Below are 54,834 nucleotides of genomic sequence, written 5' to 3' on the forward strand. Positions count from 1 at the left end.
CCTTGACCGGGGAGCGTTTGCCCGCAGCCGCATTGAAGTTGACAGGACTCTAGCCCCGTCAGGCCCCGCCTCAGATCTGCGGCGTCGCGTAGAGCACTTTGCCGTTCACCTTGATCTCGACATCCTGGAGATACTGGCGGATGCCCTCCTCGTCGATCTCCAGCCCCAGCCCGACCGCGTCCGGGACGCTGATGTCGCCATTCCCGTCCCTTTCCAGGTGGTTGCGGGTGAAGGCGAGCGCGACGGGCTTTGGCATGGCCGGATACTCGCAGATGACGTGGTCCTTCAGGCCGGCATAGGGCTGGATCGAGGCCGAGAGCGCCAGATGCGAGGTGAAGCTGTGATTGACGAAGGTCACGCCCCTGGCAACGGCGTAGTCGGCCACCTCCTTGGACGGGCCGACGCCGCCGATCCGGCCGCAATCGATCTGGATATAGCCGACGCCGCCATGATCGATCAGCTGCTTCGCCATATGGACGTTATGGGCACCCTCCCCGCCCGCCAGGCGCACGGTCGAACTGCGCTTGGCCAGGGCCGCATAGGCGTCGACGGCGCTCGCCTGGAACGGCTCCTCGAACCAGAGCGCGCCTGCCTTCTCCAGCGCGGGCAGTCTTGCGGCGGCGCGCTCGACATCCTCGATGAAGATCTGGCCGGTATCGACCAGCAGGATGCCGTCTGCGCCAAGCCCTTCGCGCGCGGCGACGAAATGCTCGGCATCCGCGGCGACGCTGCCCCGCCCGATCGGCCCCCAGCCGAACTTGGCGGCCCGGAAGTTGCGCGCTCTCGCATCGCGGGCGCGCGCCAGCGTCTCCTGCGGCGTGTCGCCGAACAGCACCGAGGCATAGGGCGTCTTGGGGTGGCTGCGCTCATAGCCGAGCAGGCGCCAAACGGGCTCTCCGCGCAGCTTGCCGAGCACATCCCACAACGCCATTTCGACGCCCGACAAGGTGTGCGGCGCCTGCAGCAGGTCCATCGAGTTATAGGCGACGTCAGCCGAGATCTGCGCGATATCGGCCGGGCTTTCGAGCGGCTTGCCGAGAACGGAATCGGCGACGGGGCGGCAGACCCCATGCGACATCGGGCAGATGAAGGCTGCGATCGAGGGCAACGGGGCTGCCTCGCACTCGCCCCAGCCGATCTGGCCGCCGGCGGCTACCCGCACCAGCAGGGCATCCTGGCTGCCATCGGCCTCGTCCGTCACCACGGGCATGGACAGGTAGAAGAAATCGACTGCATCGATCGTCGGCACGGGCTTGTCCTTCACAGCGTGTAGATGACGGGGTTCGGCGCGAAGGCCGCATCGGCCTCGAGCGGATACATCGGCCGGGCGCAGATGCTGTGCCCGAGGCTTTTCAGATTGGCCGAGGTCGCACCGGGCGCATCGATGTTGAAATTATGCTCGCACCATTGCTCGAACATGTGGTGCTCGGTATGGGGCGACTTGACCACGACGAGGTCGAAATCCTGCGGGTTCAGGCCGTTGGCGTAATACATCGCCCGGTCGAACAGGCTAACCGAATGGCTCATGACCACGATCGTGAACGGGCCCAAGGTCAGCACCGCCGTCGGGCCTGCCGCAAGCGGCGCCTTCATCGTTTCCAGCAGCGCTTCGCCATCCGAGAGCAGCTTGACCTTGGCCTCGACCTGCATCGGCGTGAAGCGGGCGGGGTCGATGGCGCCACCCAGCGCAACGCTGATCGTCGCGCCGACGCCGGCCTTGTGCGCGGCTGCGGCCGCCCCGGCATCGACCAATGGCGCCAGGACCCTGCCGCCGTAGCCGGCCGCGTACAAAGCCGCGATGATGGCGTTGCTGTCCCCCGACGCGCCCGAGGAGGTGGCGTCGGCCGCATCGGTGAAGATCAGCGGCCCTGCCATCGTCTGGGATTGGGCGATGGCGCGCTCGAGCCCGATCAGCTTGCCCTGCATCCGGAAGCGTTGCGGCCAGAATTCCTCGGCGAGGCGAAGCGCCTCGCGTTCAGCCGTGGCCGCGTCACCGTCGGTCAGGATCAGGACCTGCGAGCACAGTTCCGGCACATCGGTGAAGGGATTGCCGATCATGATGCCGGCGGCCAGCGCCCTGCCCTCCTCCTCGAGACGCCGGCAGTCGCGCAGGAGATCGCCATAGCAGCCGGTCTTGGTGATGAGCTCGTCGCCGCGGACCAGCGTCGGCATGACGACGCGTGCGGCGACAGGGCGAAGCCCGCCCTCCATCAGGCGCAGCAGCAGCGCGGCGGCGCGGCGCCCGGTATCGGCGAAATCGACATGCGGATAGGTCCAGTAGATCGCGAAGCCGTTGACCTGCCGCAGCATGCGATCGGTCAGGATGCCATGCAGGTCGAGCGAGATGACAATCGGCATGTCCGGCCCGACGCGCTTGCGCAGCGCCTCGAGCAGGTAGCCCTCCGGGTCGAGTTCGCCCTCGGCTGCCATCGCGCCGTGCAAGCAGATATAAATGCCGTCGATGCCGTCGAGACGCGCGAAGACGGCGTCGAGGAACTCCTGCGACAGGCGCTTCCAGCCTTCGGCGGAAAGCAGGCCGGCGCTGCCAGCGCGGGCGCCGATGGTCGGCACCACGGTGATGTCACCGCGCGCCTCGAACACGGCCAGCGCGCCACCGATCTCCTGGTTGGTGCCGCGCTGCTCATAGAGCGCGTCCCCCCGCCTGATGTGGAAATTGCCGTAGCCCGACGGCAGCGGATTGAACGACGAGATCTCCTGCTTGCATTCGGCGATGAGGATGCGTTTCACGTCTGGTCTCCGGTTTATCGCTCGGGCGCGGCTCTCCGCGCCGGCCTTCGGGATGGCGGTGGCTACATGGTCGAACGCGGATCGAGGGCGTCGCGCAGACCGTCGCCGAGCAGGTTGAGGCCGAGCACGGACAGGACGATCGCAAGCCCCGGGAAGATCGTGATCCACGGCGCCTCGCGCATGAAATCGCGGCCCTGGGCGATGATCGCGCCGAAGGAGGGTGCCGGCGGTGGCGGTCCGGCGCCGACAAAGGAGAGCGCGGCTTCGGCCAGGATGGCGACGGCGAAGACATAGGTCAGCCGGACGATCAGCGGCCCCATGGCGTTGACCAGCACATGCCGGAACAGGATCGACAATTCGCCCGCGCCGAGCGAGCGGGCGGCCTCGACATAGTCGAGTTCGCGCGCGACCAGCACCGAAGCGCGGACGATACGGGCCGTGTGAGGCATGGTGGCGATCGACAGGGCGATCACGACATTGGTCAGCGAGGCGCCGAGCACCGCGCTGACCACCATGGCGAGCACGATGGAGGGGAACGCCATCAGCGCATCCATCAGCCGCATGATCGGGTTGTCGAAGCGCGGGAAGAACCCTGCGACCGCGCCGATCACGGTTCCGAAGAGGCCGGTGAGAAGGACCGTCGCCGCCCCGATGCTGAGCGAGATCCGGGCCCCGACCATGACGCGGGAGAGGATGTCGCGGCCGAAATGGTCGGTGCCGAACCAGTGCGTCGCGTTGGGCGGCGTCAGGCGCATGCGGGCATTGCTGCGCAGCGGATCGAAGGGCGCGAGCAGATCGGCCAGCAGCGCGACCAGGACGATGGCGAGCACGATCGCGGCCCCGATCTGGAAGGAGCGGCTGCGGGCGAGCCGGCGAAGGCTTGCCTGCCGCGGGCTCAGGGCCGGTTTATGAAAGGCGATCGTCATGGTCAGGACAGCCTCACCCGCGGGTCGACGACTGCGTAGAGGAGATCGACGATCAGATTGATCAGGAGATAGACCACCGCCAGGAAAAGCAGGCCGCCCTGGAGCACGGGAAAGTCGCGGGAGGCGATGGCGCCGACGATCAGCCGGCCGATGCCCGGAATCGAGAAGACCTGCTCGATGATGACGGTGCCGCCGAGCAGCGCGCCGGCGACGATGCCGATCACGGTCAGGATCGGGATCATGGCGTTGGGCAGGCCGTGGCGCACCACGATGTAGAAGCGCGACAGGCCCTTGGCATTGGCCGTGCGGACGAAATCCTGGTTCAGCGTTTCCAGCATCGAGGCGCGCGCCATGCGGGCGATGAAGCCGACCTGCACGAGCCCGAGCGTGAAGGCGGGAAGGATGACCGTCTTGAGCCAGCCGAGCGGGTCGGTGCCGAAAGCGGTAAAACCGCCGCTCGGCAGCCAGCCGAGCGAGACGGCAAAGACCAGAACCATCACCAGCCCCAGCCAGAAATCGGGGACGGAGAGGCCGAGCAGCGCCGTCGTCATGAAAAGCTGGTCCGGCCAGCGATTATGGAAGACGGCGGCAGCCACTCCGGCGGGCACGCCGAGCGCAATCGCGATGGCGAGTGCAAAACTGGCGAGCGAGAGCGTCACGGGCAGCCGCTCCAGCAAGGCGCCGGCGACGGAGCGGTTCAGCAGCACGGATTGCCCGAGATCGCCGCTGAGGACGCGCCCATACCATTCCGCCATCTGCAGCGGCAGCGCCTTGTCCAGTCCGAGCGCGGTGCGCAGCGCCGCGACCTGCTCGGGCGTGGCCGAGGCGTCGAGGAAGGCGGCCGCCGTATCGCCCGGAACCAGCCAGATCAGGGCGAAGGACATCAGCGAGACCAGTGCGAGCACCAGGATCGCGCTGGCGATCCGCCGGATCATAAAGCTTGCCATCAGTTGTTCCGCTTCGAGAAGGCGCAGCCGCGCAGCCCGCCAGCGGCGGGCCGGCATATAGCGGGCCGATCTGCGGGCGCGCTGTCTGACGCGCCCGCAGGCTGGCGTCAGCGCTCGAGCCAGACACCCCACATGCGCGGGATGCGGTAGGGCTTGAAGTTCTTCAGCTTGGCAGTGCTGATCTGGAAGACGCCGTAATTGCCGGCCTTCATGGCGACCGCGTTGTCGTACATATGGGTCTGGAAGCGGTCGAACAGCGCCTTGCGCTTCGCCTCGTCCATCTCGCTGCCGAGCGACGCCGCCAGCTCGTCGATGACGGGGTCCTTGGCCTGCTGCGAGAGACCGTTGACCCAGGGCGCCATGACGGAGGCCGGCCCTTCGAAGGGCTCGATGCCGAAGCCGTGGGTCCAGAAGGTCCAGCCCTGCGGGGTGAAGCCGATCTTCGAGACCGTCGGCCAGTCGGCGATCGAGATATCGACATTGATGCCGATCTCCTTCAGCCGTTCCTGCAGCACGGTTGCGGTGTCGACATTGGCCCGCAGGTTGTCGACGATGAAGGTGGTCTTGCCGCCCTTGTAGGAGGATTTTGCCAGGAGCGCCTTGGCCTCAGCCAGATCGGCCTTGTTGTACTTGGCGCTGCCGGCCGTGCTGTAGAACGGCGCGCCGGGATAGAGCCAGCTCGGGTCGATCTGGTTGATGTCGGAATAGGCGATGCTCATGATGTCGTCCATGTTCAACGCGGCCTGGACGGCGAGCCGGAAATTCTTGTCGTTGCCCGGCGCCTCGGCATGGTTGAACTTGATCACCTGCAGGCCGAAGGGCACCACCTTGTGGATCGCGAAGCGCGGATCGCTGCCGAGGCGCTTGGCGGTCGGCCCATCCGCGGTTTCGTTGAACTGGATCTGACCGGATTCGAGCGCTGCGGTGCGAGCGCCGCCCTCCGGCATGAAGCGGAAGGTCACGGTGTCGAGGAAGGCTTCCTTCTTGCCGGCAAAACCATCGCGGCCCGTACCGTTGGGATTGGGCACATAGCCGTCGAAGCGCGCGAGCTTCACATGGCTGTCGGGCTTGTACTCCACGAATTTATAGGGGCCGGTGCCGATGATCTCGATCTTGCCGGCCTCTTTCGCGGCTTCGCTCGCCGGATAGATCGCCAGCGGCGCCCGCGGCGAGGACAGGTTGTCGAGGAATGTCGCCTGCACCTGCTTCAGCGTGATGGTGACTTCATGCGGGCCGGTCGCCTTGATGCTGTCGATGGCCGAAACCAGGGCCAGCGAGGCGCCGATCTTGCGGTAGCGTTCGAGCGAGGCGACGACGTCATTGGCGTCGAGCTCCTTGCCGTTATGGAACTTCACGCCCTTGCGGATCGGGAAGACATAGGTCTTGCCGTCGGGCGAGATGGTGACGCCCTCGGCCAGCTCCGGCACCGGCTTGGCGTTCTCGTCGCGGGCATAGAGCGTCTCGAAGATATGCAGGGTGACATTGCGCGAGGCCTGCGCCGAGGTGATCTGCGCATCGAGCGAAGGCGGCGCCTGGCTGATGCCGATGACGACGTCCCCGCCCTTCTGCTGGGCGGAGGCTCCGGCCTGCATCGACAGGAGCATGGTTGCTGCAAGCGCGTGGCCGAGAATGCTGTGCTTTTTCATGCCTGATCTCCCCTTTTTGATTATTCAGGACGTCACTGGGCAGCGCGGGTCTCGTCGTAATCCTCCATCACCACGGCCACGGCGTCGCCACGCTGGACGCGGCCCGGACCGGCCGACATCCACAGGACGCCGTCGAGCTGGTAGCGAATTTCGATCGGTGGCCGGTCGACATCCTCGACGAAATGCAGCAGCCCGGCGAGTTCGCCGGCCCGACAGATGTCACCGACGACATTCTTCGGCTCGAACAGCCCGCCCGATGGCGCAAAGCTGTACCCGGCTGCGTTGCGGACCATCATGTGGCGGGTGCCTTGCGCCCCATCGCGCTGGCGCGTATCGGGGCTGCCCTCCATCAGCTTGAAATGCTTGAGAATGTTGAGCAGCGCACGGTCGGCGATGCGCACGCCCTCGACATTGACGCGCCCCCAGCCGCCGAGCTCGGTGCCGAGCGAGAGGATGCCCCGGCGCTCGACCGAGGATGTCAGCGTCGCGCCCTCGTCGACGCCCCAGAACACGACATTATAGGGCGCACCGAAGGCCGCGGCCGCCGCCATGGTGCGCTCCCGGAGCCCGGCATCGGCGACGTAATGCATGTTCGTCGACAGAGCTGAATCGCCGGAATGGCCGGCCGTGTGAAGGTCGACGGAGATATCGACATGCGGCAGCAGCACCGCATCGACGAAATGCGCCAGCATCTCCGAGAAGGTCCCGCGCGGATTGCCGGGGAAGCAGCGGTTCATGTCGCGGTTATCGACCGGCGACAGCCGCGTGTCGTTCATCACGGCCGGGATGTTCAGCGCCGGTATCATGATGACGCGCCCCTGGATCGCGCCAGCATCCAGGCTGCGCGCGAGCCGGGAGATGGCGATCGGACCCTCATACTCGTCGCCATGGACGCCGCCTGTAAACAGCACGGTCGGCCCAGTGCCGTTGCGCACGGAGATGATCGGGATCTCGACCGTGCCCCAGCCGGAGGTGTTTCGCGAGAGCGGCGCCTTCAGGTAGCCGGCCTGGCGGCCTGGCGCATCCAGATCGATTTCGCAGCGAATGCGGCTCTCGGCAACGGTGACCATCCCTACCCCCTCCTTGCTCTTGTGATCGTATGATCGTATACGATTCTACGATTAGTCAAGTGAGGCCGCCGCAGGGCGAGGCAAGTGCAGCAGACGAAGATGCAGCAGACAAAAACCAATGCGAGGGCGGAGGCGCCAAGGCCGGTATCGCGCGGCACGGGCTGGCTGCCGCTGCAGCCGCAGACCCTGGTCGACCAGGCGATCGAGGCCATCATCGCCGGCGCGGCCGCCGGCCTGATCCTGCCCGGGGACCGGATCGTCGAGGCCGAACTCGCCCGCAAGCTCGGCGTCAGCCGCGTGCCGGTGCGCGAGGCGCTGCGGCTGCTGGAGAGCCAGGGCGTCGTCGTCAACGAGCCCTACAAGGGCATCCGGCTGCGCCCGGTGACGAATGGAAGGGTTGCCGACCTCATCGAAACCCGCATCGCGCTCGAAGCCAGCGCGATGGGGCGGGCGACCGCGGCCGGGCGCAATCGCGGCCACCATCTCGACCCGCTGCGCAAGGCGGTTGCGGAAATGGAGCTGATGGCGGCCCGCCACGATGCCTATGGCGTCGCCGCGGCCGACACGCTGTTCCACCGCGCGCTCTGCGAACTCGGCGGCAACAGCGTGACGCTCGATCTCTGGGAGACGCTGTCGCGGCAATTCACCATCATTTTCGGCCTGGCGACCTTCGGCAAACCGATGCTCGGTGTCGTCGAGGAGCACCAGGATCTGCTCGTGGTGTTCGAGGCCGGCGACATCGCGGCGATCCGCGCCGCGCTGGACGAGCACATCACCGTGATGAACCAGGCCATGGATTACGAAGCCATCATTGCCCGCCGCCGCGCAGAAAGGGACGAAGCGTGACTGTTTCCCAGACGAGCCTAGCCATGACGACCCAGCGCCCTACCAGCCTGCCCCCCTTCAAGATCACCCGGATCGAGGCCGCCCCGCTCTTCGGTGAGAGCCCCAAGGGCGGCTGGTCGGCGGAGATCCGGCCCGACGACTCGATCCATGCCCTGATCGCGGTCCATACCGACCAGGGGCTGATCGGCTATGGCAGCTCGTTCACGGATGGGCGGCTGGTGCAGGCCGGGCTCAAGGTGCTCGAGCCGCTGTACCTCGGCGAGGACGCGCTCTCCCCCGATCATCTCAGCGAACGGCTGCACCAGAACACGTTCTGGATGGGACGCGGCGGTACGCTCACCCATACGATCAGCGGCATCGACATCGCGCTCTGGGACATTCTCGGCCAGGCGACCGGGCTCAGCGTCGGGCGGCTGCTCGGCGGCAGCTATCGCCGCCGCGTGCAACCCTATTGCTCGCTGCTGATGGAAGAGCCGGCGGCGATGCGCGAGGTGATCGCGACCTATCGCGACAAGGGCTTCACCGCCTTCAAGATCGGCTGGGGTCCGTTCGGCCGGGCGCTGGACACCAGGCTCGACGAAGCGATCGTGCGAGCGGCGCGGGAGGCGGCCGGCGACAAGGCAAAACTCTTCGTCGATGCCGGCGCGAGCGATGCGCTCTGGCCGCATGGCTTCAAATGGGCCAAGCGCACCGCGGAAATGCTGGCGGATTTCGATGTCGGCTGGTTCGAGGAGCCGGTGCGGCCCGACGCGATCGAGGAGTATCGCGAGCTGCGGCTATGTTCGCCGGTGCCGATCGCCGGCTGCGAGGTGCTGACGCGGCGCCAGGCCTTCCTGCCCTGGCTGGCGCGCGGCGCCGTCGATATCGTCCAGCCCGACGTCACCAAGGTCGGGGGCTTGTCGGAGCAGCGCCGCATCGCCTGGATGGCCGACGATTTCGGCGTGAAATATATCGGCCATGGCTGGAACACGGCGCTCGGCCTCGCAGCCGACCTGCAGATGGCCGCCGCGTTCCCGAGCGCGGATCTGGTCGAGTTCATTGGCGGCAGCCCCTATGTCGACGGCATCCTCGCCGAGCCCTTCGTGCTCGACGGCGAGGGCTGGCTGACGATCCCCGACCGGCCGGGCCTCGGCGTCAGCATCGACCAGGACAAGCTCGCCCGCTACACGCCGAACCCCGGACTGCTCTTCGCCTGAGCCAGACTTTGGGGCCGCGCGGGCAAGGCACCGACATGCGAAGCCCCGCCGGATCGTGCGAAACGGCGGGGCCGATGCAAGCGCGACACAAGAGCTGGGGGGCTGAAGATGTGCCGCGCTGGGAGAAACATACACTCAGCAAGCTGACATTTAGCTGACAGCCCCCTGTCCTGTTCGCCCAGCTCCGGCTGTGCCAAAAGCGCGACCGTCCAGACCCGGCGTGCAATGCAAAGCCTCCGTACGACGCTTGATCCGGAGGGATCACGGAGCTAGATAACGCCCGTTATCAGTTCCCACAGGATGTCTGCAGCCATGGATTTCACCCCGACCGCAAAGCCAGTCCGCCTTGCCCCCGGGGAGATCCGTATTCATGCCTGCCTCCATCATCCTGTCCCATCTGACGCTGTCGGCACCTGACGGCCGCTCTCTCCTCTCTGACCTCGACCTGAGTTTCGGGCCGGAACGCGTCGGCCTCGTCGGCCGTAACGGCATCGGAAAGACCTCGCTTCTCCGGTTGATCTCTGGCGAACTCTCCCCCCAGTCGGGGCGCGTTTTTGTGAGCGGAACGCTCGGCGTCCTGCGCCAGGCCGTCCAGATCAATCCCGACGAAACGATCGCGGGGCTGTTTGGAGCGACTGAGGCGCTGGCGCTCCTGCACCGTGCCGCGGCCGGCGAAGCCACCATCGACGAACTCGGGAAAGCCGACTGGACGCTTGAGGCGCGCCTGTCGGCCGCCCTCGCCCAGGTTGGGCTTGAAGTGCAACCGCAGGCGCGACTGACTGCCCTCTCCGGCGGGCAGCGCACGCGGGCCAGCCTCGCTGCGCTTATCTTCGCGGAACCCGATTTCCTCCTGCTGGACGAACCCACGAACAATCTCGACCGGGAAGGCCGGAGCGCCGTGATCGATCTCCTCGCCAACTGGCGCTCTGGTGCCATCGTCGTGAGCCATGATCGCGAACTGCTCGAGACCATGGATGCCATCGTCGAGCTGACCTCTCTCGGCGCGACGCGCTATGGCGGCAATTGGAGCGCCTATCGCGAGCGCAAGGCGCTCGAGCTCGCCGCCGCGCAGCACGATCTCGCGGACGCCGACAAACATCTCGCCGAATTGGCCCGCGAGGCCCAGGCGGCAACCGAACGCAAGGCCCGCAAGGACGGGGCCGGCCGCAGGACAGGTGCGAAGGGCGGCATGCCACGGATCGCCCTGGGCCTGCTGAAGGATCGCAGCGAAGACAGCGGAGGCGGCAATGCCCGCCTCACCGAGGACAGACGCTCGCAGGCCTTGGCGGCCGCGACTGCCGCACGCGAGCGCATCGAGATTCTGCAGCCGCTCTCTGTAACCCTGCCCTCGACAGGGCTGCCGGCGAACAGAACCGTGCTGACGATCGATCGCGTCAGCGCAGGCCATGAGCGGGAGCGGCCGATTCTCCGCGACCTCTCCCTGACGGTGACCGGCCCGGAGCGCCTGGCCGTCACCGGCCCCAATGGCTCGGGAAAGACGACCTTGCTTGCGTTGATCGCCGGACAGTTGCGGCCCTGGGCGGGGAGCGTCCGCGTCCTGACCGGTTTCGCCATGCTCGACCAGCGCGTCAGCCTGCTCGATCCAGCGCTCTCGATCAGGGACAATTTCCTTCGGATCAATCCGCAGGCCGACGAAAATGCCTGCCGGGCCGCGCTCGCCCGCTTCATGTTCAGGGCCGATGCCGCGCTTCAGCGCGTCTTGTCCCTCAGCGGTGGACAGATGCTGCGTGCCGGCCTCGCCTGCGTTCTCGGCGGAAAGACCCCTCCTCCGCTGCTCCTGCTCGACGAGCCGACGAACCATCTGGACATCGACTCGATCGAGGCTGTGGAGGCCGGGCTGCGCGCCTATGACGGCGCGCTCGTCGTCGTCAGCCACGACGAAGCACTCCTGGAGGCGTCGCAAATCTCCCGGCGGCTGGAACTGCCGTCGGGGAGAGCGACCACACTGTCTTAGCGAGCGGAAGCAAGGTGACCGGCGCCGCATCGGAGCATGTGCGAGGAGGAGATCGTCGCGGCGGGCGGCGAAGCCTGTCTCGCATGATGGCCGATGCAGCCGTCAGGCCGCCGCTGCTGGCGAGGGTCGGCGGGCAGCACTCGATCAGTCAGCTTGCCCCCCACTGTTGGAGCTCAGGCAACGGGCGCTAGATTGCCTTGGCGACCCAGACGATCAACTGCGCAGCAGGCACCAGAATGGCCTGAGCAGCGATGGTTCCCGCCAAACGCCCGGCAATCATCCAGACCACGACCTTTCGGAAGAAGCCGTCATCCGAGGTTCCGCTGACGGTGTCGTCCGTAAGGGCCGCAAGATAGGGATCGATCAGGATGAACATCATGATCGTCGCGACGCCGTTGATCACTGAGGACAGCGTGCTCGCAGTCACGCGCAAGTCCGGATCGATCGTTCCGGCATAGATCGCCGCCAGCACGCCAACGGTCCAAAGCGCACTGGCTACGAAATTCATCAGGATGACCGACACGGGAACATCTGTCGGGAGCTTGAGAAGATAGAGATTCTGGTAGCTCGGGATCTTGGCCGATGTCCCGAGGAGGGAAACGCCGCGTGGCGTCAGAGAGCGCGCCAACAGGCGCGGCATCGAACGATTTCGTTTGAAGCTCGACACCGCGATCGTCGAGTAGCGTTGAAAGGTCGGGATCAGCAGGCCACCGATCAAGGTGGCGGCCGAGGCACTGGCGATGATCAGCGCGAAATCGAAATGAAGATCATGGAGTATGGGACTCTTGATGGCGTTCTCGACACGCTTGGCCAGGAATGGCCCCTGAAATGAATTTGAAGTCCGCGAGATCAGGACGAGAACGTTGAAGAGGGAGAACGCGATGGCGATGTGGCCGGTGCGGATGCCCGCAATCCTGAAGGCATAGGCGAGCGTGCCGATCAGGTGGATCACGAAGGTCAGCCCAATGATGAGCGCCAACTGAAAATCCATGGTTCCCTCCCCAGGCGGCCGTGATCCCTGTCCCGGGCCCAGCGCTATCATGCCGACCGAGCCTCAGCCATGACCCCGGCTTTGCCTCTCCTTTCAGAGGACGGCCGCCTCGAGGCGGCGTCACGGAGGCGATGTCGTTTCGTCGAAGCGGCTCCAGCCTGCCCGCTCATATTCGCCGCGGCGCGCCTTCGCATCGATCGGACCGGCTCCATCCAGGATCTTCTCGATGACCGCGGCATGGGAATCGGAGGTGCGGACCGAGACCACCGTGCTGCCGCGCCGGATCGTTTCCGCGTAGAAATGGGCCTCGTCCTCGCTCAGTCCGGCGCCGGTCAGCGCCCCGATCAGGCTTCCGGCTGCGACGCCGGCCGTGGTGCCGACGGCCAATGTGCCGAGCAGCCACCCGGCCGCCAGAACCGGCCCGATACCAGGCAGGGGAAGTGCTGCCACCCCGGCCAGAAGGCCCGCGCCCGCGCCGACAGCGCCGCCGAGCTCGGCTCCCCGGGAGGCATCTTTGCTGATGGTCGCTGTGGGGGAGCGAATGATGCTGATGTCATCTGGCGGCAGGCCTGCTGCTTCCAGTCTCGTGATGGCAGTCTCGGCATCGGCAGGGTCGTCGAATGAGCGGATGATCGTGCGTGTCATCAGATCCGTCCTCGCTTGATGCGCCTTGGACTGAACCAAGATTGCGCCGGCTGGTTCCCGGCAGGCGCCTTGGCCCCGTTCAATCGGAACGCCGTCCTGAGCCGAAGGTTCGCGCGGAGGGCCCAGACATGTCTGGCGGCGTTCTTGCTGGGCATGTGGTGCGGGCGTGAGGTGTTCCGGAATGGAACACCTCGGGGCCGTGAAGACAGCCCAATGGGCACCAGAAATGAGGATCACACCATGCCGGATATGCCTCGCCTGGTCGAAAACCCCTCCCTGTTTCAGCGGCTTGGCCTTGAGCCCGAGCCAGCCCGAGCCGGTGTCAATATGGCACAATTGCTGGCCATACTCGAAGACATGTGCCGCATTCAGAAACAGCACGGCATCCGGCTGATGCTTCTCGAGCGCCAGTTGCGCACGCTTCGGCACAGGGCCTGAAACGGTTCTGAGCCCGACTGCGGCCGCCGGGCCCAACGCACAGGAGCTCCCCACCGCCATGAACGGGGCAGCGCCTGGTGCCTGCGCTTCGGCGGTGGCAGCCGATGCTGCTGTTTGAGAATCATAGGCTCGGTTTCGGGCGCGCCACGCCCCCGTCACCATACCAACAAGCGGCCTCCCCGCCCTACATGGTGCGGGACCGGAACTGTTCCGCCATCCAGTCGATGACGACGCGCACGCGCGGCGAAAGCTGGCGCGTATGCGAATAGAGGACATGGACGGGCAACGGGGTCGGAGGATAGTCCGCCAGGATCTCGACGAGCGCGCCGCTGGCCAGTTCGGGTGCGACGCGGTAGCGCGGGACCTGAATGATCCCGAGGCCGAGGCAGGCGCAGGCGACATTCGTCTCGGGGCCGGTCACGGTCACCACGGAAGGCGGGGTGATCTGCCGTTCCCGGTCGCGCTCGGTGAAAACCAGCGGACTGACGCTCGCCGCATCGGGAGCGAACAGGCCAATGATGCGATGATGCTCCAGATCGTCCGGCGTCCGCGGCTCGCCGAAGCGTTCGAGATAGGAGGGGCTCGCGAAGGTGCCGCGGCCGAGCTCCGCGAGCTTGCGCCGGATCAGGGGACTGTCGACGAGCGGGCCCGCCCGCAGGATGCAGTCGAACCCTTCGCGGACGAGGTCGAGAGCCTGATGCGCCTCGCCGATATGCAGGCGAATGCCGGGATAGGTCTCCAGAAAGCGGCCCAGCCCCGGCAGCAGGAAATGCCGGGCCTGCGTGCCATGGACATCGATCCGCACCAGGCCGCTCGGCTTGGCACCGGCAAAAGCGCCTTCCGCATCTTCGAGATCGGCGATCAGCGCCAGGCAGCGCCGGTAGTAGGCCTCGCCGTCGAGCGTCGGGCTGACCTGTCGGGTCGTCCGCTGCAGCAGGCGCACGCCCAGCCTCGCCTCCAGCCCCTTGACCGCATCGGTCACCGATGAGCGCGGCAGGCCGAGATCCTCGGCGGCCTGCGTGAAGCTGCGGCGCTCCACGATCCGGGTGAAGACCCGCATGGCATCGAAGCGGTCCATTATTCGCCTGTTCGAATAGTGATGCCGGATAATGGCTGATTATCCCGCGCAAGGGAACGTCCATTCTCCCCTCACAGCCGCCGGACACCGGCAGTGAGCCAAGGAGAAAGACCATGACGAACCCGAGCAGCAAGGTCGCGATCGTGACGGGCGCCTCAGGCGGCATCGGCGCTGCGGTTGCCGAGCGTCTCGCCAAGGACGGCTTCACCGTGGTGGTGAACTATGCCGGCAATGCCGCGTCGGCCGAGGCGCTCGTCGCCCGGATCGAGGCCGCGGGCGGTCGCGCCGTCGCCGCCCAGGCCGACATCACGAATGTCGAGGCGGTGCGTCGCATGTTCGACAGCGCCGAGGCCGCCTTCGGCGGCGTCGATGTGCTGATCAACAATGCCGGCATCATGACCCTGGCGAATATCGCAGACAGTGACGACGCCCTGTTCGAGCGCCAGATCGCGGTCAATCTGAAAGGCACCTTCAACACCCTGCGCGAAGCCGCCCGGAGGCTGCGCGATGGCGGCCGGATCGTCAATTTCTCGTCCAGCGTCGTCGGCCTGCTGCAGCCGGGCTACGGCGTCTATGCCGCGACCAAGGCTGCGGTCGAGGCGATGACGAGCGTCCTCGCCAAGGAGTTGCGCGGGCGGAACATCACCGTCAACGCGATCGCGCCCGGCCCGACAGCGACCAAGCTCTTCCTCGACGGCAAGCCGCAGGAGGTGATCGACCGCCTCGCGAAGCTCGCCCCGCTCGAACGCCTCGGCCAGCCCAAAGACATCGCGGATGCCGTCGCGTTCCTGGCAGGGCCGGACGGCGCCTGGATCAACGGCCAGACGCTGCGAGCCAATGGCGGGATCATCTGATCCGGCACGCCCGGGATTTCCCCGGGACCGCTGCACTTCATCTCACGCTCAGCAAGGGACCAGCGTCATGCCCAGCCCGTCCAGCCAAGTCATCCTCGTCACCGGCGCCTCCTCGGGCTTCGGCCTGATGACCGCCAAGGCCCTCGCGCGGGCCGGCCACATCGTCTACGCCTCGATGCGCGAGACGGAAGGCCGCAACGCACCGCAGGTCGCGGCTGCGGCGCAATGGGCGAGCGCGGAAGGCGTCGATCTGCGCACGGTCGAACTCGACGTCCAGTCGGACCCGTCCGCGGAGGCCGGTGTCGCCCGGATCATCAGTGAAGCCGGCCGGCTCGACGTCATCGTCCACAATGCCGGCCACATGGTCTTCGGGCCGGCGGAGGCTTTCACCCCCGACCAGTTCATCCAGCAATATGACGTGAACGTGCTCGGCGCGCAGCGCGTCAACCGCGCGGCCCTTCCCCGGCTGAGAGCCCAGGGCAAGGGCCTGCTGGTCTGGGTCGGCTCAAGCTCGACGCGTGGCGGCACGCCACCATTCCTCGCACCCTATTTCGCCGCCAAGGCAGCGATGGATGCGCTGGCGGTCTCCTACTCCACCGAGCTCGCGCTCTGGGGCATCGAGACCACCTTCATGGTGCCCGGCGCCTTCACCAAAGGCACCAACCACTTCGCCCATTCCGGCAAGCCTGCCGACGAGGCACGCGCGGCGGAATATGCGTCAGGCCCCTATGCCGGCATCGCCGACAAGGCGCTCAAGGGCCTCGCCGGTCTGGAACCCGCCGATGCCGACCCGGACGAGGTCGCCCGCGCGATCGTCCGGGTCGTCGACGCGCCTTTCGGGAAACGCCCGTTCCGCGTCCATGTCGACCCGTCGCAGGACGGCGCGGAGATCGTCAACGGCGTCGCCGACCGCATGCGCCGCGAGATCTACCGCACTATCGGCCTGGAAAACCTGCTCCATCCCGCGATCAACGCCTGAACCGCGTGCGGGTGGAGGCAGGGGCCCGCCGTTCAGCCGGGCCCCGGATACTAGCCTGCCCCGATCAGCCCATCACCGCCTTGGGTTCGAGATAGGCCTCGAGCCCGAACACGCCGTTCTCGCGCCCGATACCGGATTGCTTGAAGCCGCCGAACGGCGCCATCGGCTCCATGGGAGCGCCGTTGATGACGACGCGCCCGGCGACCAGCTGGTCCGCCACGGCCTGCGCGCGAGCGGGATCGGAACCGGCGACATAGGCGTGGAGGCCGTAATCGGTGTCGTTTGCGATCGCGATCGCGTCAGACTCGGTGCCATAGGGGATGATCGACAGGACCGGCCCAAAGATCTCGTCGCGCGCGATGGTCATGTCGTTGCGGACATCGGTGAAGACGGTCGGCCGCACGAACCAGCCATCCTTCGTCTCTTCTGGCCGTCCTTCGCCTCCGATTAGGAGCGTCGCCCCTTCCTCGCTTCCCTTGCGAATATAGGACTGGACGCGGTCCCATTGCCGTTGGCTGACCATCGGGCCGATCGCCGTTTCCGGATCGCGCGGGGCGCCCGACCTGACCTCCGCCACGGCCGCCTTGATCGCCGCCTCGAACTCCGCGAGCCTCGCCCGCGGCACCAGGATACGGGTGCCGGCGATGCAGGCCTGGCCGCTGTTCATGAAGCCGGCCATCAATGCGAAGGGCACGGCTTCAGCGAAATCGGCATCGTCGAGAATGACCATAGGCGATTTTCCACCAAGTTCGAGCGTCACGCGCTTCATCGTTTCGGCCCCGGCACGCAGGATTGCGCGGCCGGTCGCGGTCGATCCCGTGAACGAGACCTTGGCGATATCGCGATGTGCGCTGATCTCTGCCCCAACGACCTCGCCGCGACCGGTGACGATGTTGAACACACCGGCGGGAACACCGGCCTCGTGCAGGGCCTCGGTCACGATCTGGGTCTGGATCGCACTCATCTCGCTGGGCTTGATCACGGCCGTCGAGCCCGAGGCGATCACCATCGCGAGCTTGTTGCAGATGAAGCCGGCATTGGCGTTCCAGGGCGTGATCAGCCCGACGACGCCGAGCGGCTCCATCGTCACCTTCGCCGAGCCGATCCGGCGGGTGAACTCATAGGTCTCCAGCGTCTGCGCCGCGAGCCGGAAACCGCCGACCGCATAGTCCGACATCCACTCCGCCCGGGATATGGGCGCCCCATATTCCTCGATCACGGCCTCGGTCAGCTCGGCACTGCGCGCCTGCACCGCGTCGGCCAACCGATTGAGCAAGGCGATGCGCTCCTGCCTCGAGCTGCGTGAAAACGCGGGAAAGGCGCGCTTGGCGGCTGCGATCGCGGCGCGGGTGTCGATCTCGTCGCCGAGCTGGACCTGGCCGATCACGCGGCCGGTCGCCGGGTTGTGGAGGTCGAAGAGTTCCGTTCCGTGCGGCGTGACGAACGCCCCGTCGATATAGATCGTGTCGATGGTCTTCATGGCTGGCCTCCGGTGCCTCGGGTTTGATGAAGCCGAGATAGGCCGCTCGGATCGATTGGATAATCAGGATAAAGCGGCATGAAGTGATGCGGAATTCGGGACAATGAAGACAGGCCTCGGCGAATACGACGCGATCGCCGCCGTTGCGCGGCTCGGCAGCTTCCGGGCAGCCGCAACCGAACTCGGCATGTCCTCCTCGGCGCTGAGCCATGCTGTGGCTGCGCTGGAGGCGCGACTGGGGGTGCGGCTGTTCAACCGAACGACGCGAAGCGTTGCGATGACCGATGCCGGCGAGCAATTCATCGCCCGGATCGCTCCGGCGCTCGCCGAGATCAGCGGCGCGATCGAGGGCATCAACAGCCATCGGCAAACCCCGGCCGGCACGCTGAGGATCAACACATCGGCCGGCGCGGCGCGAATGGTCCTGACGCCGGTGATCCTGGACTATCTCAGGCGCTACCCGGACATGAACGTGGTGCTCGTCACCGAGGGACGCCTGGTCGACATCGTCGGACAGGGCTTCGACGCCGGTATCCGGCTGGCGGAGACGGTCCCGCAGGACATGATCGCGGTTCCGATCGGCCCCGCCTTGCGACAGGTCGTGGTCGGATCGCCCGGCTATTTCCAGGGGCGCACCAGGCCTGTCGTGCCGGGCGACCTGCTCCAGCACCGATGCATCCGCGCGCGGATGGCGAGCGGCGCGATCTATCACTGGGAGTTCGAGCAGCGCGGCGAGCAGGTCGAGATCGATGTGCCGGGATCACTCACCCTCGACGAAATGACCCTGATGCTGGAGGCGGCCCTGGCCGGGACCGGTCTTGCCTATCTCAGCGAATGGTCGGTCGCACCGCATATCGCCTCAGGGGCACTGATCCCGGTGCTGGAGGACTGGAGCCCGCCCTTTCCCGGCCTCTGTCTCTACTATCCCGGCCGCCGGCACGTCCCGGCGGGCCTGCGCGCGCTGATCGCGCTGATCCGGGAGACGAATGAACGGAGCCGCAAATAGACGGCCTCAGGCAGCCACGGCGATCCGTTGCACCTTGATGTCGTCTTCATGGGCCCTGGCCTCGGCGAGATCATGCGCCGCCTGCATCCGCAGCATCGTATCGGCGCGGACGCCGAACGCCTTCTCGAAGCGGATCGCCATCTCGGCCGACAAGCCGGCCTTGCCGTTCAGAAGATTGCTCATGGCCTGACGGGTCACGCCCAACTTCTCCGCGGTGACGGTTACGCTCAGCCCATGCGGCAGGACGAACTCGGTCTTAAGCCACGCCCCCGGGTGGACGGCGAAGCTTGGATGAAGCTTGATGGCCATCAGTGACAATCCTCCAGATCGATGTCCTCGATCGCGCCCGCCTCGTTGATGTGAAAGGTCATTCGCCAGTTCTTCGTGACCGTGAGCGACCAAACGCCAGAGCGATCGCCAGTCAGAAGGTGAGCGCCGAAATTGGGCGGAATGTTCAGTTCTTCGACTGCCTCGATCACGGCCAGATAGGCCAGCATATTCCGAAGTCGTCCGACGAGATTGCCAGGCACCCCCTTGGCTCTCCCTGTCTCCGCGAACGTCCGGAGCGCCTTATGCCTGATGCTCTCGATGTCCACGCCGACGATGTAGGCCCGCAGCCGTCACGCGTCAAGTGTCGCTTTACACCCAGAAGGCAAGCCGCAGCTGGCTTGTAGACGTGCCATCCTGCCCCCGCGACATTGCCCCAGCTCCGGAAGCCCCGCCCGGCTGCGATTGACGTGGTGCCGATCTGGTCCAGCCGCATCCGTCCCGTTGGCCGCCGCGGGGCGGGAGTGCCTTCGGCGCGGGCTTCTCGCAATGCGTGTAGCGGCCCCGCGTTGCGCCCTCATGGATACAGCGCCGGGCCGTTCGCGGCCCCGTGTCATCGCCCCTTCGCGATAGCCGGCCGGGATGAGATTGCGACATCACGCAGCGATCACATGGTCGCGCGGTGAGCGCTATGCCCATGGAAGAATAGCGGTCTCGTCGCTAGCTTGTTCGGGGACACAGGAATCATCCCGGAGCGGGAGGCCAGCACCATGATGACGAGGCGACATATCCTGCTGAGAAGCGCAGGCCTTGCGGCGGCATCATCGCCCTTGCTGGCCCTCATCGCGCGTTCCGAGGTGACCTTCCCCGTCACCCATACCGACGCCGAATGGCGCCGCCTGCTCAAGCCCGAGCAATACGCCGTCCTGCGCCAGAGCGGCACGGAGCGCCCCTATACGAGCCCGCTGCTGAACGAGAAGCGCCGTGGCGACTTCGCCTGCGCCGGCTGCGACCAGCCGCTTTTCTCCTCGACCACGAAATATGACAGCGGCACCGGCTGGCCGAGCTTCTGGGCGCCCCTGGACAAGGCGGTCGGCACCGAGACCGACAACTCGCTCGGGATGCAGCGCACGAGCGTGCATTGCAGCCGCTGCGGCGGCCACCAGGGCCATGTCTTCAACGACGGTCCGAAGCCTACCGGCCTGCGCTACTGCATGAATGGCGTTTCCATGACCTTCAAGCCGATGGCGGCCTGAGAGCGGCAGCGATGACCCTGTTCCTGCTCGCCTATCTCGGCGGTGTGCTGACGATCGTCAGCCCCTGCATCCTGCCTGTCCTGCCCTTCGTCTTCGCCCGTGCGGGCCAGCCCTTCCTGCGCAGCGGGCTGCCGATGCTCGTCGGCATGGCCGCGAGCTTCGCCGGCATCGCGACGCTGGCGGCCGTCGGCGGCAGCTGGGCCGTCGAAGCCAACCAATATGGCCGGCTGATCGCAATCGGCCTGCTCGCCGTCTTCGGGCTCGCGCTGCTGTTCCCCTCCCTTTCGGACTGGGCGACACGCCCGCTGGTGGCGCTCGGCGGCCGCCTCTCCGAGCAGGCGGAACAGGGCAAGGGCGCAGTCGCGCCTTCGCTGCTGCTCGGCGTCGCAACCGGCCTGCTCTGGGCGCCCTGCGCCGGGCCGGTTCTCGGACTGATCCTGACCGGAGCGGCCCTGCAGGGGGCGAATGCCGGCACTTCGCTCCTGCTGCTCTCCTATGCCGCCGGAGCTGCAACCTCGCTCGCATTGGCGCTCCTGGTCGGCGGCCGGGTCTTTTCCGCCATGAAGCGCTCGCTGGGCGCCGGCGAGTGGCTACGGCGGGGTATGGGTGTTGCGGTGTTGGCTTCGGTCGCGGCGATCGCGCTCGGGCTCGACACCGGCTTCCTGACACGCGTCTCGCTGGCGAGCACATCGGCGCTGGAGCAACGGCTGGTCGACCGGCTCCGGCCGGAAACAGAGGCGCCCGGACAGTCCCCGGTGGCCATGCAGGGCGGCCCGGCGATGACGGGCGCCAACCCCGCCATGATGGCCGCGAACCCGGCCATGACGGGCGGCAACGCCATGATGATGCAGGGCAAGCCTGCGCAGGCGAGTGACGAACTGCCCGTCGAGGGCGTGATGCCGGTGCTGGCGGGGGCGGTCGAATGGTTGAACTCGCCGCCGCTGACCAATGAGCAGCTCAAGGGCAAGGTCGTCCTGATCGATTTCTGGACCTATTCCTGCATCAACTGCCTGCGGACGATCCCCTATGTCCGCGCCTGGGCCGAGAAGTACAAGGATCAGGGTCTGATGGTGATCGGCGTGCATACGCCGGAATTCGCCTTCGAGAAGACCATCGGCAACGTCAAGAAGGCGGTGAACGATCTTCAGATCGGCTACCCCGTCGCGATCGACAATGATTTTGCGATCTGGCGCGCCTTCAAGAACCGCTATTGGCCGGCGCATTACTTCATCGACGCGCGAGGCCGGGTCCGCCACCATCAGTTCGGCGAGGGGGACTATGACGCCTCCGAACGGGTGATCCAGACGCTGCTGGCCGAGGCCGGCAGGACCGGTACGCCGACAGAACTCGTTGCGGTCAAGGCCGTCGGCGCGGAAGCCGCATCCGATGCCGGCAATGTCCGCTCGCCGGAGACCTATCTGGGCTATGAGCGGGCGGAAAACTTCGTCTCGCCCGGCGGGATCGTCCAGGACACGCACCGGACCTATGCGCTGGGCCAGCCCCGGCTCAATGAATGGGGCCTGTCAGGCGGCTGGACGATCGGTGCGGAGCACGCCGCGCTGGACGACAAGGATGGTAGCATCGGCTTCCGCTTCCATGCGCGCGACCTGCATCTGGTTCTCGGCCCGGGAGCGGATGGCAAACCGGTGCGCTTTCGCGTCACCATCGACGGCGCCCCGCCCGGCGACGACCATGGCATGGACAGCGATGCCGACGGCCAGGGGATTGTGAGCGAGCAGCGGCTCCACCAGCTCATACGCCAGAAGGGCGAGGTCGGCGATCGCCTGTTCGAGATCCGCTTCCTCGACCCCGGCGTACAGGCCTATGCCTTCACCTTCGGCTGAACAGGGAGATTGGACATGACACATCCACGCGCCAAGACCGCCGGATCGCCCGTCGCGCGCTACGGCCGGCCTGCCCTCGCCGCCCTGGCGCTGATCGGGCTCGTCGGCCTCGGCCTGCGGATTTCACCATCGGCCGCCGAGAATGCACCCCGCGCGATTCCCGCCCTGTCGGCCGCTGAACCGGCCCCGCAAGCCACGTCCGAAGTCGCTGTCCTGGCCGGCGGCTGCTTCTGGGGCGTGCAAGGCGTCTTCCAACATGTCGACGGTGTCAGCAATGCCGTCTCCGGCTATGCCGGCGGCGAGAAGGCGACCGCCCGCTACGAGCAGGTCGGTTCGGGCCGTACCGGCCATGCCGAAGCCGTCCAGATCACCTATGATCCGCGCAAGATCAGCTATGCGCGCATCCTGCAGGTCTATTTCTCGGCAGCGCATGATCCGACCGAGCTCAACCGCCAGGGTCCCGATATCGGCACGCAGTACCGCTCGGCGATCTTCCCGACCAATGCGGACCAGGCCCGGATCGCCAAGGCCTATATCGCCCAGCTCAACCAGGCCAGGGCCTTTAACGCGGCGATCGTGACCAAGATCGAGCCGGACCGGCCCTTCTACCCGGCCGAGGCCTATCATCAGGACTTCCTGACGAAGAACCCGAGCCACCCCTATATCGTGATCAACGACCTGCCGAAGATCGAAAGCCTGAAGCGCCTGTATCCCGCGCTCTATCGCCCGGACCCGGCGCTCGTCGCCAAGACCGGTCTCTCCAACTGAAGGAACTGACCAATCGGCCTGCCGGACAGATGCCTTTGAACACCCCGCCGACGATCAGGATCGCGGCCGCCCTGCTCACGGACCGACAGGACCGGCTGATCCTGGTGCGGAAGCGCGGCACCAGCGCCTTCATGCAGCCCGGAGGCAAGATCCAGCCCGACGAGACGCCGCTGGCGGCGCTGATACGCGAGCTGCACGAAGAACTCGGCCTTGTCGTCGCGCCGTCGTCGCCGCGCTATCTCGGCTGTTTCGCGGCGCCTGCAGCCCATGAGCAGGGTTTTACCGTCGAGGCGGAGCTGTTCAGCCTGTCCACGGATCGGACGCTCGCCCCCGCCGCGGAGATCGCGGAGCTGATCCGGTTCGATCCGGCTTGCGCGCCCCATCCCGAACTCGCCCCGCTGACGCGCGATGCCATCCTGCCGCTCCATCGGACACGCGCCGGTTCCTGACACGCCGTCTCCCGCGATCTCGGCGACAGGCGACGGCTCAGGGGGCGGCAGCTTCGGCGGCAAATTCTTCGGCGATCCAGACGAGGAAGGCGCGCGCGGCCGGTGAAACGCCATGATCCCTGGCGGGGATGGCGGCAAGGCCATCGGCGAACGGAACAAACCCGCAAGGCGCAACCAGCCTGCCGGCCGCAAGGTCTTCCCCGACCATGCGCTGCTCGACAAGCGCCACGCCCAAGCCCGCCAGCGCCGCCTCGATGCAGAGATGCGTGTGCGGAAAGAAGAGCTCCGCCTCGTGGCTCGCCGTCAGGCCCGTATTGACCTGCCAGGTCTCCCAGGCGCTCGCGCTGTGCTCATGGGCAATCCGGGTCGAGCAGACCAGGCGCTCGCCGTCCCGCGTGATCGCATGCCCGGGAGCGCAGACGGGCCCGAAGGCGATATCGGTCAGGCGGATCGCCCTCTCCCGGTCGCGCGCGGGATAGGAGCGGCGATCCCAGACCAGCACCAGATCGGCGCCCTGGTGCCTGATCTCCTGCGCGGAGGTCATCGACAGGCGTAGCCGGATCTCGGGATGGCGACGGTAGAAGCCCTGCAGATGCGGCACGAGCCAGCGCATGGCGAAGGTGGCGCTGCAGGCCACATGCACGCTCGGCCCGCGCGCCTCCTCCAGCACGCGCAGCCAGCCCTGCTCGAGCGCATCGAGCGATCCGGCGACGACCTGCCGCAAGGCCTCGCCGCGTTCATTCAGCCGCAAGCCGGTCCCCGCCTTCTCGAAAAGCTCCACACCCGCATGATCCTGCAGGCTCCGAAGCTGGCGGCTGACCGCGCCATGGGTTCGGCCGAGCTCCTCGCCCGCACGCGTCACCGAGCCGAGACGCGCCGTCGCCTCAAAGGCCCTGAGGGCGGAAAGCGGCGGAAGCTTGCGCGGCATGACTGATGGTCCGTGAGTTTAGCTCACCATGATCGGATTTTAACTCGATAGCATGAGGGGCAGTGTACCTCTAGAAGAACCGCCATGGCCGGCCAGCTTTCAGTCGATCCCGTGTCTTCATGGGCGGGTCGAGGAAGGCAGGTGGCTGTGCACTGAGTTAACGGAACGCAGGCGATGCGCGGCGCAAGGCCCGCACGCATCTGCCAGCCCCTTTGACGCAACAGGGAGGTCTCGATGACGGTCGGTTCGGTGAATCCACGCCAAGCGGACGGCAGCGCCGGGGACGCGAATTACGGCGTCATCGGCGCGGGCTATACCGCGTATCGGCAGCCCGAGCCGGCAATTGCCGCCCAGATCGAGCAGGCCCTCGGCACCGCGCGGACCGTGCTGAATGTCGGAGCCGGCGCAGGCTCCTACGAACCGCGGGATCGCGACGTCACGGCCGTCGAGCCCTCGGCCTCGATGCGCGCCCAACGTCCCGCCGATCTCGCCCCTGCCATTGACGCGGTCGCCGAGGCGCTGCCTTTCCCGGACGGGCATTTCGACGCCAGCATGACGACCTTCTCCATCCATCAATGGAAGAACCTGGAGGCCGGGCTTGCCGATATGCGGCGCGTGACGCGCGGACGGGTCATCATCCTGAGCTGCGACCCCGATCTCGTGCAACGCTTCTGGCTGAACGATTACGCGCCCGAGGTTCTCGCCACCGAGGCCCGCCGCTACCCCGCGCTTGGCCGGATCCGCACATTGCTCGGCGGGCCAGACGCGCGCCGACCCGGTCGCCATTCCCTTCGACTGCCGGGACGGTTTCAACGAGGCCTATTATGGGCGCCCGGAACGCCTGCTCGAGGCCGGTGCCCGGGCGGCGAATTCGGCCTGGAGCTTCGTCGGCGAGCCGGTCCGCGCGGGCTATGTCGCCGATCTCCAGCGCGCGCTCGAAGACGGCAGCTGGGACACGCGTCACGGGGCATTGCGCCGGCAAGCGGCTTTCGATGGTTCGTTGCGGCTGATCATCGCCGAGCCGTGAGGCCGGCCGGACCCAGCTCAGCTGGCGGAGCTGATTGTTCCGCCGTCGAGGCGGCACATCTCCTCGCCGGAAAAGGCACGCGAGCGCGTGAGGAAGCGCTGCTCGGTGCCGTTTTCCAGCGAGAACATCCCGCCGCGCCCAGGGACGACGTCGATGATGAGCTGGGTATGGCGCCAGAGAGCGAATTGCGAACCGCTGATATAGACCGGAACGCCGCCAACCTCGCCCAGCTTCACGTCCTGATCGGAGACGATGAAATCGCCCTGCGGATAGCACATCGGCGAGGAGCCATCGCAGCAGCCTCCCGACTGATGAAACAGAATGTCTCCGTGCTCGGCCTGCAGCCGCGAGATCAGGCGCAAGGCGGTCGGAGTGGCGGTGACCTGCTCGATACCTTGTGCCTGCTCGATGACTGGGACCTGTCCGATGACGTGCTCGCTCATGCCGGAGCTCCCCGTGGCGTGGGACGACCAAAACCTGCCGTAGGCCCAGGCTCAACGCCGGGCCATGCGGCTTGAGGGAGAGCCCGGCACGCCAGCAGCAACGTTCGCTGCGGGCGTGCCGGGCCTGTGCCCATGGAGGGGCGGGCAAACGCCTGAAGAAGCCAGCTTCTTCAGGGAGAAGCTGAACATCTTCAGGAGAAGCCCCAGGGGCTTCAGAAGAAGCCGAGCTTCTTCGGGGAGTAGCTCACCAGCATGTTCTTGGTCTGCTGGTAATGGTCGAGCATCATCTTGTGGTTCTCGCGACCGATGCCGGACTGCTTGTAGCCGCCGAAGGCCGCATGCGCGGGATAGGCGTGGTAGCAATTGGTCCAGACCCGGCCCGCCTGGATCGCGCGGCCGAAGCGATAGGCGCGATTGCCGTCACGGGTCCAGATGCCGGCGCCGAGGCCATAGAGCGTGTCATTGGCGATCGAGAGCGCCTCTTCGTCGTCCTTGAATGTCGTGACGGAGACGACCGGCCCAAAGATCTCCTCCTGGAAGACCCGCATCTTGTTGTGCCCCTTCAGGACGGTCGGCTTGACGTAATAGCCGCCCGCCAGATCGCCTGGCAGCTCGTTTCGCGCCCCGCCGATCAGCACCTCGGCGCCCTCCTGCCGGCCGATATCGAAATAGCTCAGGATCTTCTCGAGCTGCTCGGACGAGGCCTGCGCACCGATCATCGTCGCGCTATCCAGCGGGTCGCCCTGCTTGATCGCCTCGACGCGCTTCAGCGCCTTCTCCATGAAGCGGTCATAGATGCTCTCATGGACCAGGGCGCGGCTCGGGCAGGTGCAGACTTCACCCTGGTTCAGCGCGAACATGACGAAGCCTTCGATTGCCTTGTCGAAGAAATCGTCATCCTCGAGCGTCACATCCTTGAAGAAGATGTTCGGCGACTTGCCGCCCAGCTCCAGCGTCACCGGGATCAGGTTATGGCTGGCATATTGCATGATCAGGCGGCCGGTCGTGGTCTCACCGGTGAAGGCGATCTTGGCGATGCGGTTGCTCGAGGCGAGCGGCTTGCCGGCCTCCAGGCCGAAGCCGTTGACGATGTTCAGGACGCCCGGCGGCAGGATGTCCGCGATCAGCTCGGCCAGGACGAGGATCGAGGCGGGCGTCTGTTCTGCCGGCTTCAGCACGACGCAATTGCCGGCGGCGAGCGCCGGCGCCAGCTTCCAGACCGCCATCAGGATCGGGAAGTTCCAGGGAATGATCTGGCCGACGACGCCGAGCGGCTCGTGGAAGTGATAGGCGACCGTATCATGGTCGATTTCGGAGATGCCGCCTTCCTGCGCGCGCACCGCGCCGGCGAAATAGCGGAAATGGTCGATCGCCAGCGGCATATCCGCAGCGGTCGTCTCCCGGATCGGCTTGCCGTTGTCCCAGGTCTCGGCCAGCGCGAGAAGCGCGAGATTCTCCTCCATCACATCGGCGATCTTGTTGAGGAGCAGCGCCCGCTCGGCGGCGCTGGTGCGGCCCCAGGCACCCTTGGCGGCATGGGCGGCGTCGAGCGCCGCCTCGATGTCGTTCGCGTCGGAGCGCGCGACCTCGCAGAGCAGCCGGCCATTCACCGGAGAGGTGTTCTCGAAATAGCGCCCTGACTGGGGCTCGGCCCATTTGCCGTTGATGAAATTGCCATAGCGCGCCTTGAACGGCGTCGCGGTCGTGCGGTTGAATTCGGGCTTGTTCATCTCATCCTCCATCGCAGCGCTGTGAGGCCGCGCCCTGGAGGGCAGGATCGGCCGCAATGCTTGGCGTTGTCAGGAGGCGTGCGGCGCTTTCAGATGCCCGACTGTCTCAGCTTTGCGACAGGTTTTGGAAGAGATTGCATGTTCGGCCACCCGTGCGCTCACCGGCCGCGCTGGAGCCCGAGCCTTGTCAGCTTCCGGTGCATGGTGGCGCGGCTGACCCCGAGCATGCGCGCCGCCGCCGAGACATTGCCATTGGCCCGCGCTAGAGCCCGCTGCACGACGCCGCGCTCGGCGGCGCTCAACGCCTCGGCAGGCCTTGCCTCGTCACCCGCCAGGAGATCGTCGGCGGGAAACGGGTGCGCGAGGCGCTCGTCGGTCAGCCCATAGGCCAGCCGCGCCGCCCGGCTCGCCCCGATGACGAGATCCTCCTTGTCGACAGCCAGCAGACCTCCGCCGCCGCCGAAGCGGTCCTGGGCGACGACGATGCGTGCCTTGGGAAAAACCATCCGGAAATGATGAGCCTCGATCCTGTGCGCCGCCTCGAGCGTCGCGCTGGCGACAAGCTTCAGCATGGCCGGCGTCAGGTCGGCCCGGCAGGTCGAGACATCCAGCGTCGCGATCAGCCGCCCCTGCGCGTCCCAGATCGGGGCGACGCTGCAGCTCAGGCCGATATTGCGCGTCAGGAAATGCTGGTCGCGGTGGATCGTCAACGGACGCCCCTCCGCGAGGCAGGTTCCGACGCCGTTGGTGCCCTCGCTGGCCTCGCTCCAGACCATTCCGGTCCAGAGCCCGATATTGCGGAAATCGACATCGTCGCCGACGACGCCCCGTCGATCGAGCGGCACGCCCTCGCGATCGGTGAACAGCACGCAGCAGCCGGCATCGCCGACCGACTGGAAGAGCCGATCAAGGGTCGACTGCGCCACTCGGATCAGCGGATCCAGGCGTTCGAAGGCGGCATCGAATTCATGCTGGCTGAGCCGCCAGGGCGGCCGGGCGTGGTTGGGATCGAGCCCGTATCTGACCGCGGAACGCGACCAGGACGCCGCCACGGCCGATTGCGCCACTGCCGCAGCGTTGTTCAGTGTCGAATATATCCGATCAGCGTGCAGGCCTCGCGCAGTCTCGACCATGCTCGGCATCCATTTCCACCCGCTTCGCACCGTCATTGCCAGCCGAGGCGCGTCACTACCGGCAGCCATGCGATTTTCGGCATGTTCCGGCCGTTCCGGCACCGCTGTCAACCGTCCGATAGGCGGAGGTCAGGATAGGAAAGCGTTCTGGTAGGAATTGACGAAGCCGATCGTTATATTCCAACTTATATAATGAAAGATCGCGCCGAGGCCATTCTAACGGAGGCCGCCCCGGAGATAGCGGGCGCATCCGACTGATAATGTCCGTCCCTCGCTGCCTGCATTGCAGCGACAGATCGGCGGCCGGCCACATGCCCCTGCGGCCGGAGCCGGCTCTCAGTAACTGTGCTCCGCCCCCGGGAATTCCTGGCTCTTCACCGCGGCGACATAGGCCTCGACCGCCTGCTGGATCGAGCCCGCGCCGACCATGAAGTCCTTGGAAAAGCGTGGCCTCTTGCCGGGATAGACGCCGATCGCGTCGTGGAGGACGAGCACCTGGCCATTGCAGTTGACACCGGCGCCGATCCCGATCGTCAGCATGGCGTCGCTCGCCTCGCCAATCTCGGCGGCGAGCGTCGACGGCACCATTTCCAGCACGAGGAAGCGCGCACCCGCCTGCTCCAGCGCGGCGGCGTCGGCCTTGAGCTTGGTCGCAGCATCAGCCGATTTGCCCTGGACCCGGTAGCCGCCGAGCTGGTGCACCGATTGCGGCGTCAGCCCGAGATGGCCGCAGACCGGGACGCCGCGCTCGACGAGAAATCGAACGGTTTCGACGGCATAGTCGGAGCCTTCGAGCTTCACCATATGGGCGCCGGCAGCCATCAGCCTGGCGGCGTTGTGCATGGCTTGGGCAGGACCTTCCTGATACGAGCCGAACGGCATGTCGGCCATGATGAAGGCGCGCCTGGCGCCGCGCGCCACGCAGGCCGTGTGATAGACCATCTGCTCCATGGTCACGGGCAGGGTCGTGGCGTGCCCCTGCAGCACATTCCCCATGGAATCGCCGATGAGCAGGATCTCGACACCGCAGCTCTCGAGCAGGCTCGCGAAGCTCGAATCGTAGCAGGTCATCATCGCGACCTTCTCGCCCGCCGTTTTCATCCGGGCGAAATCGGCCAGCGTGAGGGCGCGGGCATCGGACAGATAGGCCATAGGCATGACTCCCGGCGAGACTGATCGCCGCGCAACCTATAGGGGCCGCGCTCGCAATTGCGAAGCGAGCGCCGGCCTCAGGTCCGGGTCACCCTGAATGGGCCAGTCCGGTCGTGCCGCGGCTGTAGAAGATGTGGCGGCCGATCACATCCATCTTCTTCAGCCTCTTCGCCCAGGAGGGCTGGACATAATCGGCGTGATAATGCGTGGAATCGCCGACCTCCACGAGATAGGTCCGGCCCTCGTAAACCTCACGTGCGATGCGCTGGGCCACCTGCCACTGCTCCGGCTCCTTGATGCGCAACGACTTGCCTTCGCAGGCGAAGGTGAACTGGCAGGCGAGCCTGCGGTGGCGGTTCTGATAGACGACGCCGCAGACGGACCCCGGATAATACCCGCTCTTGACCCGGTTGAGCACCACCTGGGCGACGGCGACGCGCCCGTCCTCCGCTTCGGAGCGCGCCTCGAAATAGATCGCCTCGGCGAGGCAGCGCTGCTCGCTCGCCAGCGTGTCGCCGTCGACGACGACCGGCACGCCGGTGAGAATGAGCTGCGTGGTCGCCAGGGTCGTGGCGGGCGGCTCGACAAAGGCCGCAAGCGAAAGCAACGCCAGTGGGGCGATGCGCTTCATGGGGATACTCCGGGGGGTAAGGGTCAAGCCGTGCGTTCGCGGTCCGGATCCATCGTCGGCAGGATCAGCGGCCCTTGTGGCTTGGTCTGTTTGCTGGGTTTGGGCGCCGCGGCCTGACCGGAGACGAGCACATCAAGGCTCTCACGGAGGCTGTGGAGGCGGAAAAGAACTCGTTTTGCTGGAGCTTGTCCCGAAGCATGGCGAAGGCCCTGCGTAGCGCAGCGTCTCGATATGCCGAAGGCGACAAGGCTGTTTGACTAACGTGGGTTAACTGGCGTTACGGCCATTGCGATGAGGAGTGAGGCTGCGGGCAGAGCCGCATCAAGCGGCCTCGTGCCGAGGCGTTACCGCGCCGCTCAACGCGCGGGAGAACCACGGAACGGCGTCAGGCCTCAGGCTATTCATTGACGACTGATCTGTATTAGCGCGTCGTCCGGATACGCCGGCGCCGCGCCGGAACGCGACAGTGGAAATGACGACCACTTCGCAGGCGACAATCTTTCCCGTCGCCGACCGAGAGTGACGACCGTTACGCGAAGCAAAATTCTGTATCGCAAACATACAGTCTGCATCACCGTTGAGTTTAACATTCATGGCAAATCGGCCTCGACAACGTCGGCTCGGCGTACCCGAAAAATGTTGCTGACGGCTCTGCCTCTTTTTCCTAATTACCAAAGATTTTTTCTCTCCCGATTTGAGACTGCATTGTTCGCTGATCGAAGCGCTATGGACAGGGAGTTCGGCAACTTTGTGACCGTTCCTGCCGATAGGTGATTTAGACGCGCATCGCGCCGGGATCCCTCAGGAATATGCACGCCGAATTTTGTAATCAATATTTTGGTAAATCGCAATTAATATTATTAACTTAATTTAATAAACATAAATCAATAAGATAATACTGACGCATATTAGCAGGCGCGCAGATTTTAGATTCAGCGCCTTTGCCTGCACTGACCCGAATCTTGCGAGGGAACAAACTTCCCGCCGACGATGGCATTGCGGCTATGAATCGCTTCTCCGGTGTTGACGATGATCGTTGTCGTCTGGATGGCTCCGCCAGAGGTCGGCTCAGCGAATGAGACAACAGCCTGCCCGGAGGCAATCGTGCCGAAATTCGGCCACAAGGTCGCCGAGCCCGCGCCGCCAATCAGGGAAGCGGAGCTTTTATCGGTATCCCAAACAAAGGTCAGGGCATTGCGAAAGCTAGGGAACCTACATTCCCAGGCAAAGGTCGCAGCGTGACCGGTCGAAGAAATCATGATCCCGACAGCGCTCAATGAGGCCAGACGCCGGCGAGATCTCATCCATAGGCTCCAATTCCGCAACAGGTTTGTTCTGGGCTTATTGGTTTGTCCTGGGCCTATTGCCTTCGAGGCGTGGCCGGTGCGCGCACGCAGACCGGACATCCCTGAAATACGTTGCTGGAGCATCCGACGCTTGTTAATTTCGGCCAAGATTTTGCTCGTCCCGGACATGAGCAGGGGAGTTCGGCGGCTTTGCCACGCGACCTGACCTCCCTGCCGACCACGCTAGCGGGCATCTCGCGCCTTGCCGTTGCGCGTCTTGCCGGCGCCGGCATACCGGCCGCGCCTCTCCTGAACGAGGTCGGCCTGACCGAGGACATGCTCGCCGATCACGATCAGAGAGTGCCCTCCCGGCGTCAGGTCGCATTCCTGGACCGGGCCGCGGCGGCACTGGGTGATGATTGCCTCGGCTTCACCCTGGCCCAGGAATTCGACCCCCGAGCCATGGGCTTGCTGTTCTACGTGATGGCATCCTCACAAACGCTCGGCGACGCAACGCAACGGATTGCGCGCTACAGCGCGATCACCAATGAAGCGCTGGTCTTCAGCATTGCCGAGGGAAGCGGGTTCACCGTCACGCTGAGCTATGCCGGCCTTCCCCGGCATTGCGATCGGCACCAGGCCGAGTTCTGCATTTTTGGAGCAATCAGGATCTGCCGCATCCTGACCGGCGCAAATCTCGTCCCACAACACGTCTCGATCGCGCATCACCGATCGGGCGACACCTCTGCGATGTCGCGGTTTGCCGGGACGAAGGTGGAGTTCGGCGCCGAGACCGATGCATTCGTTCTGCAGGCCGATGCGCGCGAACGCCATCTCGTGAATGCCGACCCTTATCTCAACGATCTCCTCCAGACCTATTGCGAGGCGGCGCTATCATCCCGCACGACCAATGCGAGCCCGCTTCGGGTGAGCGTCGAGAATGCGATTGCTCCGCTGCTGCCTCACGGCAAGGTTCGCGCCGAAGTCATCGCCCGCCAGCTTGGATTAAGCGAACGGACACTGGCGCGAAGGCTCGCCGAGGAGGGGCTGAGCTTTTCGGAGGTCCTGCGGCAACTGCGGCGTGATCTGGCTTTGCGCTATCTCAATGATGGCGACCACCATGTCTCCAAGGTCGCCTGGCTGCTGGGTTTCCACGAAGTCAGCGCGTTCTCGCATGCGTTCAAGCAATGGACCGGGCTGGCGCCGAGCCAGATGCGGCTGGGCGGCACCCCGAACGGATGAATGTCGCTTGGCCGACGCCAAGGCCGTTGGCGCAGTCGGCGCGGCCAGAGCGCATGCGACGCCCATCGGCCTGGGCGAAGAGCGGCGCCCCCTGCCCTCTCAGGCCGTCGGCCGCTCGGTGCCGGCGCGCAGCGTGGTGTCGACCAGGAGATTGCCGGTCGCACCCTGTTCCAGCGTGATGTCGACGCCATACACGTCCGACGCCGCCGGATGGGAGAGGACATCCCTGGGGCGGCCATCGGCGACGACGGTCTTGCGGTCGATCAGCAGGAAGCGATCCGCGCAGCGGCTGGCCAGTGCCAGATCGTGCAAGGCGACGAGCGTGACCTGGCCGCGCCGCCGCGTCGTCTCGCGGATGACATTGGTCACCTGCAACTGCCGGCGCAGGTCGAGCGCGCTTGTCGGCTCGTCGAGCAGGAGCACGCTGGGCGCGCGCACCAAGGCCTGGGCCACGGAGACGAGCTGCTGCTGGCCACCCGAAAGGTCCGACACCGGAACCTCCGAGAGATGGTCGATATGCAGCGTGCCGAGCGCCTCCTCCACCGCCCGCAGATCCTCGCGCGTGGCGCGGCCGCCATGGGCTTTCCGGGCGAGCAGCACATAATCGAAGACGCAGAGCGCAGCCCGCATCGCGACATGCTGCGACAGGAAGAAGATCGCATCATGCCGCTGCCGCGATGTCATTCCGGCAAGGTCGGCCCCGTCGAGCCGCATGGTGCCGGCGCGCGGGCGCAGCAGCCCGGCCACGAGGCGAAACAGCGTGGATTTTCCAACCCCGTTCGGCCCGACCACGGCGGTGACGGTGCCGCGCTCGAGCCCCAGAGCGCTGAGTCCGTCGAAGACGTCGCCGCGGCCACGATAGGCGAAACCGATCGACTCGATTGAAAGGCTCATTGCCAGCGCTCCCGGCGGATCGACATCACGAGGCTAAGGAAGAACGGCACGCCGACGAGGGCGGTGATGATGCCGATGGGATAGATGATCCCCGGGGTAATGCCCTTCGACAGCGTCGACGCGACGGACAGGATGAGGCCGCCGGCAATCGCCGCGACCGGCACGAAATAGCGCTGGTCCTCGCCGACCAGAAGCCGGGCGATATGCGGCCCCACCAGGCCGATGAAGCCGATCGTGCCGACGAAGGCGACGGCGGTCGAGGCCAGCAGCGAGATGCAGACCAGCATTTCGAGGCGCAGCCGCGCGACGCGCACGCCAAGGGCGGCGGCCCGCTCGTCGCCCATGGTGAGCGCGGTCAGCATCCAGCTGCGATGCAGGCAGAACGGCAGGATGACTCCAAGCAGGCCGGCGCAGATCCCGAGCTTCGTCCAGGTGGCGCGCGACAGGCTGCCCATCATCCAGAAGATGATCTGCTGCAGCTGGGTTTCGGACGAGTGGAACTGGATGAAGGCCAGAAGCGCATTGAAGGTGAAGAACAGCGCGATGCCGACGAGCACGAAGGTCTCGACGGTGACGCCGCGCAGCCGCGTGAACAGGAACAGGATCGCCGAGGTCGCGAGCGCGAACAGGAAGGCGTTCGCCGTCACCAGGAAGGCCCCCGCGAAAGGCACGAGCGAGACGCCGGTCGCGATGGCAAGCGCCGCACCGAAGCTCGCCGCCGACGAGATGCCGAGCGTGAACGGATCGGCGAGAGGATTGCCGAGGATGGTCTGCATCTGCGCCCCGGCAGTGCCCAGCATGGCACCGACGAGAATGGCCATCACCGCGACGGGCAGGCGCACATCCCAGACGATCACGTCGAGCTTCGGGCCCATCGATCCCGGTTCGAGGATGACGCGCGCCACATCCATCAAGGGGAAATTGCCGGGCCCCACCGAGACATCGACCACGAGCGCCAGCGTGAGCAGCGCAAGCGCCCCGACAGCGAGCAGGAGCTTGCCCAGCACCCGCCGCCGATAGCGCTCGCTGGCCGTATCGGCAGGCGGCTCGAAGGCCGGCATATCGGACAGGGCCATGGCGATCAGTTCATCTCGATCCAGAACTTGCCAGTCAGCTTGATCGGCAGGAAGCGGTCATGCAGTTCCTGGAAGGTCGCCCGGGCGTCGAGATCCTTGAACTCGTTGGGGTGCAGCCACTTGGCGAGCGCCTGGATGGCCACGAAGTGATACGGGCTCTGGTAGAACTGGTGATAGATCGCCATCACCTTCCTGTTCTTGACGGCCGTCAGCCCCGGAAATCCGGTCCGGGCGACGAGGCCCTTGAACTGCGCGGCGGCGCGTTCAGGCTGGGTCTCGTAGCCGAGCCAGACGGCGATATTGCCGGGGTTGCTGTTCGACCAGTTGGCGCCGGTCATCAGCAGGAATTGCGGATCATCGACGATGATCTTCTCCGGATTACCATGCCGCCGGCACCGGAAAAATACTTCGATCCCCAGTTCATGCCGCCGGCTTCGGAGACGAATTCGCCGAAGTTGAAATTGCCGAAGGACTGGCAGCAGGCAGACGGGTTGAGGCCGGCAGCCTGCTCGGCAAAGACCAGCGGCCGCTGATCCTGCTTCAGCCGCGTCGTGACGTTGTAGACCCGCCGCATCTGCTGCGAATAATAGTCGATGAAGCTATTGGCCGCGTCCATGCGGTCGAAGACCCGGCCGAGCAGAAGCATGCTCGGCACGGTGTTCTGCGTCGGGCGCTCGCGGAAATCGATGAAGATCGTCGGAATGCCGGCCTTGGCCAGGTTGTCGACGACACCGGACTGCATCGCCTTGTCCAGGAAGCCGAGCGACAGGATGACGAGGTCCGCATCAAGCGTGATCGCCTTCTCCACGCTGAAATCGCTCGAGGCGAGCGCCCTCACCAATGTCACCGACTTGGCGGCAGGGACATCCGCCAGGTAGCGGTTCCAGGTGTCGGGGTCGAATTTCGGCAGATCGTCGCCGATGGCGGCGAGCCGCGCGAAGGGCTTGTCCTTGCCCATCAGCACGACCGTCGCGGAGAATAGCCGGCCCTCGCCGAGGATGGCCCGTTGCACGCCCTTCTTGACCTTGACGGTGCGGCCGGCAAGGTCGGTCACCTCGATCATGGTGTCGGCAGCCTGCGCGCTGCGGATGCCCGGTGCGGCAAGCAGGGCCAGGGCGGCCATGAGCGCCACGCGCCGGGTCAGCCAAGCAAACCAGCCCGGCACGGATTGTGAATGCCTGTCCATCATGATCCTCGCTCTATCGATTGCCGTTTGCGCATGGGGATGGCGCAGCGGTCCTGGCCCAGCCGCCAGTGTTCAACCGGCGGCCTCCCCTCGCCCGACCGCCCATGATCGGCTCATGCTCCAGGAAGACGGTTCTGGTGCGGATCGGCTCAAGCAATCGCTGGTTATCGCGCGCGCCGAGATGCGCAGACCGGCTGAACAAGAAGATCTCATGATTCCGCAATACATGGGCTTGGCCGACGGGCGGCTCCAGTCACGCCGGATATTATTCCTGATCGATCGCGTGCTCAGAAGATCCACCGCATCTGTCCTCGTGCAGAATAGCGACCAGTTACAGACTGCGCGGCGATTTGTCACGATACTTCAATAACTTAGAAATACTCAAATCTATAACTAGAATATTTTTAAACTAAACGCTTGGCGAGATGGGCCGGCGCCCGACCTGACGGGGATGGGCGGACCTGACGATTGCGCTGAACGAGATTGCCATTGCTGGTCTCAGCCGGCCCGGGTGACCGCCGCAGCGGCGGCAGAATGCCCTCCCGCCTGCCGCCAGCCACAACCTCAGGCGCAGAAAACGGAACTCTTCTACCTAAGGTTTAGCAAGACAGGTTTGTCGACCCGATTGAATCGAGATTGTTCTCATTTTGAGAGGATTTACAAAGAGCGTTGACTACGCAACCATCCGGTCAGGCTTGGGGGTAGAGTGCAGAGGTCAGCCATGCCGGACCTTTCGGTTGCGATCGTCGATGATCACCCCATGCTGATGGAGGGGATCGCCGTGCTGCTGAAACGCTGGGGCGGTTTCATGCTCGCCGCGACGGGGACTGTCGCAGATCACATCGTGCCGATCGCCAGAACGCATCGCCCGGATGAGATGATCGTCGATCTCAGCATGGCGGGGGATGTCTTCCAGGCGATTGCGGACGCGTTGAAGATCGCTCCTGAGACGAAGATCGTGGTGTTCACCGCCTCGGCCAGCACGGAAGACGCGATCAGGGCGCTGGATGCCGGGGCCAAGGGCTATGTCCTGAAAGGCAGTCCCGGAGAAGACCTCTTCCAGGCTCTTCAGGCGGCACAGCGAGGCGATGTCTATGTCACGCCCTCCTTCGCGACCAAGCTGATCTGTGCGTTGAAAGAAAAGACCCTCGAAAGACAGAAGGCGGTCAGCAACAGGCTCAGCGTCCGGGAGCAGCAGATCGTCAATCTGCTGCTGCTCGGCAAGATGAACAACGAAATCGCCCGCGAGCTGTCGCTCAGCGCCAAGACCGTCAAGGGTTACATGACCAATCTGATGGCCAAGCTGAACGCGCGCAACCGCCTCGAGGTGGTGCTCGCCGCGCAAAGGCTGACTGCGGGAGCGAACACCCCTGCCGTGATCAGGCGCCCGTGAACGAGGACCGGCCCTGCCGGGCCCGTTGAGAGGGCCGCAGTCGCTAGGCTCCAGACGCTAGCCGGGCTCAAGGCAGCCAGAGCCGGGGAGGCTCGGCATGACGGTCGCGGACACTCTTACGCCCGGCATTCCGGTCCAACTGGCTTCCAGGGCGATCCTGCAGCACCGGGTCATCGGCAGGGCGACACGCTGCGGCATCGCGGCGGCTTGCCTGTGCTGCCTCCTTGTCATCCTCGTCTGCAATCCTGCCCGCGCTGCCGAATCCGACTTTCTCGAGCGTTTTCGCGGCGACTGGTCCGGCTCCGGCAAGGTCCAGCGCGACGGCGGCAGCCAGCCGCGGCACGTGACCTGTTCGATCATGGGGCGGCCCACCGAAAATCGGATCAGCGCGCAAGGCAGCTGCCGCGCCTATCTGATCTTCGTGCGCCCGGTCGCGATCGATGTCACTTATGATCCGCGCTCCGGCACCTATCACGGCACCTATACCGGCGCCCGGATCGGCCCCGCCCGGCTCAGCGGCACGCGCAGCGGCGACACCCTGAACCTTCGCATCGAGTGGCCGCGCCCGGTCAATGGCGACACGCAGGCCGCGATGGTCATCCAGAATGACGGCCGCGGCATCCTGCGGATGACCGTCGCGGATAACCTCACGCCCGGCGGCCCGATCCTGCAGACCTCCGAGATCATCCTGGTGCGTCAATAGGCGGGACCTGATCGGAACCGCCCTCGCCCACTCCGGAGAGATGATGCCCTGGCGGGGACCTGCGTCCTGGCTGAAGCACGCCCTCGAATTCGCGTGCCGTTGGACGATTCGCGCCCAATGGTAATCTCGGGGTTGCGATTGGCGTGAACCGGCCTCACTCTAAGGCATGAGCAGTATCGTCTCACGAACCGGCATGGCCATGCATGCGTGAAGAGCGACCCGACCGCCGGCGGAACCGCGCGCCAGGCTACCCGAACCGGCGCTCCGTGATGCTGAGCTCGGAGGCGGACTATATTCGCGCCTGCGCCAGGGCGCGTGATCTCCACGCCGCCGCCCACCATCCGATGGCCGAGCTGGAGCTTGAGAACCTGGCTCTCGCGATCCTGACCTGGGAACTCAAAAGCAGCGGGCCGGACGGAACCTGAGGCCGGCCAGACCGACGAAGCGGCGCCGGGCCCGGGGTCGCGCCGCTTCCCCTGCCCGCGCCGGCCGTGCCCCTATGCCGTGAGGCTATCCGCCCAGGCGGCGACCTTGTTCGACAGCGTCCTCAGATGGTCGTCGATGGAATAGCCCGAGACCGCCTTGCGCGGCTTCAGGTCGTGATCGCCATCGTCGAGCCAGAGGATCTCGATGGCGCTGGAGAGCGTGTAAGCCGACACCTCCTCGCGCGTTCCGAACAGGTCCCTCGTCCCCTGGGCGATCAGCGTCGGCGTCTTCATGGTCTCGAGATGCGCCGTGCGCAGCTGCTCGGGCTTGCCGATCGGGTGGAAGGGATAGCCAAGGCAGAGCAGGCCGGCGATCCGGCCGGATGCGTGCCACTCGTCGGCCAGCATGCTGGCGACACGTCCACCCATCGATTTGCCGCCGATGATGAGCGGTCCCTTGCAATCAAGCGCGCCGATGGCGGCGGCATATTCCGAGATCAGGGTTTCGGCGCGCGGCGGTGGCTTTCGACCAGCTGATGTCCGCCGACCTGCCATGTAACCGAACTCGAACCGGGCCACGCGAAGACCGGCCGCAGCCAGAGCGCCGGCGTTGGCCGTCATCGAAGCGGAATCCATCGGAGCCCCCGCGCCATGCGCCAGGAGGATCGTTGTCCTCGCCTCAGCCGGGCCATCCATCAGAAATGCCACCATCGCCGCCTTCGCCTTGCCGGAGCTGTCGGCTTCTCGCCGCCGGCCAATCTTCGGGTCGGCCGAGATTAAGCGGAAGCCGCCGCAATCAACAGCGTCGCCAGATCGCGCTCGTCAAGTCCGGGCCGATGAATGCCTCCAGGAGCATGTCAGGCTTCGACCCGCTGGCGATAATGATCCAGAACGGCCGCGACGCCCTCGGCCGACACCGCACCAGCCAGTCCTTCGGCCGCGCCTTCCGCGGCAGGTCTCGCCCGTCGCATCATCGCGGCTTCGTAAGCGGCAACCGCGCCCCATCCATCTCCGCTTGTCAGCGCGTCTGCCAGGTCGACGGCATCGGCGAGCGCCAGATTCACGCCCTCGCCGCCGAAGGGCGACATCAGATGGGCTGCGTCCCCAAGCAAGGTCAGCCCCACCCTGCTTTGCCAGGAATGATCGATCGGCAGCGCATAGAGCGGGCGGACGGCGATAAGCTCGCCACTGTCGATGAGATGGACGAGGGACGGCGCCCAACCTGCGAAACGATCGCGCAGCATTGCCCGGATGCGATCGTCGCCGAGCGACATCCAATCGCGCGCCTCCGCCTCGGGAAGACGCAGACCCGCGTAGCCGCGGATATGGCGGTGTCCATTGCGTTGCGCGATCAGCACCCGATTGTCGCCGACGGCGAACATCTTGCCGCTCCCGACCAACCCATCGACGTCGGGATGGCGTTCGGCAGCGAAGCCGAACTCGACCAGCGTTACCCCCTCGTAGAGCGGCCGGGCATCGGAGAGCAGGGCGCGGACACGCGACCATGCCCCATCCGCACCGATGACGATATCGAAGCGTTCCGAGATTCCGTCGACGACGACATCAAACCCGCCCGCCTCGATCGGTGTCACGGCATCGACCTTGCTCGCCCAACGCAGCGTCATGGGCGCAAGCGAGCCGAGCAGGATCTGGCGCAAGGCGGTCCGGTCGACCTCCGGTCGATTGTCTCCGGCACCGTCGCGGTCGAACAACAGCGTGCCGTTCTGGTCATAGAGCCGGTCGCCCTGATCCTCGGGCCGCGCCACGGCGCGAAACTCGGCTTCGAGCCCAGCCCGGGCGATAGCCTGCTGGCCGGTCTCGGCGTGGAGATCGAGCGAGCCACCCTGTGGCCGGTCACCGGCATGGCGATCCCGCTCGAAGACTGTCGGCTGAAGCCCGCGCAACAGAAGGAGCCGGGCGAGCATCAACCCGCCGGGGCCGCCGCCGATGATCGCGATTTTCGGTCTGGTTGTCATGACAGGATCCTCAATATACATAGGAGCCTATATAACAACATAGGAGCCTATGCAATGACATCCGAGGACTGGGACCCGATGGCCTATCCCGGCCATTATTTCAGCCGGATCGCGCGCGGCCTGGCCCGGATCGGTGATCTACGCCTCGGAAAGATCGGTTTCGCCACCGCTCAGCTTCCGGTGCTGGCCGCCCTGAAAGACGGGGACGGTCGATCGCAAACCGAGCTCGCGCGCTGGGCAAGGGTCGAACAGCCGACAATGGCGCAGCTTCTCGCGCGCATGGAGCGTGACGGCATCATCCGGCGGGAGCCCGATCCGGCCGATCGCCGCAGCAGCCTGATCTCGCTGACGCAGGAGGCACGCGACCGCCTGCCGGCGGGACGGGCGATCCTTCAGCAGAGCAATGAAGAGATGACGCGTGGTCTCTCGGCTGAAGACCTGCAGACGCTGATCGCATTACTCCGTCGCGTGCTCGGGAATCTCGAGGCGATGGAGCGATAGCGCCGGGCGGTCGATCACATGGTCATTCCACGCCCTCCGCTCCGGCCGCCTGGTGGGCGCCGGTTGCGTCGCGCATGCCCTGGCGCAGGGCCTGGACGCGGCTGTTGAGCTCGATCATCTCGGGCACGGCGAAGCCGGAATGGCGCAAGAGCGCATCGGTCAGGCACCCTGTCTTGGGATGCAGGCTCCTGCCCTTCTCCGTGAGATGGACCTCGACCAGACGCTCGTCGATGGTGCTGCGCCGACGGGCGAGAAAGCCCGCCGCCTCGAGCCGCTTGACCGCGGGCGTGATCGTGCTCGGCTCGAGCGCGAGGCGCTCGCCGATCGCCCCGATCGTCAGGCCGTCCCGCTCCCAGAGCGCGCTCAGCACGAGATATTGCGTATAGGTCACGCCGAGCGCGTCCAGCATCGGCTTGTAGACGCGCTGGATCGCCAGCGAGGCGGAATAGATCGAGAAACAGAGCTGGCCGTCGAGCGGCAGCGTCGGGGCATCGGTCATCGGCATCCTCCAGGGGCCTCGCGGGCCCAGATCTCGAAAAACAATATCGCGATAAAGAAATCGCTTTACAAGGCCGCGGGGCCTCTGTATCGAGTTACATATCGCGATAATGATTATCGCAGAAACAGGAAGGAGCCACCGTCATGACCAAGTCCCTGATCGCTGCCGCCGCCCTCTCCGCTACCGTTGCCCTCTCCGCCGTCGTCGCCGGCACCGCCGCCGAGGCCGCCCCTGCCGTCAGGAACGTCGTCCTCGTCCATGGCGGCTTCGTCGACGGCTCGGGCTGGCAGGGCGTCTACAATATCCTCCGGAAAAAGGGCTACAGCGTCACCATCGTCCAGAACCCGACGACCTCGCTGGCCGACGATGTCGCCTTCACCAAGCGGGCGATCGCCCAGCAGGATGGCCCGGTCATCCTGGTCGGCCATTCCTATGGCGGCGTCGTCGTCAGCGAGGCCGGCACCGATCCGAAGGTCAAGGCGGTCGTCTACATCGCCGCCTTCGCGCCGGATCAGGGCGAGTCGGTCTCCTCGCTGATCGCCAACCCGCCTCCCGGCGCATCAGTCCCGCCGATCCTGCCGCCCGTCGACGGCTTCCTCGCCCTCGACAAGGCTAGGTTCGCCGCCGCCTTCGCCGCCGATGTCGATGCCGACACCGCCGCCCTGATGGCGGATTCGCAGGTGCCCTGGGGCGTCGCGGCGCTGGCCGGCGCGGTCACCAATCCGGCCTGGAAGATGAAGCCGAGCTTCTATCTCGTCGCCAGCGACGACCACATGATCCCGCCCCCGGCCCAGCACCAGATGGCCAAGCGCGCCGGATCAACCGTCGTCGAGACCAAGGGCAGCCATGCCGTCTATGTCTCGAAGCCGGCCGTCGTCGCCGAGATCATCGAGAAAGCCGCCAACGCGAAGTGACCGGACCAGGACGGTCGAGCCGATCCATCACCGTCGCCATCGATCTTCAGGGCGGGCCCAGAGCGGGCCCGCCCTTCCCGCTTTGGCTGTGCGTCAGGCGAGTTTCGTTTCGTTGCGTGCGCAAGGCGCCCCTCGAAGCGATTGATCCGCCTTGGCGCCGCCAGTATCCTTCTTGTCGACAAGAGGATCTGCCGATGAAGACGACGAAACAATCTGCCGCCGCTCCCGAGCGCAAGCGCGGCTCGGGCGTGAAGGTCGTCTATGATCTGCTGCGGGACGAGATCCTCGACCTCGTGCTGCCGCCGGGCAGCCCGATCGACGAAGTCCAGCTCGCCGAGCGATTCAAGATGTCGCGCACGCCCATTCGCGAGGCGCTGGTGCGGCTGGCGGGCGAAAGGCTGATCGACACGCTGCCCAACCGCTCGACGATGGTGTCGAACCTCGATTTCCTCAACATGTCGCCGTTCTTCGACGCCCTCGTGCTGATGTACCGGGTGACGACGCAGCTCGCGGCACAGCATCATCGCCCGCAGGATCTGGTCACCATCCGCGCCCGGCAGAAGGAATTCGCCGCCGCCGTGCAGGCGCAGGACGCGCTGGCGATGATCGCGACGAACGCGGCGTTTCATTCCGCCATCGCCGAGGCCGGCCGCAACCCGTATTTCAACAGCCTGTTCAGCCGCCTGCTCGATGAAGGGCGGCGCTTCCTCAGGCTCTACTATCAGTCCTACGAGGACCGGCTGCCGCAGCGTTTCGTCGAGGAGCATGAAGCGATGATCGCCGCGATCATCGCCCGGGACGTCGTCGCAGCAGAGCGCCTCGGCAAGGCCCACGCCGATCAGATCGTCCAGCAAATCCAGAAGCTTATGGTCGGCGACGAGCGCCTGGAGATTGCCCTTTAGGACGCTCGCCTAATTCTTGTCGACAAATAATATGCAAACAGATATATCAGGACGCAGAGACGAGCATCGTCGCCCTTGCGGCGCTGCGAACTCCACCATTCGGCAAGCCAGAAGGAGATCGACATGAAGGCCAAGATTTTCTCCGGTGTGATCCCCGCGCTGATGACCCCGTGCAAGGCGGATCGAACCCCCGACTTCGATGCCCTGGTGCGCAAGGGCAAGGAGCTGATCGCTGAAGGCATGTCGGCGGTGGTCTATTGCGGCTCGATGGGAGATTGGCCGCTGCTGACCGATGCCCAGCGCATGGAAGGCGTCGAGCGCCTGGTGAAGGCCGGCATTCCGGTGATCGTCGGCACCGGCGCGGTCAACACCGCTTTAGCGGTGGCTCACGCGGCCCATGCGCAGAAGGTCGGCGCCCAGGGCTTGATGGTGATCCCGCGCGTCTTGTCCCGCGGCACCGTCCTCCTCGCCCAGAAGGCGCATTTCAAGGCGATCCTCTCGGCTGCGCCGGATCTGCCGGCGGTGATCTATAACAGCCCCTATTATGGCTTCGCGACGCGGGCCGACCTGTTCTTCGCCCTGCGGGCCGAGCACAAGAACCTCGTCGGCTTCAAGGAATTCGGCGGTCCCGCCGACATGCGCTACGCCGCCGAGACCATCACCAGCGGCGACGATGACGTTTCGCTGATGATCGGCGTCGATACCGCCGTCGTCCATGGCTATGTGAATTGCGGCGCGACGGGCGCGATCACCGGCATCGGCAATGTGCTGCCGAAAGAAGTGATCCATCTCTGCAAGCTCTCCCAGGCGGCGGCGGCCGGCGATGCCGAGGCGCGCCAGCGCGCACTGGAGCTCGAACAGGCTCTCGGCGTGCTCTCGTCCTTCGACGAGGGTCCCGATCTCGTGCTCTATTTCAAGCATATGATGGTGCTGAAGGGGGCCAAGGAATACACCCTGCACTTCAACGAGACGGATGCCTTGACCGCGAGCCAGCGCGGCTATGCCGAGGCGCAGCTCGCGCTCTTCGACAGCTGGTATGCGGCCTGGAACACGCTTCCCGGCGCCGTCCAGAAATATGCCGCCTGAGGGCGGGTTTAAGGTCGGGCGTGGCGGCGGAGCTTTCCGCCGCYACGCCGCGTCCGCTCGCCGATTGAGCCAAGCAGGTCTTCGTTGATGGCCGATCCCGATGTCATCGTCATAGGCGCCGGCGTCGTCGGCCTCTCCGCAGCGATCGCGGCGCAGGGGCGCGGCCTGTCGGTCATCGTGCTTGATCGCGAAGGACCGGCGGCCGGCGCGTCAGCCGGCAATGCCGGCGCCTTCGCCTTCACCGATATCCTGCCGCTCGCATCGCCCGGCATTCTCAAGAAGGCGCCGCGCTGGCTCGCCGACCCGCTCGGGCCGCTCTCGGTGCCGCCGCGCTATGCGCTGCAGATCGCCCCCTGGATGTATCGCTTCTGGCGAGCCTGCTCGCCCCGGAACGTGGAGCAGTCCACGGCGGCGCAGACGGCCCTGATGGACCTGTCGAAAGCCGAGCTCGAGCCGCTGCTGCAGGCCACCGGCACCAGCTACATGCTGCGCAAGGAGGGCAACCTCCAAGTCTACGAGAGCGAAGCCGAGCTGAAAGCCTCGCTTCCCGGCTGGCAGGCGCGGGAAAAGCACGGCGTCGCCTTCCGCCATCTGAATGCCGCCGGCATGGCCGAGATCCAGCCCGGCCTTGCGCCGCGCTTCACGCATGGCACCTTCACGCCCGGCTGGTACTCGATTGCCGATCCCAAACTCTACACCCTTGCCCTCGCGGAGGCGTTCCGCAGCCGGGGTGGCGTGATCGAGCGTCTCGATGTTTCGGGCCTCACGCCACTCGGGGATACTGTCGCGATCCATTCGCGCGACGGCGGCACACGCTGCGCGCCGCAGGTCGTCATCGCAGCGGGCGCCTTCTCCCATCTGATCGCCCGCAGCCTCGCAGAGCACATTCCCCTCGAAACCGAGCGCGGCTACAACACCACCCTCCCCACTGACGCCTTCGACCTGCGCACGCAGATCACCTTCGGCGGCCACGGCTTCGTCGCCACCCGGCTCTCGACCGGCATCCGCGTCGGAGGCGCCGTCGAGCTCGGCGGCCTGAATCTGCCGCCGAATTTCGCCCGTTCGGAGGCGATGCTGAAGAAGGCGCGCCTCTTCCTGCCCGGCCTGAAGTCCGAGGGCGGCGTGCAGTGGATGGGCTTTCGCCCCTCGCTGCCCGACAGCCTGCCGGCGATCGGGCGGGCGCGGGCCACGCCGCGCGTGATCCACGCCTTCGGCCACGGCCATCTCGGCCTGACCCAATCGGCAGGGACCGCCCGGCTCGTCGCCGATCTCTTGACCGGGCGCGAGCCCGCAATCGACCTTGCCCCCTTTTCCTCGCAGCGCTTCTGAAGGGCCCGGACCATGGCCAGCTACACCTTCTCCTGCATCGACGGACATACCTGCGGCAATCCGGTCCGCCTCGTCTCGGGCGGCGGCCCGCGGCTGGAAGGCGCCGACATGCTGGAGAAGCGCGCGCATTTCCTGCGTGAGTTCGACTGGATCCGCACCGGCCTGATGTTCGAGCCGCGCGGGCACGACATGATGTCGGGCTCGATCCTCTATCCGCCGACCCGGCCCGATTGCGACGTCGCCGTGCTCTTCATCGAGACCTCCGGCTGCCTGCCGATGTGCGGCCACGGCACCATCGGCACGATCACCATGGGCATCGAGAACGGCCTGATCACCCCGCGCGAGCCGGGCAAGCTCTCGATCGAGGCGCCCGCCGGCAAGGTCGACATCACCTATCGCCAGGAGGGCCGCTTCGTCGAGGAGGTGCGCCTGACCAATGTGCCGGGCTTCCTCGCCGCCGAAGGCCTGACGGCCGAGGTCGAAGGGCTCGGCGAGATCGTGGTCGATGTCGCCTATGGCGGCAATTTCTATGCGATCGTCGAGCCGCAGAAGAATTTTCGCGATATGGCCGACCATACCGCCGGCGAGCTCGTCGGCTGGTCGCCAAAACTGCGCGCCGCCCTCAATGCCAAATACGAGTTCGTCCATCCCGAGCATCCGCAGATCAGCGGCCTGAGCCATATCCAGTGGACGGGCAAGCCGACGAAGCCGGAAGCGCATGCGCGCAATGCCGTGTTCTATGGCGAGAAGGCGATCGACCGCTCGCCCTGCGGCACCGGCACCTCGGCGCGCATGGCGCAGCTCGCGGCCAAGGGCCGGCTCAAGGTCGGCGACGAGTTCGTGCACGAATCGATCATCGGCTCGCTGTTCAACGGCCGCGTCGAGGCAGCGACCACCGTCGCGGGCAAGCCGGCGATCATCCCCTCCATCGCCGGCTGGGCCCGGATGACCGGCATCAACACGATCTTCATCGACGATCGCGACCCCTTCGCCCACGGCTTCGTCGTCAAATAAGGGACGGCTCAGAAGCGACGGAGCGCGGCGGCGGGTGAACGCCGCGCTGGCCGTGCGCTTGCTTCCCGGCTAACAAGTTTTCGCGGGGCGTTGGGGCCGCTGTGTCGCGCCGAATCGGCATTCCCTAAGGGCGGCGGGGCGCGGCCCGGCGGTTTTTCCGCGCATTACTCCTCGTCCCGAGCCCGCACGGCGCTCAATTCCATAGTCGGCGAAGCAAAATACTTATTGTATTTTTCTTGTATCATGACATTCTGATGACATCTCGAAGCGGTGGTGAGGCGGGGATGCGCTCCAAGGAAGAGGAAGACAGCTGGCTCGCCTTCGCCTGGCAATTGGCGCAGGAGAGCGGCAGCATCCTGCGGGAGGCGGCAACCGTCCGGCCCGATGTCGAGGTCAAGCCCGACCGCAGCTTCGTCACCGCGCTCGATGCGCGCATCGAACGGCGCCTGCGCGAGCGCATCGCCGACCGCTTTCCCAGCCATGGCATCATCGGCGAGGAGGAAGCCTCCGCGAATTCCGACGCCGATCTGGTCTGGGTGCTCGACCCGATCGACGGCACCGCCGCCTTCATTGCCGGCCTGCCGGTCTATGGCACGCTGATCGCGCTGATGCGCGAGGGCGAGCCGATCATCGGCATCATCGACCATCCCGTCACCGGCGACCGCTGGATCGGCGTCAGGGGCCGGCCGACCCTGCATAATGGCAGCCCCTGCCGCACCCGCGCCTGCGGCGCGCTGGGCGAGGCCATTCTCTCCGCCAGCAATCCCGATTTCTTCGACGACGAGGAGCGTCCGGCACTCGACGCCATGCGCGCGGCGACCGCCTGGCGGATCTGGGGCGGCGCCTGCATGAGTTTTGGCCTGCTGGCGAGCGGGCGCACCGATGCCGCCTTCGACACCAGGATGAAGCTCTGGGATTTCGCGCCCTTCCGCCCGATCATCGAAGGGGCCGGCGGCGTCGTCACCGACTGGGAAGGCCAGCCGCTCACCCAGAGCACGGGCAAGCGCATCATGGCGGCGGGCGATCCCGCGCGCCACCGCGAGATGCTGCGGCTCGTCGAGACCAGCATGAAACACTGAGCCAACCCGCTCCGAGACGGCGCCGATCCGCCGGAGTTCCAGCACCGAGGGGGAGATATGGGTATCGCGATCGAGAATCTGGCCGTCGCCTATGGCGGCCAGCGCGTCATCGACGGGCTCGAACTGACGATCGAGCCGGGCTCCTTCTTCACCCTGCTCGGCCCCAGCGGTTGCGGCAAGACCACCCTGCTGCGCACCATTGCCGGCTTCGTCCCGGCCGAGCGTGGGCATCTGCGCTTCGGCGGTACCGAGGTGACGCATCTGCCGCCGCATAAGCGCGATATCGGCATGGTCTTCCAGGACTATGCGCTGTTTCCCGACAAGACCGTCTTCGACAATGTCGCCTATGGCCTGCGCGCCCGCAAACAGGCGGAAGGCGTGATCAAGACCAAGGTCCAGGCCTCACTGGAGCGCGTCGGCCTCGGCCATCTCGGCCAGCGCCATCCGGCCGCGCTCTCGGGCGGCCAGCGCCAGCGCGTCGCGCTGGCGCGCGCCCTCGTCATCCAGCCGCAGGTGCTGCTGATGGACGAGCCGCTCTCCAATCTCGATGCCAAGCTGCGCCTGCAGGTGCGCGAGACCATCGTCGAGCTGCAGCGCGAGGCGAAGATCACCACCGTCTTCGTCACCCATGACCGCGAAGAGGCGCTGGCCATGTCCGACCGCATCGGCGTGATGAACCAGGGCCGGCTCGAGCAGGTCGGCACGGCGGCGCAGATCTATCGCGAGCCGCGCACCAGCTATGTCGCGGACTTCGTCGGCGGCGCCAATCTGGTCGAGGTCGACACGCTGGCGCGCCAGGCCGGCGAGACCGGCCCGGTCGTGCTCGACGGCACGGCGATCGCGGCCCGTGCGCCGGCGGCGCTCGCGGCCGGCCGCGCGACGCTGGTGGCGCGGCCCGAAGACATCCTGCTCGCCGAGCCCGGCAGCGCCGGCACCCTGCCCGGCCGCATCGCGCATCGGCAATATCTCGGCGGCAAGACCAGCTACAAGGTCGTGCTCGACAGCGGGCGCGTTCTGGCGGTCGATCTCCAGAGCGGCGCCCATGACCGTTTCGAGCCCGGCGCCAAGGTCGGCCTCGGCTTCGATCCGGCCCGGACGCTGGTGCTCGCATCATGAGCCGGCAGTTCCGCTCGGTCTGGTTCTGGTTCTCGGCGCTGGCGCTCGGGATCCTGGCCGTGTTCCTGCTCTATCCCCTGCTCAGGGTGCTGACCGGCAGCCTGGGCAGCGGCAGCCATAGCGGCTGGGCGCTGCTCGCGGCCGATCCGAAATATTTCGCCGCCATCCTCAACACGATCGTGCTCGGCGTCGCCGTCACCCTGACCACGACGCTGATCGGCGTGCCGCTCGCCTATTTCACGGCGCGCTTCGAATTCCCGGGCAAATCGATCGTCGCGGTGCTGCCGCTAATCACGCTCGTCATCCCCGAGGTCATCGCGGCCCAGACCTGGCTGATGATGCTCGGCAATAACGGCTTCATCACCCGCTATCTCGGCGCGCGGGGCATCGACATCCCGAGCTTCTACGGCTGGCCCGGCCTGATCACGGTGATGACCTTCACCTATTACACCTACATCTATATCGGCACGCTCGCCGCCATCCGCGGCTTCGACGTCCAGCTCGAGGAAGCCGCCCAGAGCCTCGGCACCTCGCCGGCGCGCTCGCGGCTGCGCGTGATGCTGCCCGTGGTCCTGCCCTCGGTGCTCGCCAGCTCGCTCCTCGTCTTCACCCTCGTCGTCGGCAATTTCGCGACCGCGACCATTCTGGGCAGCCGCGTGCCGCTGCTCTCGGTGCTGACCTACCAGGCGGCGGTCGCCGAGGGCGGCTCCGACCCGGTGATGCAGTCGACGCTGGCGACGGTCTCGATCGCGCTCGTGATGATCGTGCTCTTCGTGCAGCGCTGGATCGTCTCGCGCGGCCGCCACGAGGTCACGCAGGGGCGCGGCGCCAGGGCCGAGCGGCTGCGCGGCCTGCCCGGCCTGTTCATCGGCCTGCTCGCCGGGCTGCTCGTCGTCGTCTCGCTGCTGCCGCTCGGCTCGATCGTGATCGGCGCCTTCACCGTCTCGCGCGGCCCGGTGATGCGCTGGGGCGAATGGACGACGGCCCATGTCGAGCGGCTGGTGCGGATCGCGCCCGATCCGGTGCTGAACACGCTGGCCTATTCCGCCGTCGCGACCGTGATCGGCATCACCTTCAGCGCGCTCGTCAGCTATCTCATCGTCAAGAAGCGCAATATCCTGACGCCGGCGCTGGATTATCTGACGGCGCTGCCGCTGGCGCTGTCGGGCACGATCATCGGCCTTGGCCTGGTGATGTCCTTCAACACCGGCTTCCTGCCGTTGACCGGCACGGCGAGCATCATCGTGCTCGCCTATGTCGTGCGCCGATTGCCCTTCGGCATCCGCAACTCCTCCTCGACGCTCTACAATATCCCGAACTCGATCGAGGAGGCCTCGGTCAGCCTCGGCGTGCCGCCGGTCGCGACCTTCTTCAAGGTCGTGCTGCCGCTGATGCTGCCGGCCGTCGCCGCGGCCGCGGTGCTGACCTGGACGACCACCGTCGCCGAGCTCTCGGCCTCGATCATCGTCTATTCCGGCGGGCGCGAGACGATGCCGATCCAGATCTACAAGCTGATCGATTCCAACCTGATGGCCTCGGCCTCCGCCTATGGCCTCGTGCTGGTCGCGGTGATCCTGATCCCGATCATCGTCGCGACCCGCGTCTTCAAGATCGACCTGTTCTCGTCAAAGGCCTGAACGGTTCCAGAAAACGACCAAGCCGGGCCGGCTCCGCCTCGCCGTCCGGACACAGCAAGGGGAAGGCGGGGAGAAAGGAACGACCATGACAAACCTGATCGACCGCCGCGCCGTCCTTGCCGGGCTAGCGGGCCTTGCGGCCGCACCGGCGCTACCGGCTTTCGCCCAGGGTGCAGCGGGCACCGTCGTGCTCTACACCTCGAACAATGCCCAGGCCGTGGACGCCGTGCTCGGCGTCGCCAAGGACAAGCAGGCAAAACTCAAGATCAGCACGATCACCGGCGGCTCCGGCCAGCTCCTGCGCCGGATCGAGGCTGAAGCCGCCAAGCCCCAGGCCGATCTGTTCTGGAGCTCGAGCGCCAATACGCTCGGCGCCTTCAAGCCGCTCTTCGAGCCCTATGCCTCGCCGGAAGCCGCCGCGATCCCGGCAGCCCTGCGCCAGCCGGAGAACCTCTGGACCGCCTCGAACGTCCATCTCGTCGTGGCCATGGTCAACAAGAACCAGCTCGGCGGCAAGCCGGCGCCAAAGACCTGGAAGGAGCTGCTCGACCCGGCCTTCAAGGGCAAGATCATCATCGCCGACCCCGCCAACAGCTCGACCGCCTATACGATCCTGTGGGGCGTCGAGAAGCTGCTCGGCCCCGATGGGCTGAAGGCGCTCGCCGCGAACCTGACGGTGTCCAGCGCCGCCTCGACGGTGCTGCGCAGCGTCGGCCAGGGCGAATACCCGATCGGACTGACCTTCGAGTCGAATGCCTATGCCTATGTCGCCGGCGGCCAGCGCGAGATCTCGCTGGTCTACCCCAGTGAGGGCACGTTCAGCACGCCGGAATTCCAGGTGCTGATCAAGGGCGCGCCGGGCGGCGCCACGGCAAAGGCCGCCTATGACCTGATGCTCTCGAAGGAGGCCCAGATCGCCCTTCTGGAGAACGCCTTCCGCCGGCCGAGCCGCAGCGACATCGACGTCTCCAAACATGTCGAGCTGCCGGCCATGGACAGCGTCAAGGTCTTCGGCATCGACGAGGACGAAGCCGCGGCCAAGCGCGACGAGTTCCTCAAGCGCTGGCAGTCCTTCGCGAGCGCCGCGAAGTAAGGGCGAAAGCTCAGCTCTTGAAAACGCCCGGCCACGGTTTCCGCGGCCGGGCGTTTTTTTGCCTCGTGTCGTGTCACGCGCGAGGCACGCTCAGTTCCTGGCCCCGAGCGCGAGACGGCAGGCCAGCCCCGCGAACACACCCGCGAGCAGATACTGGGGCAACCTGGGGAAGCGGAGCCGGCCGGCAACAAGGCTACGAAGCCGGGTGCCGAGCAGGATCACCGCGCCGTTCACGAGGAAGCCGATGCCGTTGATGATGGTGGCGAGCACCAGCATCTGCGCCACCATCGAGCCGCCTTCAGGCGTCACGAATTGCGGAAACAGCGCCAGGACGAAGAGCGCCATCTTTGGATTGAGCAGGTTGGTCGCAAGGCCCTCCCCGAGGATCCGCCGCCCTGACAGCCGCTGCAGCGTCGCTGTCGGAGAAAACCCTGCTCCGTCCGAGCGCAAGGTCTTCCAGGCGAGATAGAGCAGATAGGCGCAGCCGGCCCAGCGCAGGATCTCATAGGCGATCGGCACGGTCAGGAAGAGTTGGGAGAGCCCGAGCGCGGCGGCCAGCGCATGGCAATAGGTGCCGAGCGCGATGCCGGCATAGGTCAAAAACCCGGCGCTGCGCCCCTGGCTGATGCTGCGCGAGGCAATCAGCAGCATGTCGGGGCCGGGCGTGGCGGTGAGCACCACGGAAGCGGCGGCAAAGAGCATGAGGGTGGAGAGATCCGGCATTGCGATTTCCTTCGAAAGGAGCCGGAATTCCGCTCTACCAGGATTCGCTGGTCGGGCAAGGCGCCCTCCCCGGTGCGACCGGCGGCGCCAGCGGCAGATCGAACGCGCGCGGCGATTTCGGGCTCACCGTCAGCGCTCTCACGACCACGCTCGAGCTGACGCGCGGTGCGCGCTACGGCCCCTTTCAGCGAACACGGACACTTCGCGGAGACCGCCCCCCGAACGCGGCGAGCGCCGGGGCGGCCCAGGCGGAAGGTCCCGCAGCGACGATAATCAAATAACAAAATACGTGTGACGAATATTGACATTCGTCACACGTTAGCCGATCATGCTTGCGCTACCGGTGTTTCCTGAAGGTGCGATCCGCGCGTCAAACCCGCGATCCAGACCTTCCGCAGCACCCCTGTCCGGCCTCACAACAGTTCGAGGGCGCCATGCGCGGATCACCACTGCTTTCCAACGTCTTTCGCGCCACATCCATTGTGGGGCTCGCCGCGGTGCTCGCCGGTTGCGGGCCTTCGGACGGCGCAGAGCGCGCCGAAACGCACGACCAGGCCCGCCCCGTCCTGGCTCCGGCCGTCGCCTTCGAGCCAAGGACCGGCGAGCGCAGCCTCGTCGGTGTCATTCGTGCCCGCGTCGAAAGCGATCTTGGCTTCCGCGTGCAGGGGAAGGTCGCCAAGCGGCTCGTGAATGTCGGGGACGTGGTCCGGGACGGCGACGTGCTCGCCACGCTCGACGAGGCCGATTTCGGGCTCCAGGTCGCACAGGCCGAGGCGGAGCGCGCGGCAGCGGCCGCAAGCCGGGCGCAGGCCGAGGCCGATTTCGATCGCGCCAGGTCGCTGATCAAGCAGGGGTGGACGACAGCCGCCACGCTCGACGCAAGGCGCGCCGCTTCGGAGGAGGCGCGGAGCCGCCTCGCCCGCGCTGAACGTGCGCTGGACCTCGCCAGGAACGCCTCGTCCTACGCCGTCCTGCGCGCCGACGCGAACGGTGTCATCACCGCGACCGCGGTCGAGCCCGGCCAGGTCGTCCAGCCGGGATACGCGGCGATCCGGCTTGCCCGCACAGCAGAAAAGGAGGCCGTCGTGGCGATCCCGGAGGCCTCGGTCGAACGCGCGCGACAGGCGAAGGCCGTCGTCACGCTCTGGTCGAACGCCGGGGTCCGCTATGGCGCGACCTTGCGTGAACTGTCGCCTGCCGCCGACGCCGCGACGCGGACCTATCTCGCGCGCTTCCCTGTCGCGGCAGCAGGCCCGGAAGTGCAACTCGGCATGACGGCGACCGTAACCCTGACCGATTCCGATCCCGAGCGCATCGTTCGCCTGCCGCTGACAGCGCTCGTCAACCAGGGCGCGGGGCCGTCGGTGTGGACTGTGGGCCCGGACGGAAAGCTCGCAGCCAAGCCGGTCACCGTCGCCGTCTACGAAGCGAAGGACGTGATCGTCTCTGGCGGACTCGCGGAGGGCGACCGCGTTGTCCTGCTTGGCGCGCAGAAGCTCGACGCCGGCCTGACCGTTCGCGCCGTCGATCAATTCTCATTCTGAGAAGGCCCAGGACGCCATGAAAGAATTCAACCTTTCGCGCTGGGCTGTCGAGCACCGCGCCCTCGTCCTCTTCCTGATCATCGTGATCGCGATAGCGGGGACGTTGTCTTTCATGCGGCTCGGGCGTTCGGAGGATCCGAACTTCACGATCAAGGACGCCGTGCTGACGGCGGTGTGGCCAGGCGCCACGGCGCGCGAGATGCAGGACCAGGTCGCCGACCCCATCGAGAAGAAGCTGCAGGAGTTGGCCTATTTCGACAAGGTGCAGACCTATGTGAAGCCGTCCTTTGCGGCCATGCAGATCTCGTTCAAGGACAGCACGCCGCCGGCCGAGGTCGCGGGCCTGTTCTATCAGCTCCGCAAGAAGATGGACGATGTCCGGCCCTCCCTGCCGGCGGGCGTGATCGGCCCGAATGTCAATGACGAGTACGGCGATGTCGACTCGATCCTCACGATGCTGACGGGCGACGGCGCAGACTACGCTCAGCTCAAGAAGGTCGCCGATGCCTTGCGGCAACGGCTGCTCCGGGTTCCCGGCGTCGCGAAGGTGAACATCTACGGCGTCCAGCCGGAGCGCATCTATGTCGAGTTCAGCCATGCCAAGCTGGCGACGCTCGGCGTGGCGCCGCAGGCGCTCTTCGACTCGCTGGCCCGCCAGAACGACGTGACGCCCGCCGGGACCGTCGAGACGAACGCGCAACGCATTCCGCTTCGCGTCACCGGAGCGCTCGACGGCGTCAAGGCGGTGGCCGAAACGCCGGTC

At 66.1% G+C, this 54,834-nt stretch carries 56 protein-coding genes and 2 pseudogenes (2 of these 58 running past the window's edge); 31 read left to right on the top strand and 27 right to left on the bottom strand.

All coding sequences use genetic code 11. The annotated features are described in order from the left end of the window. Positions 1 to 53, top strand: the 3' portion of a protein-coding gene (locus AC1DGP_RS03470; RefSeq protein ID WP_441504674.1) for an aldo/keto reductase. It extends 943 nt beyond the left edge of the window; 53 of the gene's 996 nt are visible here — the last part of the coding sequence; its start codon lies off the left edge, out of view; the stop codon is at positions 51 to 53. A gap of 17 nt (positions 54 to 70) precedes the next feature. Here the strand turns inward: AC1DGP_RS03470 and AC1DGP_RS03475 are convergent, their stop codons facing one another. From AC1DGP_RS03475 to AC1DGP_RS03500, 6 genes are all read right to left on the bottom strand, one after another. Continuing rightward, positions 71 to 1,249: a mandelate racemase/muconate lactonizing enzyme family protein gene (locus AC1DGP_RS03475; RefSeq protein WP_441504675.1), complete on the bottom strand. Its 1,179-nt coding sequence runs from the start codon at positions 1,247 to 1,249 to the stop codon at positions 71 to 73. Positions 1,250 to 1,260: 11 nt separating this feature from the next. Further along, positions 1,261 to 2,748, bottom strand: a complete 1,488-nt coding sequence (locus AC1DGP_RS03480) for a M81 family metallopeptidase (RefSeq protein WP_441504676.1) — start codon at positions 2,746 to 2,748, stop codon at positions 1,261 to 1,263. 62 nt (positions 2,749 to 2,810) lie between these two features. After that, positions 2,811 to 3,674 carry an ABC transporter permease gene (locus AC1DGP_RS03485; RefSeq protein WP_441488590.1) on the bottom strand — a complete coding sequence of 288 codons (864 nt, stop codon included), beginning with the start codon at positions 3,672 to 3,674 and terminating at the stop codon, positions 2,811 to 2,813. 2 nt (positions 3,675 to 3,676) lie between these two features. Further along, positions 3,677 to 4,621, bottom strand: a complete 945-nt coding sequence (locus tag AC1DGP_RS03490; RefSeq protein ID WP_441488591.1) for an ABC transporter permease — start codon at positions 4,619 to 4,621, stop codon at positions 3,677 to 3,679. 107 nt (positions 4,622 to 4,728) lie between these two features. Further along, positions 4,729 to 6,267 (bottom strand): ABC transporter substrate-binding protein, encoded by a 1,539-nt coding sequence (locus AC1DGP_RS03495; protein WP_441504677.1) that lies wholly within the window; start codon positions 6,265 to 6,267, stop codon positions 4,729 to 4,731. 32 nt (positions 6,268 to 6,299) lie between these two features. After that, positions 6,300 to 7,337, bottom strand: a complete 1,038-nt coding sequence (locus AC1DGP_RS03500; protein ID WP_441504678.1) for a succinylglutamate desuccinylase/aspartoacylase family protein — start codon at positions 7,335 to 7,337, stop codon at positions 6,300 to 6,302. Between the two features lie 99 nt (positions 7,338 to 7,436). On the opposite strand from AC1DGP_RS03500, the gene AC1DGP_RS03505 reads away from it, so the two are divergent. The 3 genes from AC1DGP_RS03505 to AC1DGP_RS03515 all read left to right on the top strand — a co-directional run bounded on the left by AC1DGP_RS03505 (position 7,437) and on the right by AC1DGP_RS03515 (position 11,354). Further along, on the top strand, positions 7,437 to 8,183 hold the full coding sequence (locus AC1DGP_RS03505) for a GntR family transcriptional regulator (protein ID WP_441504679.1): 747 nt from the start codon (positions 7,437 to 7,439) through the stop codon (positions 8,181 to 8,183). Positions 8,184 to 8,206: 23 nt separating this feature from the next. Then, complete coding sequence (locus AC1DGP_RS03510) at positions 8,207 to 9,379, top strand: mandelate racemase/muconate lactonizing enzyme family protein (RefSeq protein ID WP_441504680.1); 1,173 nt, start codon at positions 8,207 to 8,209, stop codon at positions 9,377 to 9,379. 370 nt (positions 9,380 to 9,749) lie between these two features. Further along, a complete protein-coding gene (locus AC1DGP_RS03515) occupies positions 9,750 to 11,354 on the top strand; it encodes an ABC-F family ATP-binding cassette domain-containing protein (RefSeq protein WP_476775758.1) in 1,605 nt (534 codons plus the stop codon). 187 nt (positions 11,355 to 11,541) lie between these two features. On the opposite strand, the gene AC1DGP_RS03520 is transcribed toward AC1DGP_RS03515, so the two are convergent. Continuing rightward, entirely contained in the window at positions 11,542 to 12,345 is an 804-nt protein-coding gene (locus AC1DGP_RS03520) for a lipid II flippase Amj family protein (protein ID WP_441504682.1), read from the bottom strand. Positions 12,346 to 12,465: 120 nt separating this feature from the next. Continuing rightward, positions 12,466 to 12,990 carry a hypothetical protein gene (locus AC1DGP_RS03525; RefSeq protein WP_476831719.1) on the bottom strand — a complete coding sequence of 175 codons (525 nt, stop codon included), beginning with the start codon at positions 12,988 to 12,990 and terminating at the stop codon, positions 12,466 to 12,468. 240 nt (positions 12,991 to 13,230) lie between these two features. On the opposite strand from AC1DGP_RS03525, the gene AC1DGP_RS03530 reads away from it, so the two are divergent. Further along, on the top strand, positions 13,231 to 13,428 hold the full coding sequence (locus tag AC1DGP_RS03530) for a hypothetical protein (RefSeq protein ID WP_441504684.1): 198 nt from the start codon (positions 13,231 to 13,233) through the stop codon (positions 13,426 to 13,428). A gap of 184 nt (positions 13,429 to 13,612) precedes the next feature. On the opposite strand, the gene AC1DGP_RS03535 is transcribed toward AC1DGP_RS03530, so the two are convergent. Then, complete coding sequence (locus AC1DGP_RS03535) at positions 13,613 to 14,506, bottom strand: LysR family transcriptional regulator (RefSeq protein ID WP_441504685.1); 894 nt, start codon at positions 14,504 to 14,506, stop codon at positions 13,613 to 13,615. Between the two features lie 113 nt (positions 14,507 to 14,619). Here AC1DGP_RS03535 and AC1DGP_RS03540 point away from each other — a divergent pair, with 113 nt between their 5' ends. Beyond that, positions 14,620 to 15,360, top strand: a complete 741-nt coding sequence (locus AC1DGP_RS03540; protein ID WP_441504686.1) for an SDR family oxidoreductase — start codon at positions 14,620 to 14,622, stop codon at positions 15,358 to 15,360. A 67-nt stretch (positions 15,361 to 15,427) separates the two neighbouring features. Beyond that, complete coding sequence (locus AC1DGP_RS03545; RefSeq protein WP_441504687.1) at positions 15,428 to 16,339, top strand: SDR family oxidoreductase; 912 nt, start codon at positions 15,428 to 15,430, stop codon at positions 16,337 to 16,339. Positions 16,340 to 16,403: 64 nt separating this feature from the next. Here AC1DGP_RS03545 and AC1DGP_RS03550 read toward each other — a convergent pair whose 3' ends face one another. Continuing rightward, on the bottom strand, positions 16,404 to 17,819 hold the full coding sequence (locus AC1DGP_RS03550) for an aldehyde dehydrogenase family protein (protein WP_441504688.1): 1,416 nt from the start codon (positions 17,817 to 17,819) through the stop codon (positions 16,404 to 16,406). A gap of 103 nt (positions 17,820 to 17,922) precedes the next feature. On the opposite strand from AC1DGP_RS03550, the gene AC1DGP_RS03555 reads away from it, so the two are divergent. Then, positions 17,923 to 18,825, top strand: coding sequence for a LysR family transcriptional regulator (locus AC1DGP_RS03555; RefSeq protein WP_441504689.1), 903 nt, complete (start codon positions 17,923 to 17,925; stop codon positions 18,823 to 18,825). A gap of 6 nt (positions 18,826 to 18,831) precedes the next feature. Here AC1DGP_RS03555 and AC1DGP_RS03560 read toward each other — a convergent pair whose 3' ends face one another. Together AC1DGP_RS03560 and AC1DGP_RS03565 are read right to left on the bottom strand one after the other, a co-directional pair. Then, positions 18,832 to 19,134 carry a HigA family addiction module antitoxin gene (locus AC1DGP_RS03560; protein ID WP_441488612.1) on the bottom strand — a complete coding sequence of 101 codons (303 nt, stop codon included), beginning with the start codon at positions 19,132 to 19,134 and terminating at the stop codon, positions 18,832 to 18,834. Then, a complete protein-coding gene (locus tag AC1DGP_RS03565; protein WP_441488613.1) occupies positions 19,134 to 19,421 on the bottom strand; it encodes a type II toxin-antitoxin system RelE/ParE family toxin in 288 nt (95 codons plus the stop codon). The genes AC1DGP_RS03560 and AC1DGP_RS03565 overlap by 1 nt, the downstream gene beginning before the upstream one ends. 444 nt (positions 19,422 to 19,865) lie before the next feature. Between AC1DGP_RS03565 and msrB the strand changes: the two genes are divergently transcribed. The 4 genes from msrB to AC1DGP_RS03585 are packed head-to-tail and all read left to right on the top strand — an operon-like array spanning position 19,866 to position 23,409. Next, complete coding sequence (gene msrB / locus AC1DGP_RS03570; protein ID WP_441488839.1) at positions 19,866 to 20,348, top strand: peptide-methionine (R)-S-oxide reductase MsrB; 483 nt, start codon at positions 19,866 to 19,868, stop codon at positions 20,346 to 20,348. A gap of 11 nt (positions 20,349 to 20,359) precedes the next feature. Beyond that, positions 20,360 to 22,192 (top strand): cytochrome c biogenesis protein DipZ, encoded by a 1,833-nt coding sequence (locus AC1DGP_RS03575; RefSeq protein ID WP_441504690.1) that lies wholly within the window; start codon positions 20,360 to 20,362, stop codon positions 22,190 to 22,192. 15 nt (positions 22,193 to 22,207) lie between these two features. Then, entirely contained in the window at positions 22,208 to 22,960 is a 753-nt protein-coding gene (gene msrA / locus AC1DGP_RS03580) for a peptide-methionine (S)-S-oxide reductase MsrA (RefSeq protein WP_441488615.1), read from the top strand. Between the two features lie 35 nt (positions 22,961 to 22,995). Next, positions 22,996 to 23,409, top strand: coding sequence for an NUDIX hydrolase (locus AC1DGP_RS03585; protein WP_441504691.1), 414 nt, complete (start codon positions 22,996 to 22,998; stop codon positions 23,407 to 23,409). 37 nt (positions 23,410 to 23,446) lie between these two features. On the opposite strand, the gene AC1DGP_RS03590 is transcribed toward AC1DGP_RS03585, so the two are convergent. Next, complete coding sequence (locus AC1DGP_RS03590) at positions 23,447 to 24,337, bottom strand: LysR substrate-binding domain-containing protein (protein WP_441504692.1); 891 nt, start codon at positions 24,335 to 24,337, stop codon at positions 23,447 to 23,449. Between the two features lie 234 nt (positions 24,338 to 24,571). Here AC1DGP_RS03590 and AC1DGP_RS03595 point away from each other — a divergent pair. Further along, positions 24,572 to 24,901, top strand: a pseudogene (locus AC1DGP_RS03595) (methyltransferase domain-containing protein); the annotation flags it as partial. A 166-nt stretch (positions 24,902 to 25,067) separates the two neighbouring features. Beyond that, on the top strand, positions 25,068 to 25,364 hold the full coding sequence (locus AC1DGP_RS03600; protein ID WP_441504693.1) for a hypothetical protein: 297 nt from the start codon (positions 25,068 to 25,070) through the stop codon (positions 25,362 to 25,364). Between the two features lie 17 nt (positions 25,365 to 25,381). On the opposite strand, the gene AC1DGP_RS03605 is transcribed toward AC1DGP_RS03600, so the two are convergent. The 6 genes and pseudogenes from AC1DGP_RS03605 to AC1DGP_RS03630 form a co-directional block, all read right to left on the bottom strand. Beyond that, a complete protein-coding gene (locus tag AC1DGP_RS03605; protein ID WP_476768962.1) occupies positions 25,382 to 25,807 on the bottom strand; it encodes a DUF779 domain-containing protein in 426 nt (141 codons plus the stop codon). 212 nt (positions 25,808 to 26,019) lie between these two features. After that, positions 26,020 to 27,537: an aldehyde dehydrogenase gene (gene adh, locus AC1DGP_RS03610; protein ID WP_441504695.1), complete on the bottom strand. Its 1,518-nt coding sequence runs from the start codon at positions 27,535 to 27,537 to the stop codon at positions 26,020 to 26,022. A gap of 158 nt (positions 27,538 to 27,695) precedes the next feature. Beyond that, positions 27,696 to 28,670: a GAF domain-containing protein gene (locus AC1DGP_RS03615; protein WP_441504696.1), complete on the bottom strand. Its 975-nt coding sequence runs from the start codon at positions 28,668 to 28,670 to the stop codon at positions 27,696 to 27,698. Between the two features lie 336 nt (positions 28,671 to 29,006). Continuing rightward, a complete protein-coding gene (gene panB, locus AC1DGP_RS03620; RefSeq protein ID WP_441504697.1) occupies positions 29,007 to 29,822 on the bottom strand; it encodes a 3-methyl-2-oxobutanoate hydroxymethyltransferase in 816 nt (271 codons plus the stop codon). A gap of 88 nt (positions 29,823 to 29,910) precedes the next feature. After that, positions 29,911 to 30,324, bottom strand: a pseudogene (locus tag AC1DGP_RS03625) (cell wall hydrolase); the annotation flags it as partial. A 1,061-nt stretch (positions 30,325 to 31,385) separates the two neighbouring features. Beyond that, complete coding sequence (locus tag AC1DGP_RS03630; protein WP_441504698.1) at positions 31,386 to 31,907, bottom strand: hypothetical protein; 522 nt, start codon at positions 31,905 to 31,907, stop codon at positions 31,386 to 31,388. Between the two features lie 42 nt (positions 31,908 to 31,949). On the opposite strand from AC1DGP_RS03630, the gene AC1DGP_RS03635 reads away from it, so the two are divergent. Then, positions 31,950 to 32,981 carry an AraC family transcriptional regulator gene (locus AC1DGP_RS03635; protein ID WP_441504699.1) on the top strand — a complete coding sequence of 344 codons (1,032 nt, stop codon included), beginning with the start codon at positions 31,950 to 31,952 and terminating at the stop codon, positions 32,979 to 32,981. A gap of 99 nt (positions 32,982 to 33,080) precedes the next feature. Here the strand turns inward: AC1DGP_RS03635 and AC1DGP_RS03640 are convergent, their stop codons facing one another. The 4 genes from AC1DGP_RS03640 to AC1DGP_RS03655 are packed head-to-tail and all read right to left on the bottom strand — an operon-like array spanning position 33,081 to position 36,140. Then, a complete protein-coding gene (locus tag AC1DGP_RS03640) occupies positions 33,081 to 33,875 on the bottom strand; it encodes an ABC transporter ATP-binding protein (protein ID WP_441504700.1) in 795 nt (264 codons plus the stop codon). Continuing rightward, positions 33,872 to 34,945 carry a FecCD family ABC transporter permease gene (locus AC1DGP_RS03645; RefSeq protein WP_441504855.1) on the bottom strand — a complete coding sequence of 358 codons (1,074 nt, stop codon included), beginning with the start codon at positions 34,943 to 34,945 and terminating at the stop codon, positions 33,872 to 33,874. The genes AC1DGP_RS03640 and AC1DGP_RS03645 overlap by 4 nt, the downstream gene beginning before the upstream one ends. An 11-nt stretch (positions 34,946 to 34,956) precedes the next feature. After that, positions 34,957 to 35,289, bottom strand: coding sequence for a TroA family protein (locus AC1DGP_RS03650; protein ID WP_441504701.1), 333 nt, complete (start codon positions 35,287 to 35,289; stop codon positions 34,957 to 34,959). After that, positions 35,289 to 36,140 carry an ABC transporter substrate-binding protein gene (locus AC1DGP_RS03655; protein ID WP_476831720.1) on the bottom strand — a complete coding sequence of 284 codons (852 nt, stop codon included), beginning with the start codon at positions 36,138 to 36,140 and terminating at the stop codon, positions 35,289 to 35,291. The genes AC1DGP_RS03650 and AC1DGP_RS03655 overlap by 1 nt, the downstream gene beginning before the upstream one ends. A gap of 112 nt (positions 36,141 to 36,252) precedes the next feature. On the opposite strand from AC1DGP_RS03655, the gene AC1DGP_RS03660 reads away from it, so the two are divergent. From AC1DGP_RS03660 to AC1DGP_RS03675, 4 genes are all read left to right on the top strand, one after another. Beyond that, positions 36,253 to 36,507 (top strand): hypothetical protein, encoded by a 255-nt coding sequence (locus AC1DGP_RS03660; protein ID WP_441504703.1) that lies wholly within the window; start codon positions 36,253 to 36,255, stop codon positions 36,505 to 36,507. 351 nt (positions 36,508 to 36,858) lie between these two features. Continuing rightward, a complete protein-coding gene (locus AC1DGP_RS03665) occupies positions 36,859 to 37,530 on the top strand; it encodes a LuxR C-terminal-related transcriptional regulator (RefSeq protein WP_441504704.1) in 672 nt (223 codons plus the stop codon). 97 nt (positions 37,531 to 37,627) lie between these two features. Further along, positions 37,628 to 38,233 carry a hypothetical protein gene (locus AC1DGP_RS03670; protein ID WP_441504705.1) on the top strand — a complete coding sequence of 202 codons (606 nt, stop codon included), beginning with the start codon at positions 37,628 to 37,630 and terminating at the stop codon, positions 38,231 to 38,233. A gap of 203 nt (positions 38,234 to 38,436) precedes the next feature. Then, on the top strand, positions 38,437 to 38,658 hold the full coding sequence (locus tag AC1DGP_RS03675) for a hypothetical protein (RefSeq protein WP_069876938.1): 222 nt from the start codon (positions 38,437 to 38,439) through the stop codon (positions 38,656 to 38,658). A gap of 72 nt (positions 38,659 to 38,730) precedes the next feature. On the opposite strand, the gene AC1DGP_RS03680 is transcribed toward AC1DGP_RS03675, so the two are convergent. Further along, positions 38,731 to 39,369: an alpha/beta hydrolase family protein gene (locus AC1DGP_RS03680; protein WP_441504706.1), complete on the bottom strand. Its 639-nt coding sequence runs from the start codon at positions 39,367 to 39,369 to the stop codon at positions 38,731 to 38,733. Positions 39,370 to 39,515: 146 nt separating this feature from the next. Continuing rightward, positions 39,516 to 40,634, bottom strand: a complete 1,119-nt coding sequence (locus tag AC1DGP_RS03685; protein WP_441504707.1) for an FAD-dependent oxidoreductase — start codon at positions 40,632 to 40,634, stop codon at positions 39,516 to 39,518. 54 nt (positions 40,635 to 40,688) lie between these two features. Between AC1DGP_RS03685 and AC1DGP_RS03690 the strand changes: the two genes are divergently transcribed. Beyond that, positions 40,689 to 41,135, top strand: coding sequence for a MarR family winged helix-turn-helix transcriptional regulator (locus AC1DGP_RS03690; RefSeq protein ID WP_441504708.1), 447 nt, complete (start codon positions 40,689 to 40,691; stop codon positions 41,133 to 41,135). 22 nt (positions 41,136 to 41,157) lie between these two features. On the opposite strand, the gene AC1DGP_RS03695 is transcribed toward AC1DGP_RS03690, so the two are convergent. Next, positions 41,158 to 41,634: a MarR family winged helix-turn-helix transcriptional regulator gene (locus AC1DGP_RS03695; RefSeq protein ID WP_441504709.1), complete on the bottom strand. Its 477-nt coding sequence runs from the start codon at positions 41,632 to 41,634 to the stop codon at positions 41,158 to 41,160. A gap of 143 nt (positions 41,635 to 41,777) precedes the next feature. On the opposite strand from AC1DGP_RS03695, the gene AC1DGP_RS03700 reads away from it, so the two are divergent. From AC1DGP_RS03700 to AC1DGP_RS03740, 9 genes are all read left to right on the top strand, one after another. Next, complete coding sequence (locus AC1DGP_RS03700) at positions 41,778 to 42,548, top strand: alpha/beta hydrolase (protein WP_441504710.1); 771 nt, start codon at positions 41,778 to 41,780, stop codon at positions 42,546 to 42,548. A gap of 194 nt (positions 42,549 to 42,742) precedes the next feature. Then, entirely contained in the window at positions 42,743 to 43,450 is a 708-nt protein-coding gene (locus AC1DGP_RS03705) for a GntR family transcriptional regulator (RefSeq protein ID WP_441504711.1), read from the top strand. Positions 43,451 to 43,573: 123 nt separating this feature from the next. After that, complete coding sequence (locus tag AC1DGP_RS03710; protein WP_441488636.1) at positions 43,574 to 44,536, top strand: dihydrodipicolinate synthase family protein; 963 nt, start codon at positions 43,574 to 43,576, stop codon at positions 44,534 to 44,536. Between the two features lie 87 nt (positions 44,537 to 44,623). Then, positions 44,624 to 45,865, top strand: a complete 1,242-nt coding sequence (locus tag AC1DGP_RS03715) for an NAD(P)/FAD-dependent oxidoreductase (protein WP_441504712.1) — start codon at positions 44,624 to 44,626, stop codon at positions 45,863 to 45,865. A gap of 12 nt (positions 45,866 to 45,877) precedes the next feature. Next, positions 45,878 to 46,879 carry a 4-hydroxyproline epimerase gene (locus tag AC1DGP_RS03720; RefSeq protein ID WP_441504713.1) on the top strand — a complete coding sequence of 334 codons (1,002 nt, stop codon included), beginning with the start codon at positions 45,878 to 45,880 and terminating at the stop codon, positions 46,877 to 46,879. Positions 46,880 to 47,133: 254 nt separating this feature from the next. Further along, positions 47,134 to 47,958, top strand: a complete 825-nt coding sequence (locus tag AC1DGP_RS03725) for an inositol monophosphatase family protein (protein WP_441504714.1) — start codon at positions 47,134 to 47,136, stop codon at positions 47,956 to 47,958. A gap of 57 nt (positions 47,959 to 48,015) precedes the next feature. Beyond that, positions 48,016 to 49,074: an ABC transporter ATP-binding protein gene (locus AC1DGP_RS03730; protein WP_441504715.1), complete on the top strand. Its 1,059-nt coding sequence runs from the start codon at positions 48,016 to 48,018 to the stop codon at positions 49,072 to 49,074. Beyond that, positions 49,071 to 50,711 carry an ABC transporter permease gene (locus AC1DGP_RS03735; protein WP_441504716.1) on the top strand — a complete coding sequence of 547 codons (1,641 nt, stop codon included), beginning with the start codon at positions 49,071 to 49,073 and terminating at the stop codon, positions 50,709 to 50,711. Before AC1DGP_RS03730 ends, AC1DGP_RS03735 begins: the two co-directional genes overlap by 4 nt. A gap of 85 nt (positions 50,712 to 50,796) precedes the next feature. After that, positions 50,797 to 51,804 carry an ABC transporter substrate-binding protein gene (locus AC1DGP_RS03740; protein ID WP_441504717.1) on the top strand — a complete coding sequence of 336 codons (1,008 nt, stop codon included), beginning with the start codon at positions 50,797 to 50,799 and terminating at the stop codon, positions 51,802 to 51,804. A 90-nt stretch (positions 51,805 to 51,894) separates the two neighbouring features. On the opposite strand, the gene AC1DGP_RS03745 is transcribed toward AC1DGP_RS03740, so the two are convergent. Then, entirely contained in the window at positions 51,895 to 52,527 is a 633-nt protein-coding gene (locus AC1DGP_RS03745) for a LysE family translocator (RefSeq protein ID WP_441504718.1), read from the bottom strand. 434 nt (positions 52,528 to 52,961) lie between these two features. Here AC1DGP_RS03745 and AC1DGP_RS03750 point away from each other — a divergent pair, with 434 nt between their 5' ends. Next, on the top strand, positions 52,962 to 54,071 hold the full coding sequence (locus AC1DGP_RS03750) for an efflux RND transporter periplasmic adaptor subunit (protein WP_441504719.1): 1,110 nt from the start codon (positions 52,962 to 52,964) through the stop codon (positions 54,069 to 54,071). 16 nt (positions 54,072 to 54,087) lie between these two features. Next, positions 54,088 to 54,834 carry the 5' end (the start) of an efflux RND transporter permease subunit gene (locus AC1DGP_RS03755; RefSeq protein WP_441504720.1) on the top strand. The gene runs 2,448 nt beyond the window's last position, so the window shows 747 of its 3,195 coding nt (coding positions 1-747); the start codon lies at positions 54,088 to 54,090; the stop codon falls past the right edge of the window.

The organism is Allobosea sp. 05T433 (assembly GCF_056396065.1).

What these genes read in the sequence shown, in the direction of transcription:
- AC1DGP_RS03485 (WP_441488590.1), bottom strand. Translation starts at nt 3,674, where the DNA reads ATGACGATCGCCTTTCATAAACCGGCCCTGAGCCCGCGGCAGGCAAGC.
- AC1DGP_RS03490 (WP_441488591.1), bottom strand. Translation starts at nt 4,621, where the DNA reads ATGGCAAGCTTTATGATCCGGCGGATCGCCAGCGCGATCCTGGTGCTC.
- AC1DGP_RS03495 (WP_441504677.1), bottom strand. Translation starts at nt 6,267, where the DNA reads ATGAAAAAGCACAGCATTCTCGGCCACGCGCTTGCAGCAACCATGCTC.
- AC1DGP_RS03500 (WP_441504678.1), bottom strand. Translation starts at nt 7,337, where the DNA reads ATGGTCACCGTTGCCGAGAGCCGCATTCGCTGCGAAATCGATCTGGAT.
- AC1DGP_RS03505 (WP_441504679.1), top strand. Translation starts at nt 7,437, where the DNA reads ATGCAGCAGACAAAAACCAATGCGAGGGCGGAGGCGCCAAGGCCGGTA.
- AC1DGP_RS03510 (WP_441504680.1), top strand. Translation starts at nt 8,207, where the DNA reads ATGACGACCCAGCGCCCTACCAGCCTGCCCCCCTTCAAGATCACCCGG.
- AC1DGP_RS03515 (WP_476775758.1), top strand. Translation starts at nt 9,750, where the DNA reads ATGCCTGCCTCCATCATCCTGTCCCATCTGACGCTGTCGGCACCTGAC.
- AC1DGP_RS03520 (WP_441504682.1), bottom strand. Translation starts at nt 12,345, where the DNA reads ATGGATTTTCAGTTGGCGCTCATCATTGGGCTGACCTTCGTGATCCAC.
- AC1DGP_RS03525 (WP_476831719.1), bottom strand. Translation starts at nt 12,990, where the DNA reads ATGACACGCACGATCATCCGCTCATTCGACGACCCTGCCGATGCCGAG.
- AC1DGP_RS03530 (WP_441504684.1), top strand. Translation starts at nt 13,231, where the DNA reads ATGCCGGATATGCCTCGCCTGGTCGAAAACCCCTCCCTGTTTCAGCGG.
- AC1DGP_RS03535 (WP_441504685.1), bottom strand. Translation starts at nt 14,506, where the DNA reads ATGGACCGCTTCGATGCCATGCGGGTCTTCACCCGGATCGTGGAGCGC.
- AC1DGP_RS03540 (WP_441504686.1), top strand. Translation starts at nt 14,620, where the DNA reads ATGACGAACCCGAGCAGCAAGGTCGCGATCGTGACGGGCGCCTCAGGC.
- AC1DGP_RS03545 (WP_441504687.1), top strand. Translation starts at nt 15,428, where the DNA reads ATGCCCAGCCCGTCCAGCCAAGTCATCCTCGTCACCGGCGCCTCCTCG.
- AC1DGP_RS03550 (WP_441504688.1), bottom strand. Translation starts at nt 17,819, where the DNA reads ATGAAGACCATCGACACGATCTATATCGACGGGGCGTTCGTCACGCCG.
- AC1DGP_RS03555 (WP_441504689.1), top strand. Translation starts at nt 17,923, where the DNA reads ATGAAGACAGGCCTCGGCGAATACGACGCGATCGCCGCCGTTGCGCGG.
- AC1DGP_RS03560 (WP_441488612.1), bottom strand. Translation starts at nt 19,134, where the DNA reads ATGGCCATCAAGCTTCATCCAAGCTTCGCCGTCCACCCGGGGGCGTGG.
- msrB (WP_441488839.1), top strand. Translation starts at nt 19,866, where the DNA reads ATGACGAGGCGACATATCCTGCTGAGAAGCGCAGGCCTTGCGGCGGCA.
- AC1DGP_RS03575 (WP_441504690.1), top strand. Translation starts at nt 20,360, where the DNA reads ATGACCCTGTTCCTGCTCGCCTATCTCGGCGGTGTGCTGACGATCGTC.
- msrA (WP_441488615.1), top strand. Translation starts at nt 22,208, where the DNA reads ATGACACATCCACGCGCCAAGACCGCCGGATCGCCCGTCGCGCGCTAC.
- AC1DGP_RS03590 (WP_441504692.1), bottom strand. Translation starts at nt 24,337, where the DNA reads ATGCCGCGCAAGCTTCCGCCGCTTTCCGCCCTCAGGGCCTTTGAGGCG.
- AC1DGP_RS03605 (WP_476768962.1), bottom strand. Translation starts at nt 25,807, where the DNA reads ATGAGCGAGCACGTCATCGGACAGGTCCCAGTCATCGAGCAGGCACAA.
- adh (WP_441504695.1), bottom strand. Translation starts at nt 27,537, where the DNA reads ATGAACAAGCCCGAATTCAACCGCACGACCGCGACGCCGTTCAAGGCG.
- AC1DGP_RS03615 (WP_441504696.1), bottom strand. Translation starts at nt 28,670, where the DNA reads ATGGTCGAGACTGCGCGAGGCCTGCACGCTGATCGGATATATTCGACA.
- panB (WP_441504697.1), bottom strand. Translation starts at nt 29,822, where the DNA reads ATGGCCTATCTGTCCGATGCCCGCGCCCTCACGCTGGCCGATTTCGCC.
- AC1DGP_RS03640 (WP_441504700.1), bottom strand. Translation starts at nt 33,875, where the DNA reads ATGAGCCTTTCAATCGAGTCGATCGGTTTCGCCTATCGTGGCCGCGGC.
- AC1DGP_RS03650 (WP_441504701.1), bottom strand. Translation starts at nt 35,289, where the DNA reads ATGACCGGCGCCAACTGGTCGAACAGCAACCCCGGCAATATCGCCGTC.
- AC1DGP_RS03655 (WP_476831720.1), bottom strand. Translation starts at nt 36,140, where the DNA reads ATGATGGACAGGCATTCACAATCCGTGCCGGGCTGGTTTGCTTGGCTG.
- AC1DGP_RS03660 (WP_441504703.1), top strand. Translation starts at nt 36,253, where the DNA reads ATGCTCCAGGAAGACGGTTCTGGTGCGGATCGGCTCAAGCAATCGCTG.
- AC1DGP_RS03665 (WP_441504704.1), top strand. Translation starts at nt 36,859, where the DNA reads ATGCCGGACCTTTCGGTTGCGATCGTCGATGATCACCCCATGCTGATG.
- AC1DGP_RS03670 (WP_441504705.1), top strand. Translation starts at nt 37,628, where the DNA reads ATGACGGTCGCGGACACTCTTACGCCCGGCATTCCGGTCCAACTGGCT.
- AC1DGP_RS03675 (WP_069876938.1), top strand. Translation starts at nt 38,437, where the DNA reads ATGCGTGAAGAGCGACCCGACCGCCGGCGGAACCGCGCGCCAGGCTAC.
- AC1DGP_RS03680 (WP_441504706.1), bottom strand. Translation starts at nt 39,369, where the DNA reads ATGGTGGCATTTCTGATGGATGGCCCGGCTGAGGCGAGGACAACGATC.
- AC1DGP_RS03685 (WP_441504707.1), bottom strand. Translation starts at nt 40,634, where the DNA reads ATGACAACCAGACCGAAAATCGCGATCATCGGCGGCGGCCCCGGCGGG.
- AC1DGP_RS03690 (WP_441504708.1), top strand. Translation starts at nt 40,689, where the DNA reads ATGACATCCGAGGACTGGGACCCGATGGCCTATCCCGGCCATTATTTC.
- AC1DGP_RS03695 (WP_441504709.1), bottom strand. Translation starts at nt 41,634, where the DNA reads ATGACCGATGCCCCGACGCTGCCGCTCGACGGCCAGCTCTGTTTCTCG.
- AC1DGP_RS03700 (WP_441504710.1), top strand. Translation starts at nt 41,778, where the DNA reads ATGACCAAGTCCCTGATCGCTGCCGCCGCCCTCTCCGCTACCGTTGCC.
- AC1DGP_RS03705 (WP_441504711.1), top strand. Translation starts at nt 42,743, where the DNA reads ATGAAGACGACGAAACAATCTGCCGCCGCTCCCGAGCGCAAGCGCGGC.
- AC1DGP_RS03710 (WP_441488636.1), top strand. Translation starts at nt 43,574, where the DNA reads ATGAAGGCCAAGATTTTCTCCGGTGTGATCCCCGCGCTGATGACCCCG.
- AC1DGP_RS03715 (WP_441504712.1), top strand. Translation starts at nt 44,624, where the DNA reads ATGGCCGATCCCGATGTCATCGTCATAGGCGCCGGCGTCGTCGGCCTC.
- AC1DGP_RS03720 (WP_441504713.1), top strand. Translation starts at nt 45,878, where the DNA reads ATGGCCAGCTACACCTTCTCCTGCATCGACGGACATACCTGCGGCAAT.
- AC1DGP_RS03725 (WP_441504714.1), top strand. Translation starts at nt 47,134, where the DNA reads ATGACATCTCGAAGCGGTGGTGAGGCGGGGATGCGCTCCAAGGAAGAG.
- AC1DGP_RS03730 (WP_441504715.1), top strand. Translation starts at nt 48,016, where the DNA reads ATGGGTATCGCGATCGAGAATCTGGCCGTCGCCTATGGCGGCCAGCGC.
- AC1DGP_RS03735 (WP_441504716.1), top strand. Translation starts at nt 49,071, where the DNA reads ATGAGCCGGCAGTTCCGCTCGGTCTGGTTCTGGTTCTCGGCGCTGGCG.
- AC1DGP_RS03740 (WP_441504717.1), top strand. Translation starts at nt 50,797, where the DNA reads ATGACAAACCTGATCGACCGCCGCGCCGTCCTTGCCGGGCTAGCGGGC.
- AC1DGP_RS03745 (WP_441504718.1), bottom strand. Translation starts at nt 52,527, where the DNA reads ATGCCGGATCTCTCCACCCTCATGCTCTTTGCCGCCGCTTCCGTGGTG.
- AC1DGP_RS03750 (WP_441504719.1), top strand. Translation starts at nt 52,962, where the DNA reads ATGCGCGGATCACCACTGCTTTCCAACGTCTTTCGCGCCACATCCATT.